This is a genomic window from Streptomyces griseus subsp. griseus (genome assembly GCF_000720255.1).
Classification (GTDB): Bacteria; Actinomycetota; Actinomycetes; order Streptomycetales; family Streptomycetaceae; genus Streptomyces; species Streptomyces griseus_I.
This window is the reverse complement of the sequence record NZ_JOJE01000006.1, coordinates 283,219-340,889: the sequence shown is the minus strand read 5'-3', so window position 1 is coordinate 340,889 and position 57,671 is coordinate 283,219. Positions and strand designations below refer to the sequence as shown.

The following is a 57,671-nucleotide window of genomic DNA, read 5'->3' as shown; positions in this document are numbered from 1 at the left end:
CCGCCATGCGGCCGACGTTGCGGTTCTCCTCGCCGGCGCCGTTGGCGTTGCCCCACACCACGTCGTCGATCAGTTCCTGGTCGAGGCCCGGCACCCTGGCGAGCGTCGATCTGATCGCGGCGGCGGCCAGGTCGTCGGGGCGGACGCCGGCCAGCGCACCGTTGAAGCGGCCGAACGGCGTCCGCGTCGCGGCGTAGATGAAAGCACTCATGGCAGCGACGCTAGTCCCGGGCCGCGATATTCTGAAGTACGCATATCCCAGCCGATTGATATGGACGACATATGGATCTGCGCCATCTCCGGTACTTCGTGGCGGTGGCCGAGGAGCGCCACTTCGGTCGAGCCGCCGAGCGGCTCCACATGGCCCAGCCACCGCTCTCCCAGCAGATCCGCCAGCTCGAGGCCGAGCTCGGCGTCGAACTGCTGCACCGCACCACTCGCCGCGTCGACCTCACCGAGGCGGGCCGGGCCTACCTCGAGCGGGCACGCGCGATCCTCGCCGACGTGGACGAGGCCGCCCACCACGCACGGCTCGTCGCGTCCGGCTCGGTGGGCCACCTCGCGATCGGGTGCGTGGGCTCGGCGACGTACAGCCTCCTGCCCGCGCTCTCGCGGCGGCTCACGGAGGAGCTCCCCGGCGTCGACTTCTCCTTCCGCGGCGAGATGCTCGCGCCCGACCAGGTCGAGGCACTGCGCACCGGCGCCATCGACGTCGCGCTGCTGCGCCCCGTGGCGGCCGACCCGTCCCTCACCGTGCGCACCCTGCGCCGCGACCGGCTCGTCGTCGCCGTACCGGTCGACCACCCCCTCGCCCGCCGGAAACGGCTGCGCGCCGCAGACCTCGCCGGCACCGATCTGATCGTGCACTCGGATCGCCGGTCGGTGATGTACGACGTCGTGCTGGGCCTCCTGCGCGACGCCGGCGTCGAGCCGCACATCCGCCACGAGGTCGGCGAGACCTCGACGCTGGTCACGCTCGTGGCCGGCGGACTCGGCGTCGCGGTCGTGCCCGAACCCGTGACCGCGCTGGCGCTCGACGGCGTCGCCTACCGACCGCTGGTCGGGGCCGACGCACGCGTGGAACTGGCCGTCGCCCACCGCGCCGACCGCTCCGAACCGCACCTGGAGCGCACCGTGGGGATCATCCGGGCGGCGTTCTGAGACGAGCTCAGTTCCAGGGCGGCGACGGGAAGCATGAAGGCGTCGACGATCCACGTCAGCTGGGCCGAGGACGGCGCGAGATCCTGCTGTATCAGCCCGGTGATGAGCGAGGGGACGGAAAGGGCCATCTGCGCGAGGCACACGGCGAGAACCACCGCGGCCAGCGTGCCTGGGCTCAGGGTGTATCTGCCGCCCTCTCCCTTTGCCGCACTCGGCGAATCGATCTGAACCATGGATGACTCCTTGTGCGCGAAGCGCTGCTGGGGTGCTTCTGTCTCGGCGACCCCGGCAACACCGCTGCCGAACACCACGGGGCTCTTCCTCGACGCGCAGGATCCATGGGTGACGGCCTGTGCCGGGGCCGGTCGCCGCATCGCGCTGTGAACCGCTCCGACTTCCGAGCGTGCGCCGGCGTGAGGGGAAGTGAGTGGCCCTCTCTGCCTCGGCCGCGGCCTTCTCCAGTGCGCTGAGGACCTCTTCGCCCAGATGCAGCCCGGCGGCATCGTGGTGGGCCCTCGCAGTCGAGGAGTCGGTACTGACCAGGGACAGGCCCACGCACCCCGCTTCGCTGCTTCCGCGATCAGGCCCTCCAGCAGGGCCTCGAAGACACCGTCGCCACGCCACTGCCGGAAGCGGTTGTGCACCGTCGAACGGCTGCCGCAGCCGCTCCGGATACGGGCCGTACTCGCCGATCGGCAGGTACGGCCCCATCAACTCGCACTCTGAGTCGGGCAGTTGCACTCCGTCGCAGAGGAAGACGTACCGGACCAGCCCCCACCGCGAGAGTGAATCCCAAGCTTGATCACGACTCGATACTCGCCCTGAGAGCGAGCTTCGGTTACTCCAAGATCGGCGCAGGACGTCGTGCTTCCGGTTCAACGCGCGCCGGCCACCGGACGACGCGCATGGCGGGAGCCGTGGAGTGCCGCAGGTGCCATGGACCTCATGGCCGGGATCTCACGGCGTGGGCACCGTGTCCTCGGGAGTGCTCGTGATGCCCTTGCAGGCGTTGGTGTTGTCGGACGTACCGGGTACCGCTGCAGCCTTCACCGCGGTGAAGTTGGTGACGTACGCGTCGTGGGCGGTGTCGCTGTCCACCTTCAGCAGCGCCTCGTCGTTCTTGGTGAGGGCGGGGCCGGTGTAGTTGTGGCTGCCGGTCCACAGGACCTTCTGGCTTGTCACGCCGTCGTACTTGCCCTCGATCAGGAGGTACTTGGAGTGGACGATGCGCGCGGCGGTGTCGGGGTCGCCGTCGTCGTCCCAGTTGTAACAGCGCAGGGTCGGGCCACCGGAGGTGTGCAGGGTCTCCCAGGTGCCGCTGGAGGAACCGCTGTCGGTCTGCGCGTAGACGATGTCGACGGAGCAGCCGGCCTTCTTCAGGTCGACCAGTTTCTGGGCCACTGCCAGCCGCGTGAGCTTGAACATCGCCACACGAACCTTGGTGCTCTTGCTGACACCGCTCTCGGTGTAGGTGCAGGTGATGTTGTCGAGGACACCGGTGATGGTGTCGCCCGGCGACGGATCGCTCGCGGGGCGCGGGAAGAAGTACGCCTTGTAGGGGCTGCTGGTGGTGTAGCTGTACTGCCAGCTGTCCCAGTCCTTGCCCACCAGCTTGCCGAAGTAGGTGCTGTACGCGGAGTAGATCGTCGCGTTGTTGGCGGCCACGTACGCGTCGTTCCAGAACCTGCTGTAGCTGGACGGCGTCATGTTCGACGAGGTCTGCACGACGACGTTGTACGCCCCGTCGAGCTGCGAGAACAGCCAGAACTTGTTGTGGTTGATGGACGCGCCGAGGGAGGGGTCGCCCAGGCAGGACTTGCCCACGGGGCACAGCCCGACGAAGGAGCTCTGGGTGGTGTCCGTGCCGAGCGCTGCCGTCAGCATGCCGTAGGTGGGATCGCCGGGGTTGTCGCTGACGTCGCTCTCGTCGAGCAGCAGCTGGACGTCGACGCCTCGGGCACGGGCGTCCACGAGGGCCTGGGCCACCTCGGTGTCCCAGACGTGGTAGACCGAGGCCTTGATGGAGGAACCGGCCGGTGACTGGCCTATGTAGTCCAGCAAGTGGGTGCGTATCGCCTGCTGCTCGGCCACTGTACCGGTCGGCTTGTTGAAGACCGGGCCGGCGGCGACGGCGGCGGACGCGCTGTCCGAAAGGCCGAGTTGCAGTCCTGCGGTGAGCGTGAGCGCTGCGGCGACGGTGGTGACGGCGGCGGGATGACTGGATCTGTACCGCAGCGTGAGACGCATGGGACCCCCCTGGCGAAAGTTTGAGCCACTGTCTGTTGATGCTTGGCGTCCGGATGTTGCCAGAGGAAGAGCAAGTCTGACCAGAAGGGATTATTTAAGTTTCCAATAGATCCCTTTTGTTGATCTAGTCGACGCGATGAGCCGGTGACTACACTCCGGCCACTCGTATGGAATCAGCCAGTCATGTGCCCGTTGCTTCCGGCGGTCCCATGATCATTTAGCGGGGGTGGGTCCGTGAAGCCTGGTCGCCGAAGACTCTCTCTGGTGCTCGTGAAGGCGCTGCTGGCCACCTCACTGGCCGCGTTGTCCCTGGCGCCGACGGCAGCGCTCGCCCTGCCGACGGGCAAGCGGCCGGACGTACCGGCCAGACCGCTCGGCGAGTCCGTGCCGCAGCGGGTCGAGAAAGGGATGACGAAGACGCCGAAGGTGGTCTGGCCGAGCGCAGGAAGGGCCACCGTGGACGTACCGGCCGCGGATTCCGCGCCCAGGGCCGCCAAGCCGTCGGGCGCCGAGTCCGCGGCCGTCGCCGTCCGGGCCGCCAAGAACTCGGCCCGCTCCCTGACCGTCGGCGGCCCCGGCCGGGTCTCGCTCGAGGTGCTGGACCGCGACAAGGTGAAGCCGTTCGGCGGCGTCGGCCTCGGCCTGCGGATACGCCGCGCCGACGGCTCGATCACCGCCGGGCCCGTCGACGTCCGCATCGACTACTCGGGCTTCGCCCACGCCTACGGCGGCGACTTCGCCGACCGCCTCCAGCTGATACGGCTGCCCGCCTGTGCCACCACCACGCCCGACGAGCCGTCATGCCGCCAGGGCACGGGGGTCGACTCGCGCAACGACACCGAGCAGCAGGCCCTGACCGCAACGGTCGACGCGGCGCCGGACAGCGCGGCCTCGATGCTCGCCGCCGAAGCCGTCACCTACGCCCTGACCAGCGGTTCCTCCTCCGACAAGGGCGATTACCGGGCCACGCCGACCAACCAGTCCGGCAAGTGGAACGTCTCACTCGGCTCTGGCGCCTTCACCTACAGCGTCCCGATCGAGGTACCCAAGCCGCCCGCGGGGTCGGCGCCGGAGCTGGCGCTGAACTACAACTCCCAGTCCATCGACGGCCGCACGTCCGCCTCCAACAACCAGGCCTCCTGGGTCGGCATGGGCTGGGACCTCAACGTCGGCTACATCGAGCGCAAGTACAAGAACTGCATCGACGACGGTCACGGCCCCGACCAGGGACAGCAGTGGGGCGACCTGTGCTGGGACTCGCCCAACTCCACCGACGACCCCAACGGCGCCGTCTACCAGATCACCCTCGGCGGTGAGAGCTCCGAGCTGATCCAGGACAACACCGGCACCGGCTCCTTCCACATGGAGGACGACAAGGGCTGGAAGATCCAGCACCTCAAGGGCAGCCCCAACAACCCGGACAACACTGACGAGTTCTGGGTCATCACCAAGCAGGACGGCACCCGCTACTACTTCGGCTGGGGCCGCTCCGAACGCGACACCAGCCTGGCCACGCACTCGGTGCTCAGCGTCCCCGTGATCGGCGACGACGCCGGCGAGCCCTGCTACGACGGGGGTCAGCCGACGTACTGCAACCAGGCCTGGAAGTGGAACCTCGACCGCGTCGTGGACCCCAACGAGGTGGAGACCTCGTACTTCTACGACAAGGAGACCAACTACTACCGCTCGGTCGCCGGAGCGGACAAGGCCCGCAAGTACGACGCCGGCTCGTACCTGACCCGCATCGAGTACGGATGGTCCTCGCAGATCACCGGCGCCCAGCTGCCCGCCCGGGTCGTCTTCCAGCACCTCAACCGCTGCAAGGAGCGCCTGGTCGAGCCGAACCCGCTGGACAACACCGCCGCGAGCTGCCCGACCATCGACTCCTCGCCGGATTCCTACCCGGACGTCCCGACGGACCTCATCTGCGACGGTTCCTCGGACGACTACGCCTGCGCCGGCAAGACGTACTACCCGACCTTCTTCCAGCGTGACCTGCTCTGGGACATCACGACGCAGGTCAGGGACAACGACTCGGCCTCCTGGGACACCGTCATGCAGTACCAGATGAGGTACGCGATGGTGAACCCGGAGGGCGAGGTCGGCGGCCAGCTCTGGCTGGACTACATCCAGCGCCGCGGCTACTCCGGCGGTGACATCACGCTGCCCGCCATCAACTTCGACGGCGACTGGCAGGACAACCTGGTCGGCACCGGCACCCTCAACTTCCGCCGGGTCGAGCAGGTGGTCACCGACACGGGCTCGACGATCGACGTGACGTACGGGCACGCCACCGACGTCAACGGCACGCTCAGCCGCCAGTGCGACGAGGACAACCCGCCGTCACAGTCGGAAAACGCCTTCGAGTGCTTCTGGCAGAAGTGGACGCCCGAGGGCGAGACCACGGCACGCACCGGCTGGTTCAAGAAGTTCGTCGTCACCCAGGTCAGGGTCGACCCAGGCACGTACGACGAAGGCGACCCCGCCATGACCACGACGTACGAGTACGACGGCCCACCGGGCTGGGCGTTCACCGCCAACCCCCTGGTCAAGGACGAGGACGAGACCTGGTCCGACTGGCGCGGCTACGGCAAGGTCCTGGTCACCACCGGCGCCGGCACCAACCTCCACTCGACCTACCACTGGCTCTACCGCGGCCTCGACGGAGACCGCACCTCCAAGACCGACCCGTCCCAGACCCGCACGGAGAAGGTCACGGACTCCGAGAACACCGACTGGACGGACTCCGCCTGGCTGGCCGGCCAGGTCCTGGAGACCTCCACGCGCGACGACAACGGCACGTCGCAGAAGCGCGAATGGCACGAGTACTGGGTGCACAACACCGCGCAGTACGTCGGCCTCCCCGACGCCCGCTTCGTGCGCGAGAAGAAGCTCCGCACGCTGGAGAAGGCCTACGACTCCAGCGACTCGGACCTGTCCACGTGGCGTGAGCACATCATCGAGACCGAGTACGACGACAACGAAGCGGCCTCCACCACCTTCGGCCTGCCGATGCGGGTGGACGACTGGGGCGAGAGCGGCGTCTCGGACAACCACTGCACCGAGTACGGCCGCGCCTACAACACCTCGGACATGCCGAACGACAGCACCGGCACCATCCGCTGGATGGTGTACCAGGACGACGAACGGCACTACAGCGTCGGCTGCACCACCGTCCAGAGCGACGAGACCGCCGGCACCCCCGACGCCCACCTGGACAGCCGCACGGCCACCTACTACGACGGCGCCACCACCTGGACCGACAACAACACCGCCCTGGTGGACGGCAACGCCACCGAGGTGCGGGTCTACACGGACGCGGATGTGGCGAACGCGCGGGTGACCAAGGCGAACTTCGACGACGCCGGTCGCGTCGTGAAGACGTACGACGGCAAGAACAACGTCACCACGACCGCCTACAACCCGGCCACGTCCTGGCCCCTGAACGGAGTGGTCACCACCACACCGGACCCGGACGGCACCGGCCCCGGCACCGCCATGACCTCCACCGAGTACTTCTCCCGCTTCTGGGGCCAGGCCTGGAAGACGATCGACGCCAACGGCAACACCACCCAGGTCGTCTACGACGGCGTCGGCCGCGTCTCGAAGGTCTTCAAGCCGACGGAGTCCGCCAACTACCCCGACGGCACCGCGTCGATGACCTTCGCCTACCTGCTGCCGATGCAGAGCGCCACGGCGTCCATCCCCTACCAGGCCACAGGCGCGCCGCTGAAGGCCACGACGAAGGTGCTGCAGAGCGGGACGACGTACGCGAGCTCGTACGGCTGGGCCGACGGACTGGGGCGGACCCTGGAAGTCCAGGTCCCCGCGCCCTCGGGCACCGGTATGACGGTCAGCGTCACCCGCTACGACTCCTCCGGGAACGTGGCGGGCACCTCGCAGCCCTTCTACAACTCCTCCGCCGCCGGATCCAAGGTGGTCAACCCGCTGGTCTCCGCCATCCCCTCCTACACGGACTACGTGGTGGACTGGGCCGGACGCACCACGCTGAGCCAGTACCAGGTCAACGGCACCCCGCAGGCGGCGGGCAAGGTCACCACCGACTACTTCGGCGTCGACCTGACCACCGTCACCCCGGCGGTCGGCCAGCCCAGCGACACCTACACCGACGTCTACGGGCAGACGGTCAAGGTCGTCGAGCACGTCGGAGCCCAGTCGAACGCCACGACGTACGAGTACACGCGCAGCGGAAAACTCAAGTACGTCCACGATGTGAACGGCAACACAACGCACTACACGTACAACTTCGCGGGTGACGGGCTGACCACGGAGGACCCGGACAGCGGCACCTCCAGCGCCACCTATGACGCGAACGGAAACCTGGCCACCGCCACCGACGCCAACAACAGCGCGCTGACCTACACCTACGACGCGCTCCAGAGGCCGACCACAGTCTCCCAGGGCAGCACCGTGCTCTCCAGGACGACCTACGACAACGACAACGGCACCGCGGTCACCGGCGCGAAGGGGCGGGCGGTCGCGACCACGTCGTACGACACGGCCGGCAACGCGTACACGACCAAGGCCACCGGGTACGACAAGCGGGGCAGGGTCACCGGACGGAGCGTGATCGTTCCGAACGCCGGTGCCGGCGCGGGCCTGAACGGCACGTACACCTTCACGTACGGCTACGACCTGGCCGACCATCTCACCTCGATGGCCTACCCGGCCATGGGCGGGCTGCCCGCCGAGACCGTCACCACCGCCTACTCCGGCCAGGGGCGCCTGACGAAGGTGTCCAGCGGCCTCGGCACCTACCTCGACAACGTCGGCTACGACGACTACGGCCGGGTCGTTTCCCGCTCGCTCGGCGTATCCGGCACCAACACGAGCATGACCCGGAGCCTCACCTACGACGACGCCAACGGCACGGGCTGGCTGAAGAACATCACCACCAGCACGCTGACGAGCGGCACCTCGACGAAGGTGCAGGACGACACCTACACCCGCAACAACAACGGCGACATCACCGCGCTGCGCGAGAACGTCCCCGGTCAGCAGCAGTGCTTCACCTACGACGACCTGAGGAGACTCACCGGCGCCTGGACCCAGGCGTCCACGACCTGCGGCACCAGCCCGGCCTCGGACTTCGCCGGACCGGAGCCTTACCAGCAGCAGTACACCTACGACAAGATGGGCAACCTGCAGTCACTGACGGAGAAGACCTCCTCTTCGTCCGCCGTGGTCGCCCACGACTACCGCTACCCGGGCTACAGCGCCGACGAGTCCACCTACACCCCGGACACCGCCCGCCCGCACGCGGTCACCAGCGTGGTCACCGGTTCGAACACCGACAGCTACGGCTATGACAACGCGGGCCAGCTGAAGACCCGGACCGTGGGCGGCGTCTCCACGACGCTCACCTGGTCCGCGCTGCACCGCGTCAGCTCGGTGAAGACGGGCACCGACACCACGACGTACCTCTACGACACCGCGGGCAACGTGCTGCTGCGCAACGCGCCCACCGAGAAGGTGCTCTACCTGGACGGGCACGAGATCCACAAGGCGGGCAGCGCCGCCGCCCAGGCCAGCCGCTACTACACGGCCGAGGGGAGCAGCCTCGCGGTGCGCACGGCCGACGGCAGCACCAACGGCAAGCTGATCTGGCTGCTCGGCGACGGGCAGGCCTCCACCCAGCTCATGGTCACCGCCGTGGGCGGGGTCCTCACCCGGCGCCGGTACACGCCGTTCGGCAAGCAGCGGGGCACGACGGCGAACCTGCCCTCGACCATGGACCGCGGGTTCCTCGGCAAGCCGGAGGACGACTCCACCGGTCTGTCGATGCTCGGGGCGCGGATGTACGACACGGGCCTGGGACGGTTCCTCAGTACGGACGAGCTGAGCAAGCCGTACGCACCGCAGCACCTCAACGCCTACAGCTACGCGGTCAACAACCCGGTGGCCTTCAGTGACCCGAGCGGATACGAGATCGGTTCCCCGCCGAACTCGTGCCTGTACGACCTCAAGTACTGCGACAAGAAGACGCAGGACGCGGTCGGCTACGACCCGGACACGGGGAAGGTCGACTACACCAAGGGGACCGCCGTCGGCGACGGTTCCATCGTCAACGGGCGTGTCAAGACGAAGGCACTCCCCCCGCCCGTCTACAACTGGCTCAGCAAGGACCTCGGATACCGGGGCACGAAGTGGCTGACCCAGGTCCAGTACAACGCCTGGTACGACTCGGCCAAGGGGGACGAGATCAAGGCGAAGATCGCCACCTTCCACGAGTGCCTGAAGCGTCAGGGCGCCGCGTCCTGCATGAAGACGTCGAAAAAGGTGCAACTCGGACAGAAGGAGGACAAGGGTGATCATGCGTTCTTGAACGAGGACGTGGCCAATGGTCTGGGTTTGGCCAGTGCCGTGCTGGGAGCCATTGCACCATTCACAGGACCGGCGGCACCTGTGCTCGGTCTGCTGGCGGTGGGACTGGCTGCCGTGGTCGCGGCCGACACCTGCTTCAGCGACCCGCTGAGTCTGGCGTGTGCCGGTGCCGCCGTGGGCACCATAGGAGGAATCGGCGCGCTGGCGAAATCCGGTGAACTGGTCCAGGGCATCTCGACGATCAGAACGGGAGCCACGACCGCCGGACGAGCCATCGCCGGCGGTGCCCGAAGTGCCTGGGGCGGTATCAGAGGCCTGTTCGGCGGCTGACGGACCTCCCCATCTGCCGCTCCGCCCGGTTACGGCCGGGCGGAGCGGCAGGCCGACTTAGGGAAGAGACAATGCATCGAGTGAGGCCCTGGCGGGACCGGCAGGCCTTGGGTGCCCTGGTGATCGCCGTGGGCGCGGGCGCCATGGCGCTGTCCTTCCGTGCCCTGCCGGAGCTCACGGTCGTGAACGTCTCGGGACTGATCAGCCTGTTGAGCGTCCTGGTGTTCGTGGGGCGGATCCAGATCCTCCCCCTCGTCCGCTACGACCGGACCCGGCTCGTGGTCCGCAACGTCAGCCGGACCTACGACGTCCCCTGGGCGGCGGTGCGGGGCCTGGACTGGGACGCCAAGAGCGGAAGCCTCAGCCTGACGCTGGACGGGGGCCGGACCGTCCCGGTCCAGGCCTTCAGCCGGTGGCCCTCCTTCGGCCGCCACAAGAGGGTGATCGAGGAACTGGAGCAGGCACGCGAGCAACGGGAGGACAGTGGTCGCACCGGCGAACCCACCGTCGTGCCGGCGCCGGGGATCGTGGAGCTGGTCCTCGTCCTGCCGATCGTGGTCATGCTGGTCGCGCTCTTGGTGAAGGGGGCGGCCGCCGTCCTGTCCTGACGGACGGCTCGCCCGTACGACGGCCGCGTCCCTTCGACGGGACGCGGCCGTCCTGTGTCATCCCCGCCCCGCTTGATCACCTTCCGAACAGGCCGCCCCACCACTCGCCGCGCCCGCCGGCTCGCTGTCCGGCATGGCCGCGGTCTCGTGGGCCGGAGGCCGCTACCGGCGCCCCTTCCTCCAGCTCGACCGGCAGACCGCCCGCAAGGGCCGCATGGTCCAGTCCCTGCCCGTCTGGGACGACCCCCACGACGCCGACCCGGCCTCCACCCGGTCCCGGCTGCGCCACGAGGGCCTGCCCGCCCTGCAGAAGGCGCTCGGCGCCGCCTTCCTCGGCCTTGCAGCTGGGGGCGCCGGGCCCCGCTCACCTGCGCCGATGAGGCGCCGCGGCTTTCCTCCGACCTGATCCGCCGGACAGCCCCAGTAGTGCAACGGTGCTTGCTGTGACTGATGGCCAGGTCAGGGGCTGTGGCCGCGCCGTTTGTAGTGGCTGATGCGACAGGGGCGGGTCGGCGGTCGGTGCGGCGGGTGATCAGCCGTCGAATCTCGGCGAGGTGGAGGTGGATGAGCGAGGTGGAGGTGGATGAGCTGGGAGGATCCGTTTCTGCTTTCACCGTGTCCAGCTCGCGGGCTCGCAGGACGGTCAGGCAGGCGTGGGCGGCCATGGCGAGAGTCATGTGGCGGTGCGCGCTGTGGAAGCATTCCTCGACCGCGCCCCCTTCTTCAGAAAGCCCGCGTCGTCCACGACCAGGACGGCGTCGGGGTCGCCGAGGTTGTCGACCACGTACTGACGCACATCGTCGAGTACCTCATCGGCGTCCCACTCGATCCGGTTCAGCATCCGCTGGATACGGCCCGGGCCCGCATGGTCCGCTTCCTCCGCCATCGTCCAGCCGGTCTTCCGTTACAGCGGAGCGATCAGGCCCCTCATATCAGCCAGCGCCGACTCCCGCGGCTCCGACCTGCTGAACCGGTGCACGAACCGCCCATGCACAGCGTCCGGTTCACGCGCCCACCACCTGACACCAGCAAGGTCCCCACCCACAAGCACACCAACGACCGACCTGGCCGTCAGTCACGCAAGCACCGTTGCAGTACTGGGCGTGTGCAGATGCCGGCCGACGTATCGGGCGTCGTTGCGTTCCTCGCCTGCGACGACGCCGCATTCATCACGGGGCGGACATCATCTCGGACGTCGGCAGGAGAAGGCCGTCTCCCCGGTGCACCCCGTTCAGGCCACTGATCCCGGCACGGCGGCTCAGCACGATGGGAGTGAGCCCGCCCAGCCGCCTGCCCCGAACCGTCTTGGACGCTCCCCCACTGCCTCAAGGGCGTGGGAGGCCCCCCAGGTCGCTCGGCGTACACCTCGTGGCAGGCGGCCATGACCACCGGAGGTGGACCCACCAGCGGCAATACACCATTCGGCCTCGTCTCCACCGCGCGTGCAAGCGAGGACGTCTTCGGCAGCGGATCTCCAGGGCCGGCACCGGCGTTCGACGGTGAGGCGGTTGCGCTCGCCCTTGGGCAGGCCACCCTGCGCCGACACGATCAAGTCGGTTCCCTCGATGGCGAGTTGCGGTTCGCCGATCAATACCGGCCAAAAGCCGCGCCGGGAAGCCGGGCGAGCCGCACGAGCGCGTGGCGGCATCCAGGCACCCGTAGGCGGTCACCGCTCGGTGGATCAAGCTTCGAACCTTGAACACAAATTACACACATCCTCTCTTCATACCGGCCCTCGATGGTCTAGATTGACCGTGCTTCAGCTGTTCGGACACGAGGCGACCGCTAATGATCTATTGGTCCGGCGCTTTGGAAAACGGGCAGTCGCGTCCGCATCCCCAGACGTGGGGGTGATCGGTTCTTGTAGCCCGAGGGGGGTCTTGGGTGGGGGAGCACCCGAGTTTCGACGGGTTCAGGCGCACCTCGACAGTCTGGCGGGACATGCGAGCCTGCCGACGCCGGGGCGGGTTGTTCAAGTAGCTCTGCAATAGCCGGATGTCATGCGCGGGAGGCGGGGGCCTCCCTCGGGGAGAACAGCGCGGCACGGGGGGCTGGGGGCCTCCCGGGGGGAGGAACAGTGTTGGGCGAACACGTCGAACTACTGGGGAACCTGGGGGGTTCTGTGCGGCAAGGGGGAGTAGTCAGCCCGTATCCGTCGGCGCGCGAACGTGTGTCGGACGAGGCAATCAGCCGGCCCGCGATCGACTGGGAGCAGCGGTACCGCCGTACCGTGATCATCGGCGACACCGTGGCCACCGCCTTCGTGGTGGCGGCGATCGGCAACGTCTTCGGGGCCCGGGACGCGGCCAACTGGCATGAGAAGTGGGGCATTCTCGCATTCGGCACCGAGCTGCTGGTGCTGGGAGCGCTTGCGGTGAGCAGATCGTGGGCTCCGGCCGTGCTCGGCCAGGGCGCCGAGGAATTCCGCCGGCTCGGACGCTCACTGTTCGCGGCGACCGTCGTACTGGCGCTCGGCGGAATCGCCCTCACCTCGCGCAACATCAAACTCTGGATCTTCGTCGCGATCCCCGCGATCGCGCTCGTCACCATTCCCGCGCGGTATCTGCTGCGGCTCTGGCTGCACAAACAGCGGAAGGAAGGCCGGTGCCTGAGACCGGTGCTCGCCGCCGGGAGTCTGGCCACCGTGCGCGACCTGATCACCCGGACCCGCAAGTTCCCGCACCTCGGCTGGCGGGTGGACGCGGTGTGCACGACGGACGGTCCCCTTCTCGACGGTGAACAACTGGACGGAGTGCCGGTCGTCGGCCGACTGGCGGACGTCGCGAGCCATGTCCGCCGCGACGGCTACCGTGTCGTCGCGGTCACCCCGGACCCGCACTGGTCACCGGACCGGTTGCAGCGGCTGGCCTGGAACCTCGAAGGCAGCGACGCGGAGATGGTCGTGGCCCCCGTGCTCATGGAGGTGGCCGGCCCGCGGCTGCACGTCGACGCGGTGCTCGGGATCCCGCTGCTGCGGGTCAGCATGCCGACCTTCACCGGTGGCCGTCGGGCGGTCAAAGGGGTCGTCGACCGCATAGGCGCAACGTTTCTGCTGGTGTTGTTCGCACCGCTGATGGCGTTCGTCGCACTGCTGGTGATGGTGGACAGCCGGGGCGGGGCGTTCTACCGCCAGCGCCGGGTCGGCAAGGACGGCCGCGAGTTCACCATTCTCAAATTCCGCACCATGGTCTCCGGGGCCGACCGGGCACGTGCCGACCTGGCCGACCGCAACGAGGGCGCCGGTCTGCTGTTCAAGCTCCGCCGGGACCCGCGGGTGACCCGGGTGGGAGCAGTGCTGCGCCGGTACTCGATCGACGAGCTCCCGCAGCTCCTCAACGTGCTCACCGGATCGATGTCGCTCGTCGGTCCACGGCCTCCGCTGCCGGAGGAGTCCGCCGCGTACGGCCCCGACATCCGGCGGCGGCTGCTGGTCAAGCCCGGGCTCACCGGCCTGTGGCAGATCAGCGGACGCAGCGACCTGTCGTGGGAGGAAGCGGTCCGGCTGGACCTGCGGTACGTGGAGGACTGGTCGCTCGCCCTGGACACAGTGATCTTGTGGAAGACACTGCGTGCGGTGGTCTACGGGCAGGGGGCCTACTGATGCGCGGGGGGCCGCAACTCGACGGTCCCGCCGGTGCGCGGACCGCAGGCCGTGGGGGCCTGCCTGGGGGGAGGAACGGGTCATGAAGGTCAGCGTTTTCGGGCTCGGCTACGTGGGCTGCGTGTCGGCCGCGTGCCTGGCCAGCATGGGGCACGAGGTCATCGGGGTGGACGTCAACCAGGTGAAGGTCGACCTGGTCAACGACGCCAAGGCCCCGGTGGTCGAGGAGCGGATCGGCGAGCTCATCGCCGACGTCGTGCGGACCGGGGCGTTGCGCGCCACCGCCGACGTCCGCGAGGCGATCATCGACAGCGAGATCTCGCTGGTCTGCGTGGGCACGCCGTCGGAGCCCAACGGCAGCCTGTGCACGACGTACTTGGAGCGGGTCACCGAGGAGATCGGCGCCGCGCTCGCCGAGCGCGGCGGGCGGCACACCGTCGTGTTCCGCAGCACCATGCTCCCGGGCACCTGCCTGAACCTGCTGGTGCCCATCCTGGAGAAGTACGTCGGCGGCACGGCCGGGGTGGACATCGGGGTCGCGGTCAACCCGGAGTTCCTGCGCGAGGGCACGAGCGTGCGGGACTTCTTCGACCCGCCCAAGACCGTCATCGGCGAGCTCGACGCGGCCAGCGGCGACGCGGTGCTGGCGCTGTACGACGGCCTGCCCGGCGAGGTGTTCCGGGTGCCGGTCCCGACGGCCGAGGCGATCAAGTACGCGGACAACGCGTTCCACGGCCTGAAGATCGGCTTCGCGAACGAGCTGGGCGCGGTGTGCCAGGCGCTCGGGGTGGACTCGCACCAGGTGATGGACGTGTTCCTGGCCGACCGCAAGCTCAACATCAGCTCCGCCTACCTGCGGCCCGGCTTCGCCTTCGGCGGCTCCTGCCTGCCCAAGGACCTGCGCAGCCTGGTCCACGCGGCGCAGCGGGCCGACGTCTCGGTGCCCATCCTGGCGCACGTGCTGCCCTCCAACTCCGACCATCTGCAGCGCGCGGTGGAGCTGGTCGAGCGCGCCGGCAAGCGCCGGGTGGGAATGTTCGGGCTGTCGTTCAAGCCCGGCACCGACGACCTCCGCGAGAGCCCGCTGGTCGAACTGGCGGAGAGGCTCTTCGGCAAGGGGTACGACCTGAAGATCTACGACGCCAACGTGAGCCTCTCCCGGCTGCTCGGCGCGAACCGCGAGTACATCGAGAACCGGTTGCCGCACCTGGCGCAGCTGCTCGCGGATTCCGTCGAGGAGGTACTCGAGCACGCCGAGGTGTGCCTCGTCGGGACCAGGGACCCGGCCGTGCTGTCGGCGCTGCCCCATGGCGACGCCCCGGTGATCGTCGACCTCATCCGCCTTCCCGACGCCGAGGCGCGCCGGGCCGAACCGGGGTACATGGGCCTTGCTTGGTGAGCGAAGCAGTGGCGACCGGCCGGGCCGGCGCGCGCTGATCCTGGTGGAGAACCTCTCGGTGCCGTTCGACCGGCGGGTGTGGCAGGAGTGCACGACGCTGCGCGACGCGGGCTGGGAAGTGCACGTCATCTGCCCCCGGGGAGAGAAGCGGGACACGGAACCGGAGGCGGTGATCGACGGGGTGCGGATCCACCGCTACCCGTTGCGCGCGGCCACCGGAGGGCCGGCCGGCTATCTGCGGGAGTACGGAACGGCGTTGTGGCACACGGTCCGGCTGGCCCGCAAGGTCGGACCCGTAGACGTGGTCCACGCCTGCAACCCGCCCGACCTGCTGTTCCTGCCGGCACTGTGGCTGAAGCGGCGCGGCGCGCGGTTCGTCTTCGACCAGCACGACCTGGTGCCCGAGCTGTACCTGTCGCGGTTCGACCGTGGCCAGGATCTGCTCTACCGCGCCGTGTGCGCGCTGGAACGGCGGACCTACCGGGCCGCGGACGTCGTGCTCGCCACGAACGAGAGCTACCGGGACGTGGCGGTACGCCGTGGCGGCCGGCGACCGGAGGACGTGTTCGTGGTGCGCAGCGCTCCCCAGGTCGACCGGTTCCAACCGGTGCCGCCCGAGCCGGAGTTGAAGCGCGGCAAGCCTCATCTGCTGTGCTATCTCGGCGTGATGGGACCTCAGGACGGCGTCGACTACGCCCTGCGGGCCCTCGCGAAGCTGCGCGACGCGTGCGGGCGGTCCGACTGGCACGCGGTGTTCGTCGGCGCCGGCGACGCCTTCGACGCGATGGTGGAGCTGTCCGGGCGGCTCGGTCTCTCCGAGCAGGTGCAGTTCACCGGGCGCATCCCGGACGCCGACCTGGTGCGCTACCTGTCCACCGCGGACGTGTGCCTCTCCCCCGATCCGCGCAATCCGCTCAATGACGTGTCGACCATGAACAAGGTCCTGGAGTACATGGCGATGGGCCGGCCGATCGTCTCGTTCGACCTGAAGGAGGCGCGGGTCTCCGCCGGTGACGCCGCCGTCTACGCGCCCGCCAACGACGAAGCCGAGTTCGCCGGGCTCATCGCGTTGCTGATGGACGATCCGGAGAAGCGGGCCCAGATGGGCAAGATCGGCCAGGAGCGGATCAACGGGCCGCTCTCCTGGCGGAACTCCCAGCGCTCGCTGCTCGCCGCCTATGCCGCTGCCTGCCGTGACAACCCTCCGGTGTCGGCAGGCGACCCGGACCGGGCAGGGAAGAGGCAGGGTCGTTGAACGATGACGCCATACGCCTGGTCACGATCGGGCGGATCTTCCGTCGGCGCTGGCGGCTGCTCGCCATCGTCGCCGTGGTGGGCGCGCTCGTCGGCCACGGCGCCTCCTTGGTGTTTCCGCCGCGCTACACGACCTCGGCATCGGTGCTGCTGCCGGGGACGTGGGAGGAGCGCGAGCTGCTGACGCAGACGGAGGTGGCGACCAGTTCGGTGGTGGTCGACCGCGCGGCCGCCACGCTCGGCTGGAGCGGGGTGAGCGGCAGCGACCTGCGGGATCAGGTCAGCGCCAAGGCCACCGACGGGAACATCATCAAGATCTCCGGCACGGCCGACACCCCGGAGCGCGCACAGCGGCTCTCCGACCAGGTGGCCAAGGAGTTCGTCTCCTACGCCACACGGATCGCGAACGACAGCGCCGACCCCGAAGCGGCGGGGGAACTCGCCGCGCTTCAGAAGTCGGTGAAGGACACCAGCCGCCGCATCAGCAAGCTGGCCGACGCGGCCGATCCGGGGCAGACCGTGGAGAGCGTGCAGACCCGCACCGAGCTGGAGAAGCTGCGCACCGCGCTGCGGGAGGCCATCAACACGCTGGAGCAGGCCGATCCGACCGAGGACGAGGCGAAGAACATGGTCGTCATGGGGTCGGCGGCCCGGCCGACCGGCGAGGCTCCGCCGACGAGGACGCAGCTCATCGCCGGCGGCGCGCTGCTGTTCTTCCTGTTCGCGGTCATCGGCCATCTCACCGCCGCCCGGATGAGCCGCCGGCTGCGCGGCGAAGGGGAGATCACCGCGGCGCTGGGCTCGGCGCTGCTGGGTGCCGTCGACGTACCCGTGGAACGGCCCATGCACCGGCCGCAAGGCCGTGGCCCGCGGGCCTGGATCCGACGACTGCTGGGCCTGGACGTGCGGTGGGACCTTCCGACCCCGCGGACGTCCGGCGACGAGGCCAGCAGGCAGATCCGCTACCGGCGGGTGTGCTCCCGCCTCCGGGACCAGCCGCCGGCCCCGCGCCGGCTGCTGGTCGTCTTCCCCGAGGGTGACGAGATCGCCCGCCTGGCCGCCGGGCAGCTCGTCGTCGAGGCCGGGAGCGTTCCTTCTCCCAGCTCTTCGAGCAGGGGATACCCGATGCTGCGCGCGGTGGCGGTTTCGGTGTCCCGGCCGATGGTGCCGGACCGCGGCTACGAGTCCGGCGCCCTGGTCGTGCTCAGCCCGGGCAGCTGGACCGCGGCGGAGCTGGCCGGTATCGCCGAGGCGTGTGCGGACGCCAAGCACGCGGTCGTCGGCATCGTCCTCGCCGGACCGGTCCGTGCGACGCGGTCGGACGACCACTCCCGGCATGCCGCCGTACCGGCGCCCGCGGGCCTCGACGGCGAACTGGACGACGCGAGGGGGGTCACAAGGTGACGACCAGTACGACTCCGGAGTCGTCGGCCGCCGCTCCACTGCTCGACCTGCAGGCCCTGGTGGCGGCGGTGCGCAGGCGGCGCCGCCTCTGGTGCTCACTCGCGCTGCTGGGGCTGCTCGCCGGCGCGGCGGTGGCGTTCCTGCTGCCGCAGCCGCCGACCGCGGTGACCAAGGTGCTGGTCGCGCACGAGGAGGACCAGCCGAACGACCCCGGAACGCTGATCCGCACCGACGTCGCGCTGCTGCAGACCACACGGATCGCCGACAAGGCCCTGAAAGCCCTCAAGTCCCAGGAGAACTCCGAGGACTTCATGAAGGACTACAGCGGTACCGGTTTGACCAACAACGTGCTGCAGATCACCGTGACCGGCGCCGGCGACGCGGAAGCGGTGGCCCGCGCCAAGGCGTTGGCCGATGCGTTCGTCGCCGACCATGTGAGGCGCGTGCAGGAGGCCGCGGACGCCGAGGCCAAGGCCCTGCGCAAGCAGCGTGACCAGCTGAAGGACCAACTGGCCCAGGTCAACAAGGCGATCGGAGACGGAACGCGGACGAGCGGGCCGGAGTCGTCGGCGGACCTGGAGTCGCTCTACGCCCGCCGGGCCGAACTCACGTCGCAGATCACCGATTTCAGCCAGCGCGCCGGGGAGGCGAGCATCGGCACGCCCCGGCTGGTCGCCGGTACGCAGATCGTGGACGCCCCGTACGTGGTGCGCCACTCCCTGCCCAGGGCCGCTGCCACCGACGCCGGGATCGGGCTCTTCCTCGGGCTCTTCCTGGGGATCGCGTTGGCCGCGGTCGGCGCGGTGGTGGCGGACCGTCCCGTGCTGCGCCGGGAGATCGCCGCGAACCTCGGCGCCTCGGTCATCTCCGAGCTGCCCCACCGGTCGGCCGGGCGATGGCAGGGCCGGCGGGTCCGGGCGGCACGCGAACGGCTCACCACGTCCCTGGCCCGCGCCGTGCGCGGCTCGGCGGAACCCGTGTCGCTGCTGGAACTGGGCTGCGCGCGCAACACGAGCGTGATCGCCCTGGACCTGGCCCGGGCACTGTCGGCGGAGGGGCCGGTGGTCGTCGTCGACGGTCTGCCCGGCCGGCAGCTCGCCGGCCTCCGCCCGAAGCCCGGGGACCCGGCTGTGGTCACCGGTGAGCAGGCCGAGGCCGGGTCGCCCCAGGAGCGCCGGCTGGGCGTCGGCTCAGTGGCGCCCGGCACGGCGTGGACGGACCTCCGGTACCTCGGCGCTCAGACCGTGCTCGTCGTGCGTGCCGGGCACGGCAGCGCCGCGTGGCTGCACACCGTGGCGCGGCAGCTCGCGGACCAGCGCATTCCGGTGATCGGTGTGGTGCTGATCGACCCCGATCCGCGTGACCGGACCGACGGCACGCTGTGGGACGGGCGTCACACCGCGCTGCGCGGCCGGAGCGAGCGGCCGGCCCGGCAGAAGGGTGGGGGTACCTCCCACGCCGTTCAGGCAGTGGGGGAGGGCCGGCGGCTGACGGAGCAGCTGCCGATGTGGGCCGCACGGGTCCCGGACAACGACCAGGAGGTGCGGTAGGACATGTGTGGCATCGCAGGCACTTACCGATGGCCGGACGGGAAGGTCGTGGCCGACCGGCTCACCGAGACCCTCGCCCACCGCGGTCCGGACGGGGCGGGCCGCTACAGCCACCCCCTCGGTGACGGCGAGGTACACCTCGGGCACCGTCGGCTGGCCATCGTCGACCTGTCCGAGACCGGCGCCCAGCCGATGGTCTCGGACGGCCTCGTCCTGACGTACAACGGCGAGCTGTACAACGCGCCCGAGCTGCGTGCCGAGCTGGCGGCCGCCGGGGTGCGCTTCCGCGGCACCTCCGACACCGAGGTGCTCCTCGAGGCCTGGCGGCGCTGGGGCACGGACTGCCTGCCCAGGCTGCGCGGCATGTTCGCGTTCGGGATCTTCGACGAGCGAACCGGTGAACTGGTGCTCGCCCGCGACCAGCTCGGCATCAAGCCGCTGTTCCTGCTCCGGCGCGGCGAGGGGCTGGTGTTCGCCTCCGAGCTCAAGGCACTCGCCGCCGTGACCGGCGGGTCGCTGCAGGTGGACCCCGCCGCGCTGGTGGCCTCCTTGCTGTACTACTGGGTGCCGGACTCACGGTGCGCGTTCCGCGAGGCGGAGAAGCTGCCGCCGGGGAGCTGGCTCAGGTGCCGGCCCGACGGCCGGGTGGAGCGCGGGCGGTTCTGGAACCTGCGGGACGTCGCCACCGAGGCCCAGGAACGGGCCCGGGGCGGCGAGCAGCCGGATCTCGCCGCCGTCGTCGAGGAGTCGACCCGGCGCCACCTGCTCTCCGACGTACCCGTGGCGACCTTCCTGTCCGGCGGTCTCGACTCCAGCTACCTGACCGCGCTGGCGGCCCGCGAGCATCCCGGGATCTCCGCTTACACGATCGGGTTCCGCGCCGAGGACGCCAGGTTCGAGGCGATGCCGGACGACCTGCGCTACGCCCGGCAGGTGGCCGAGCGGTTCGGCGTCGACCTGCACGAGATCGAGATCGCTCCGAACGTGCTCGACCTGCTGCCGCAGATGACGTACCACCTGGACGAGCCGATCGGTGACCCCGCCGCGATCAACACCTTCCTGATCTGCTCGGCCGCCCGGGAGGCCGGGGTCAAGGTGATGCTCTCGGGCATGGGCGCCGACGAGCTGTTCGCCGGCTACCGCAAGCACCTGGCCAACCTGATCGCGCTGCGCTACCAGCGCGTCCCGCGGCCCCTGCGGCGCGGCCTGTCCGCGGCCGTGGACCGGCTGCCGGTCGCCTCGGCCCGCCGGGGGTACCGGTCGGTGCGCTTCGCGAAGCGGTTCCTCTCCTTCGCCGATCTGCCGGAGGAGACCGCGTTCCGGCGCAGCTACACCATGTACGACCAGGACGAGCTGCTCGCCCTGATCGATCCGGACCTGGCCGGGACGGTCGACGACGTGCTGACCGAGCACGCGGACGTCTACGAGGACAACGACCTCGACGACTTCGTCAACCGCATGTGCCTGGGCGACTCCCGGATGTTCCTGCCGGGCCTGAACCTCGCCTACACGGACCGGTCGAGCATGGCCGCGTCGACCGAGGTGCGGGTGCCGTACGTGGACGTCGAGGTGGTCAAGGCGGCGTTCACCGTGCCCGGCGATCGCAAGATCGTCGGACGGCAGGGCAAGGCCGTCCTCAAGGAGGCGGCCACCTCGATCCTGCCCCGGGAGATCGTGTACCGGCCCAAGGGCCTGTTCAGCGCCCCGCTGCGCGCCTGGATGAGCCGGGATCTGGCACCGCTGGTGCGCGAGGTGGTGAACGACGGTGTGCTCGTCCGTTCCGGGTTCCTGCGCCGCGACGCGCTGCAGCGGCTCGTCGCCGAGGACGCCGCCGGGCACCGGGACTTCTCCAAGCATCTGTGGCACGTGCTGACCCTTGAGTACTGGTATCGCGGCGCGACCTCCGGGGCCGGCCAGAACTCTCCCGTGACGTTGTAGAGACAAGAGGACTTCGGGTGAAACAGGTCGTACAGAACTACAAGAGTGGCGAGCTGGCGCTGCTCGACGTGCCGGTGCCGGGGTGCAAGCCGGGCGGTGTGCTGGTCCGCAGCGCCTACTCGCTGATCTCCACCGGGACCGAGCTCATGAAGGTGTCCGAGGCCGGCATGTCGATGCTGGGCAAGGCCCGTTCCCGGCCGGACCAGGTGGCCAAGGTCGTGCAGAGCGTGGCCACCAACGGGGTGCCCGCCACCTATCGCAAGGTGATGGGCAAGCTGGACTCCTACACGCCGCTCGGCTACTCGCTGTGCGGGGTGGTCGAGGAGGTCGGCCCCGGGATCGACGATGTGAAGGTCGGCGACCTCGTGGCCTGCGCCGGCAATGAGCACGCCTTGCACGCCGAGCTGAACTGGGTGCCGAAGAACCTCTACGCCCGGGTGCCGGACGGCCTCGCGCCGCGGCACGCGGCCTTCGGCACCGTCGGGTCGATCGCGCTCCAGGGCGTCCGCCAGGGCGAGTCACAGCTCGGCGAAGTGGCGCTGGTCATCGGCCTCGGGCTGATCGGGCAGCTGGTGGTGCAGTTGCTGGCCGCCTCGGGAGTCCACGTCGTGGGGGCCGACCCCGACCCGGCGCGCTGCGAGCTCGCCGAGCGACTGGGCGCGGCGGCCTGCGGCGATCCCGCCTCGGCGGCCGTGGAGACCGCCGTCGCCGAACTCACCGGCGGTCACGGCGTGGACCAGGTGTACCTGGCCGCCGGCGGCGGCAGCAACCAGCCCGTCGAGCTGGCCGCCCGGTTGTGCCGGGACCGCGGCCGGGTCGTCGACATCGGCAAGTGCCGCCTGGACCTGCCGTGGAACGCGTACTACGAGAAGGAGCTCGACGTCCGCTTCTCCCGCAGTTACGGCCCCGGGCGCTACGACCCGGAGTACGAGCTGGAGGGGCGGGACTACCCGATCGGCTATGTGCGCTGGACCGAGCGCCGCAACCTGGCGTGCTTCCTCGATCTCGTCGCCCGCGGCCGTGTCGACGTGGAGCCCCTGATCTCCCACGTCGCCGACTTCGACGACGCCGTCGAGACGTACCGGAGCCTGAAGGACGGCGACCTGAAGGCCGTGGCCGTGCTGTTCCAGTACGCGGGACACGCGGCGGAAACGGGGGAAGCGCGGGCCCCGGCGGTGGCGGTGCCCACGGTGGCCGTGAAGCCGGGTCCGGCCCGGGCGGCCAAGACGCCGGTGCGCCTCGGGTTCATAGGCGCGGGAAACTACGCGACCTCGATGCTGCTGCCGCACCTGACACAGCGCGACGGTGTCGAGTTGTCCACGGTCGTCACCACGACGGCGCTGTCCGCGGCCAACGCGCAGCGCAAGTTCGGCTTCGCCGAGGCGACCACCGATCTCGACGCCGTGCTCGGCGACACTTCCATCGACGCGGTGTTCGTGGTCACCCGGCACAGCTCGCACGCCGAACTGACCCGACAGGCGCTGCTGGCCGGCAAGACGGTGTTCGTGGAGAAGCCCCTGGCGCTCACCGAGGACGAGCTGGCCGGCGTGCTCGCGGCGGTGGAGGAGTCCGGCAACGACCGGCTGCAGGTCGGCTTCAACCGCCGGTTCGCGCCGCTGCTGCAGGAGGCCAAGGAGCGGTTCGGCGCCCGGACCGGTCCGGCCAACCTGCGCTACCTGGTCAACGCGGGCCACCTCGATCACGGCAGCTGGTACCTCCGGCAAGGCACCGAGGGCTCGCGGTTCGCCGGCGAGGGCGGACACTTCATCGACACGGCGAGCTGGCTGCTCGATGCCGACCCGGTCTCGGTGTACGCGACCGCCACGCCGGGCAACGAGGACCTGCAGGTCATGCTGCGCTACCCGGACGGCTCCAGCGCCACCATCAGCTACGTCACCACCGGCTCGTCCGGCTTCCCCAAGGAGACGCTGGACCTGATCGCGGACGGCAGGGTGCTCCGGCTCGACGACTTCGTCCGCGCCTCGGTGTATTTCGAAAGCACAGCCGGCCGGAAGCGGTGGGTCAGTTCGCGGCTGCCCAAGGCCCGGGACAAGGGCCAGAACGCCGAGCTGGCCGCGTTCGTCAAGGCCGTGCGGACCGGCGGGCCGATGCCGGTGCCGCTGGAGTCGCTGGTCGCCACCACGGCGGCCACCCTCGCCGTGCAGACCGGCCTGGCCGGCGGCGCGCCGGTGACGTTGGCGAGGGCCTTGTGACGGGGAGCTCGGGGAGTCCGGGCTGGTACCTCCGGCGACTGTCCCGGATGGGACCGCGGGAGGTTGCGGGCCGGGTGGGCGACACAGTGCGCAGGCGGCGGTGGCGGTCGGCGCGGCCGGACTGCCCGAGCGTGACCGGCGCCCGGTTCACCGCGGTGCTGCCCGCCGGGACGATCGCCGCGGTGCCACCGGACGCCGCGAAACGTCTCGTCGCTGAGGCGGACCGGCTGATGGCCGGGCACGCCGAGTACTTCGGGGTGGTCCGCGACGACCTGGCCGACCCGGACTGGTGGTACGACCCGAAGACCGGGCGCCGGGCTCCGAAGGGCTACGCCTTCGACGTGCCGTACCGGGACGAGGAGACGGTCGGGGACATCAAGCAGATCTGGGAGCTGTCCCGGCATCAGTACCTCACCGTGCTCGCCGCGGCCTACGCGGTCACCGGGGACGAGCGGTACGCCGAGCGCGTGGCCGGGCACCTGCGGTCGTGGTGGGTCGCCAACGCGCCGCTGAAGGGAGTGCACTGGGTCAGCGGCATCGAGCTGGGGATCCGGCTGCTGTCCTGGGTGTGGATCCGCCGGCTGCTCGACGGCTGGCCGGGCGCGGCCGCCCTGTTCGAGGACAACCCGGTGGCGCTCCGCCAGATCTGGTACCACCAGCGTTGGCTGGCCGCCTTCCCCAGCCGGGGGTCCTCGGCGAACAACCACGTCATCGCCGAGGCCGCCGGGCAGTTCGCCGCGGCCTGCGCGTTCGGGTGGTTCCCCTCCTCGGCGCGTTGGCGGGCCGACGCGCTGCGGTCGCTGGAGCGGCAGCTGCGCGCCAACACCTTTCTCTCCGGCCTCAACCGCGAGCTGGCCGGCGAGTACCACGGACTGGTGCTGGAGCTCGGCCTGGCCGCGGTGGCCGAGGCCGATGCGGCAGGCGTGCCGGTCCCCGCGTCGGTCCGGCTGGTGCTGCTGCGGATGACCGACGCGCTCGCGGCCGTCGTGGACAACCGGCTGCGGCCGCCGCGCCAGGGGGACTCGGACGACGGCCACGGTCTGGTCGTGGACGGCGCGGGCACCGACCGCTGGGGCTCACTGCTGGCCACCGGTGACGCCGTGTTCGGCCGACGCGACTGGTGGCCGGCGGTGCCCGGCACCGATGTGCGCACCCCGCTGCTGGCCGCGCTCATCGAACCCAGTGGACTGTCCGTGACCCGCCCGGCGAGCCGACCGTCTCATTTCGCCGACGCGGGCATGACCATCCTGCGCGGTCCGGGGGAGATCTGGTGCCGCTGCGACGGTGGTCCGCACGGGTTCCTGTCCATCGCCGCACACGCCCACGCGGACGCGCTGTCCGTCGAGGTCCGGCACGACGGGGTCGATGTGCTCGCCGACCCGGGGACGTTCTGCTACCACGGGCAGCCCGAGTGGCGGCAGTACTTCCGGTCCACCCTCGGCCACAACACCCTGCAACTGGACGGCGGTGACCAGTCCGTCTCCGGCGGTCCGTTCCTGTGGACGCGGCATGCCCGCAGCCGGGTACTGGTCGCGGACACGTCCACCGAGGGGGCGGCCCGCTGGTGCGCCGAGCACGACGGCTACCAGCCGTCCGTGCACCGCCGCAGGGTGGAGCTGACGGCCGCGAGCCAGGAGCTGAGGGTGGTCGACGAGGTCCGCGGCCCGCACAGCGATCGCCGGGCCGTGCGGCTGGCGTTCCACCTCGGCCCGGCGATCGCCGCGGACCTGGTGGGGAACCGGGCAGTGCTCACCTGGACCCGGGACGGCGAGGACCGCTCCGCGGAACTCGACCTGCCCGGGCGGTTGAGCTGGCAGGCCCATCGCGGCGAGAGCGACCCGCCGCTGGGCTGGTACTCCCCCGGCTTCGGACGCAAGGAACCCGCCATCACGCTGGTCGGCACCGGCTTCACCGACGGCACGGAGGGCTTCACCACCGTGCTCAGGTTCCACGGTCAGTGAGGGGAGGGCGCGTGGGGATCAAGTGGCGGCAGTGGGCGTGGCCGGCGGCACCGCTGGCGCTGGCCCTGCTGGCGGCGACCGGCTGTGAGAGCAGCACGACGGCCGCCGCGCCGAAGCCGACCCCTGGTTCCTCCACCTCCGTGGCCCGAGTGTGTGCCAGGCCCGCGGCCGGGCCGGCGAAGGCGCCGGCGGGCGCGGTGACGGTCGACCCGACGGTGCCCGGCGACCTGGCCGCGAAGACCGGGAGCAGCCCCCCGCACACCACCTTCTGGCTTCGGCCGGGCAAGCACACGCTCATGTCGCACCGCTACGACCAGGTGACCCCCAAAGAGGGGGACGTCTACCTCGGCGCGCCGGGCGCGGTGCTCGACGGCCGGAAGAGCAATCAGTACGCGTTCGGCGGCACCGCCCGCGACGTCACGATCCGCTATCTGACCGTGCAGGGGTTCGTCGCGCCCCATGACGAGGGCGTGGTCAATCACGACTCGGCCGACGGGTGGGTGATCGAGCACTCGACGATCCAGAACAACTCCGGCGCCGGGCTGATGGCCGGCGCCCGCCAGCAGGTCCGCGCCAACTGCCTGCGCGACAACGGCCAGTACGGCATGAACGCGTACCAGGCCACCGGCGGTATCCGCGGCCTGGTGGTCGAGGGCAACGAGATCGTGGGCAACAACACGGGCGACTGGGAGCGGCGGCGGCCGGCCTGCGGCTGCACCGGAGGCGTCAAGTTCTGGGCCGTGGACGGCGCCGACGTGCGCGGCAACTGGGTGCACGACAACCGCGGAACCGGGTTGTGGGCGGACACCAACAACAACGACTTCCTCATCGAGAACAACCTCATCGAGGACAACGACGGTGCCGCGCTGATCTACGAGACCAGCTACAACGCGGTCATCCGGAAGAACCGGATCCGGCGGAACAACTTGGTGGAGGCCCGCGCTCAGGCCGCCGACGGCGACAGCTTCCCGTTCGCGACCGTCTACCTCTCCGAGTCCGGCGGCGAACCACGGGTCCGGGCCCGCACGGACAAGATCGACATCTACCGGAACGTGCTGGAGAACAACTGGTCCGGGATCACCCTGTGGGAGAACGCCGACCGGTTCTGCAACAGCCCGGCCAACACGTCGTCGGGTGACTGCACGTTGCTGGTGAAGAACACCGACCGCTGCGCGCGGCCGGCGATCGCCAAGGCACCGCTCTACTCCGACTGCCGGTGGAAGACCCAGCGGGTGGACATCCACGACAACCGCTTCGTGCTGGACAAGTCCGTCGTCGACTGCACGGCGAAGTGCGACCGGATGGGGGTGCTGTCCAACTACGGTACGTATCCGGACTGGTCGCCGTACCAGGGCGAGCGGGTGGCCGAGGCGATCACCCGCGAGCAGCACAACCGCTGGCACGACAACGTCTACGTCGGGCCCTGGACCTTCGTCGTGCACGACGCGAGCCGGACGGTCGACTTCAAGCAGTGGCAGGACAAGCCGTACCGGCAGGACGCGGGCAGCACCTTCCGCGCAGGGGACGGTGGTTGAGATGAGGTCCGCGGACACCGACACAGACCACAGGCCGAAGATCGTAGGGACGGTCTGGGGGCTGCTCGTCCTCAACACCCTCGGCTCCGCCGGGGCGCAGACCATCGTCCCGCTGCCCCGCTCCCTCATCCAGATGGTCACCATGGGCTCGCTGGTCGCCGCGTTCGCGCTGGCGCTCCTGGTCAACCCCCGGGTGCGCATCCGGCCCAGCGCCTACGTCTTCCTGCTCACCCTGCTGCTGGTGCCGAGCCTGATCTCCACCGTGGACCAGGGGGCCGGGTTCGGCGCGCTGTTCCGCTGCACCCGGCTGGCCCTCTTCGTCGGCACCCTGTGGCTGCTCAGCCGCTGGTGGGACGGCAGCACGACGTTCGTCCGGCACCACATCCGGATGTACTTCGCGGTGCTCGGGTCGGTGGCGGCCGGCCTGGTCATCTCACCGGGCGCCGCCCTGCCCGACCTCTACGGCGGGCGGCTGGTCGGTGCGCTGTGGCCGCTCACCCCGCCGCAGATCGGACAGTACGCGGCGGTGATCATCGGGCTCACCGTGCTGCTCCTCCTGGGCCGCCGGACCGACCGGAGAAGCGCGGCGGTGATCATCGCGCTCTCCCTCGTCCTCCTCGCGCTGACCCATACCCGGACGGCCACGCTCGGCCTGATCATCGCGCTGGTGCTGGCGATCACCTCCCTCGTCCTGACCAGTGCCGCCGCCCGCCGGGTCTTCTCCTGGGCGGTGCTGTGCGCCGCGGTGGCCGCGGTGGGGTTCAGCTCCGCGCTCCAGGCGTGGTTCCTGCGCGGGCAGAGCCAGGAGAACTTCGCCAGCCTCACCGGCCGGGCCAAGGTCTGGAACGCCCTGCTGGCGGCACCCCGGACGACCACGGAGTACCTGTTCGGCACGGGCTTGGGCGACAAGTCGTTCGGCGGGCTCCCGATCGACAACAGCTGGCTGGCCGTCTACAACGAGCAGGGCATGACCGGCATCGCCCTGGTGGCGGCCATCATCATCGTGCTGGGCGGCGTCGCGTTGCTGCGGCCACCGTCGCTGTCGAGGGCCTGTGCGATCTTCCTGATCAGCTACTGCGCGATCGCTTCGTACACCGAGGCGGGGCTCGGCGACGCCTCGCCGTATCTGCTGCATCTGGCCTTGGCCGCCTCGCTGCTGGCGGCACCTGCCGCGGCCACTCCCGTCCCGACACCCGAAACCCCTCGGCGGCGCGTCCCGCGATGGGCCCAGAGATCGGAGGTGATCTGAGCATGCACGTCCTCGTGGTGCACAACCGCTACGCCTCGGCGCAGCCGAGCGGGGAGAACAAGGTCGTCGACCAGGAGGTGGCGCTGCTGCGCGGGGCCGGCCACCGGGTCGAGGTGTTCGAGCGGCGCAGCGACGACATCGCCGCCCGGTCCCTGCTGGGCAAGGTCGCGGTACCGCTCCTTGTGCCGTGGAACCCGGCGGTCCGCAAGGAGCTCGCCGCCCGGCTTCGCGCCGAGCGGCCGGACGTGGTGCACGTCCACAACGTCTTCCCGCTCCTGTCGCCGGCGGTGCTGGCCGCCTGCGCCGACGCCGGCGTGCCCGCCGTCGCCACGCTGCACAACTACACCCAGGTCTGCCCGCCCGGCACGCTGCAAAGGGACGGCCGGCCGTGCACCGAGTGCGTCGGGTCCGCGCCGCTGCCCGCCGTCCGGCACGGCTGCTACCGGAACTCCCGGCTGGCGACGGTGCCGCTCGCGGTCAGCCTGTCGGTCAACCGGCGGCGGTGGTGGTCCGGGGTGGAGCGCTTCTTCTGCATCTCCGCGGCGCAGCGCGACGTCCTGGTGCGGGCCGGCATGCCGGCCGAACTGCTGGCGGTGAAGCACAACTTCGTGCCCGACCCGGGCGTCCGCCGAGAGGGTGACGGCGAGCATCTGCTCTATCTCGGCCGGCTCGCGGAGGCCAAGGGCGTACGGCTGCTCATGGCCGCGTGGGACGAGCTCGCGGCGAGCGGCGGTGTGGGCGTGCCGCTCATGATCGCCGGCGCTGGGCCGCTGGAGCCGGAGGTGACCGCCTGGGCGGCGGGCCGGGACGACGTGCGCTGTGTCGGCCTGTTGGACACGGCGGAGTGCCGGAAGGCCATCGCGCGATCGGTCGCCGTGGTGGCTCCCTCCACGTGGCTGGAGGCGTTCGGCCTGGTGGCCGTGGAGGCGATGGCGGCGGGGGTCCCGGCCGTCGCCGCCGGTCACGGGGCGTTCGTCGAACTCGTCGAGGACGGCGTGACCGGGCTGCTGCACCGGCCGGGCGAGGCCGCCTCGCTCGCGTCCTGCCTGCGCCGGATCACGGCCGAGCCGGTCCGCAACCGGGAGATGGGGCAGGCGGCCCGGCGCCGTTACGAGCAGGACTTCAGCCCGGCCGTCGGGCTGGAGCACCTGGTGGAGGGGTACCGCACCGCGATCGCGGGTCGGACGGAATCAATGGGGGGCAGCAAATGACACGATGCCGACTCTGCGGCTCGGCGACGCTGGCGAGCGTCGTCGATCTCGGGGCGACGCCACCGTGCGAGAGCTTTCTCGCCGCGGACCAACTGGACCTGCCGGAACCGGCGTACCCGCTGCACCTGCGGGTCTGCACCGACTGCTGGCTGGCGCAGATCCCGCCGCTGATCACGCCGGAGGAGACGTTCAAGGAGTACGCGTACTTCTCCTCGTTCTCGACCTCCTGGGTGGAGCACGCGCGCACGTTCGTCGCCGACGCCGTGCGGCGGGTGGGACTCGACACCAAAGGCTCCGACGCCTTCGTGGTGGAGGTCGCGAGCAACGACGGGTACCTGCTGAGGCACGTGGTGGACCGCGGGATCCGCTGCCTCGGCATCGAGCCGTCGGTGAACGTCGGCGCCGCGGCGCGGGACGCGGGCGTGCCCACGCTCACGGAGTTCCTGAGCCCGGAGACCGGCGCGGCCGTCCGCGCCGAGCACGGCCCGGCGGACCTGGTCGTGGCCAACAACGTGTACGCGCACATCCCCGACGTGGTCGGGTTCACGCGGGGGCTGCGCGCCCTGGTCGCCGACGACGGCTGGGTCTCCATCGAGGTGCAGCACCTGCTGACCCTGATCGAGGAGAACCAGTACGACACGATCTACCACGAGCACTTCCAGTACTACACCGTCGCGTCCGCGATCCGGGCCCTTGCCGGCGGCGGACTCACGCTCGTGGACGTCGAGTTGCTGCCCACTCACGGCGGCTCCATCCGGCTGTGGGCCCGCCCGGCCGAGGTGGCCGGCGAGCCGACACAGCAGGTGGCCGACGTGCTGGCGCGGGAGAAGGCCGCCGGGCTTCAGGAGCTGTCCGGGTACACCGAGTTCTCCGCCCGGGTGGCCAAGGTGCGCCGGGACCTGCTCAAGTTCCTCATCGAGGCCGCCGAGCGCGGCGAGACGGTCGTCGGCTACGGCGCCCCGGGCAAGGGCAACACCCTGCTCAACCACTGCGGCATCCGGCCCGACCTGCTCGCGTACACGGTCGACCGCAACCCCTACAAGCACGGCAGGTTCACTCCGGGCACCCGCATCCCGATCCTGCCGCCCGAGCAGATCGCGGCGGACAAACCGGACTACGTCCTCGTCCTGCCGTGGAACCTGCGGGCCGAGCTGGTCGAGCAGCTGTCCTTCGTGCACGACTGGGGCGGCCGGCTGGTCTTCCCCATCCCGGAACTGAGCATTGTCGAGGTCGCGTCCCGAAAGGTCACAGCATGAAGGTCGTTCTGTTCTGCGGCGGTTACGGGATGCGGATGCGCAACGGATCCTCCGACGACGTGCCCAAGCCGATGGCGATGGTCGGCCCCAGACCGCTGATCTGGCACGTCATGCGCTACTACGCCCACTTCGGGCACACGGAGTTCATCCTGTGCCTGGGGTACGGGGCCCACCACATCAAAAACTTCTTCCTCAACTACGAGGAGACGACGTCCAACGACTTCGTGCTGCGGGGCGGGCGGACCGAGCTGCTGTCCACCGACATCGCCGACTGGACCATCACGTTCGCGCAGACCGGCATCGAGTCACCGATCGGGGAGCGGCTGCGCCGGGTGCGACACCACCTGGACGGCGACGAGATGTTCCTCGCCAACTACGCCGATGTGCTCACCGACGCCCCGCTGCCGCAGATGATCGAGAACTTCGCCCGGCGCGACGCCGGCGCGTCGATGATGGTGGTGCCGCCGCAGTCCTCGTTCCACTGCGTGGACCTGGGCGAGGACGGCCTGGTGGGAGGCATCACGGCGGTGAGCGAACTGCCGCTGTGGGAGAACGGCGGCTACTTCGTGCTCCGCCAGGAGGTCTTCGACCACATCCCGGAGGGCGGGGACCTGGTCGCCGACGGATGCGCCCAACTGGCCAAGCGAGGCCGGCTGGTGGCGCACCAGCACCGCGGCTTCTGGAAGCCGACCGACACCGTGAAGGAGCGGGCCGCACTGGACGACGCCTACGCCCGGGGCGACCGTCCGTGGGCCGTGTGGGAGCGGGACGGCGCGGGGGTGACGGCGTGATCGGGCTCGGAGCCGGGCCCTTGGGCCGGATCGTCGCGGTGGGCGCGCACTGCGACGACATCGCCATCGGCGCCGGCGGCACGCTGTTGACGCTGTGCCTCGCGCGGCCGGGGATCCGCGTCGACGCGCTGGTGCTCTCCGGCGGCGGCAGCGAACGCGAGCAGGAGGAGCAGGCCGCGCTCGCCGCCTTCTGCCCGGGCGCCGACCTGCGGCTGACCGTGCACAAGCTGCCGGACGGCCGACTGCCGGCGCACTGGGAGGAGGCCAAGGCCGCGGTCGAGGAACTGCGCGGGCAGACCGACCCGGATCTGATCCTTGCCCCGCGCACCGATGACGCGCACCAGGACCACCGCGGCCTGGCGCGACTGATACCCACCGCGTTCCGTGACCACCTGGTCCTCGGCTACGAGATCGCCAAGTGGGACGGCGATCTCGGCCGTCCGTCGGCGTACCAGCCGCTGACGCCCGAGATCGCCGAACAGAAGGTGCGGTTGCTGCAAGAGCACTACCCCTCGCAGCGGCACCGCCCCTGGTACGACCGGGAGGCCTTCCTCGGTCTTGCCCGGATCCGCGGCATCGAATGCCACGCGCGCTACGCCGAGGCGTTCGCCGTCACCAAACTCACGCTCAACCTGGGGGGTTGAACCATGCGCGTACTTCTGACCGGACACCAGGGTTATCTGGGAACCGTCATGGCCCCGGTCCTCGCGGCCGCCGGGCACGAGGTCGTCGGCCTCGACGCCGGCCTGTTCGCCGACTGTGTCCTCGGCCCGACGCCCGCGGACCCGCGGGGGCACCGGGTGGACCTGCGCGACGTCACCGCCGAACACGTGGCCGGGGTGGACGCAGTCATCCACCTGGCGGCGCTCTCCAACGACCCGCTGGGATCGCTGGCGCCGGAGCTCACCTACGACATCAACCACCACGCTTCCGTCCACCTGGCCCGGCTGGCCCGCGACGCCGGAGTGCGGCGCTTCCTGTACGCGTCGACGTGCTCGGTCTACGGCGCCGCCGGTGGCGACGACCTCGTGACAGAGGACGCCCCGCTGCGCCCGGTGACGCCGTACGCGGAGTCCAAGGTGCGGGTGGAGGACGACCTGCACGCGCTGGCCGACGGTGACTTCACCCCGGTGTACATGCGCAACGCCACCGCCTTCGGCTACTCGCCCCGGCTGCGCGCCGACATCGTGCTGAACAACCTGACGGGCCACGCCCTCATGTCCGGCGAGGTCCTTGTGCTCTCCGACGGCACCCCCTGGCGCCCGCTGGTGCACGCCGCCGACATCGCCCGGGCGTTCACGGCCGCGCTGACCGCGCCTCGGGAGGCGGTGCACGACCGGGCGTTCAACATCGGCAGCGAGATCAACAACGTCACGGTCGCCGAGATCGCCGAGCAGGTCGCCGAGGCGGTGCCCGGCTCCAAGGTGGTGATCACCGGGGAGAACGGCGCCGATCCGCGGTCCTACCGGGTGGACTTCGCCCGGTTCCGCGCGGCGATACCCGGCTTCGACTGCGAGTGGACGGTGAAGCAGGGCGCGCTCGAACTCGCCGACGCCTACCGCAAGTTCGGGCTGACCAAGGAGGACTTCGACCGGCGTTTCACCCGGCTCGCCGTGCTGCGCGCCGCGTCCGACGCCGGCGCCGTCGACGACACCCTGCGCAGGCGCGGATGACCGCGGCGGGCGAACAGCCGATGGCCTCGGCCGGCGACGAGATGCACGCGCTGGTCGAGCGGCTGTACCCGCTGTGCCGGAGCATCACGGGCGACGGTGTGCGCGCCACCCTGGAGATCGTCGGCGAGTACATCCCGCTGCGCGTGCACGAGGTGCCGACCGGGACTCAGGTGCTCGACTGGACGGTGCCGCAGGAGTGGAACATCCGCGACGCGTACATCGCCGACGCCGCCGGCCACCGGGTCGTCGACTTCGCCGCGTCCAGCCTGCACGTGCTCGGCTACAGCGTGCCGGTGTCGGCGACCATGTCGCTGGCCGAGCTGCGCGGACACCTGCACACCCTGCCGGACCAGCCTTCCTGGGTGCCGTACCGCACCAGCTACTACAAGCCGGAATGGGGGTTCTGCCTGGCCCAGGAGACCTTGGACGCGCTGCCGGACGGTGACTACGAGGTCCGCATCGACTCCACCCTCGCGGACGGCCACCTCACCTACGCCGAGCACGTGGTCCCCGGGCAGGTCGCCGACGAGGTGATCGTCTCCTGCCACGTCTGCCACCCGTCGCTGGCCAACGACAACCTGGCCGGCATCGCGGTGGCGACGTACCTGGCCCGGGCGCTGGCGGAGCAGACGCCTTACCACACCTACCGGTTCATCTTCGCGCCCGGCACCATCGGGGCGATCACCTGGCTGGCCCGCAACGCGGAGCGGGTGGAACAGGTCAAGCACGGGCTGGTGCTGGCCTGCGCCGGCGACCGGGGCCGACTGACGTACAAGCAGAGCAGGCGCGGTGACGCGGAGATCGACCGGGTGATGCGGCACGTGCTCAACGCGTCCGAACGCCCGCACCGCGTCACCGAGTTCACTCCGTACGGCTATGACGAGCGGCAGTACTGCTCCCCCGGGTTCGATCTCGGCGTGGGCTCGCTCACCCGGACTCCGTACGCCGGTTACCCCGAGTACCACACCTCGGCGGACAACCCGGACTTCGTCTCCCCGGAGGCGATGGCGGACACGCTCGCCGTCTGCCGCGAGGCGTTCGCCGTGCTCGACCGCAACCGGCGGTACGTCAACCTCAGCCCCCACGGCGAACCACAGCTGGGGCGGCGCGGGTTGTACGACGCGCTCGGCGGTCGCAGCGACACCAAGCAGGCGCAGATGGCCATGCTCTGGGTGCTCAACCTCTCCGACGGCGAGCACAGTCTGCTGGACGTCGCCGAGCGGTCCGGACTGCCGTTCGACACCGTCGCCGCCGCGGCCGCCGCCCTCCAGGGCGCCGAACTGATCAAGGCATGACGCCGATGACCACCGAGGAGGAGAAGGCGACGGCGTCGGCGGCACCGGCCGGACACGCCCGGCGCACCGCGAAGCGGGCCATGGCGGGCCGGCTGTCCTGGGGCCTGGCCGACCAGGCGGCCTCCAGCATGTCCAACTTCGCGGTGGGCATCTACGTGGCCCGCTCGCTGGGGGTGACCGCGTTCGGCGTGTTCAGCCTGGCCTGGGTGACCTACGGCGTGGTGCTCAACGTCTCCCGCGGGCTGGCCACCGACCCGCTCGTGGTGCGCTTCAGCGGCGTGTCGGACACGTCCTGGCGGGGGGCGGTGTCCCGGGCGTCGGGTACCGCGCTCGGCGTCGGTACCGCCCTCGGCGCGGCGTGTCTGCTGGTCGGACTGGGCCTCGGCGGCAGCGTGGGGCCCGCGTTCGCCTGCCTCGGCGTCATGCTGCCGGGGCTGCTGCTGCAGGACGCCTGGCGGTTCTCGTTCTTCGCCGCCGGCAGCGGGCGCAAGGCGTTCGTCAACGACCTCGTGTGGGGCATCGCGCTCGTCCCGGCCATGGTCGTGGCGGCCCAGGTGGGCAGCGTGCCCGCTTTCGTGCTCGCCTGGGGCGCGTCCGCCGCGGTGGCCGCCGCGTACGGCTGCCTCCAGTCCGGCGTCCGGCCCCGGATGACCGAGGCGCGCGGGTGGCTTCGCGAGCAGCGCGATCTCGGCTACCGGTACCTGGTCGAGAACGTCAGCCTCAGCGGCGCGAGCCAGCTGCGGGCGTACGGGCTCGGCGCGATCGTCGGGGTCGGCGCGGTGGGTGCGGTGCGGGGCGCGGAACTCCTGATGGGCCCGTTCCTCGCCGTACTGATGGGCCTGTCGCTGGTCACCGTCCCGGAGGCGGCACGGGTGCTGCGGCAGGCCCCGCAGCGGCTGGGGAAGTTCTGTCTCCTCCTCGGCGGCGGGCAGGCCACCGCCGCGCTGCTGTGGGGCGGGTCGCTGCTGCTGTTGCCGGACCGGCTCGGTGAGCTCGTGCTCGGCGACGTCTGGCCATCCGCCTCGCAGCTCATCGTGGCGATCACCCTCGGCGTCGCGGGCGCGGGCCTCGGCACCGGCGCGGCGGCCGGGCTGCGCGCGCTCGGCGCGGCCCGACGCAGTCTGCGCTGCCAGCTGTTCGCCTCCGCCTGCTATGTCGGCGGCGGGCTCGGCGGGGCGGTCGTGGCCGGCACGGTCGGCTCGGCATGGGGCGTCGCCGCCGCGACCCTCAGCGGCTCGGCCGTGTGGTGGCTGCAGCTGCGGTCCGCCCTGCGCGAGCGCCACCACAACCTTGTCCCCGAAGTGAGGACCGCATGACCGACCGACCCAGGCTGAGCATCGGCCTGCCCGTGTACAACGGCGAGGAGTACCTGGCCGAGTCGCTCGACGCCCTGCTCGGGCAGACCTACGAGGACTTCGAGCTGGTCATCTCCGACAACGCCTCGACCGACACGACCCAGGACATCTGCCGCAAGTACGCCGCGCAGGACTCACGCATCCGGTACCTCCGGCTGTCCCGGAACATCGGCGCGACGCCGAACCACAACCGTGTGCTCGACGAGGCCCGCGGCGAGTTGTTCAAGTGGGCCTCGCACGACGACCTTTACGGCCGCGACCTGCTGCGGCTCTGCGTGGAGGCGCTGGACGAGCGGCCGGACGTGATCCTCGCGCACACCGACCAGGCGGTCATCGACGGCGACGGCCAGGTGAAGGTCCCCTACGACTACACGCTCGCCACCGACTCGCCGCACGCGCCGGACCGCTTCCGCAGTCTGCTGTTCGAGCCCGGTGGCGACGACTTCTACGGGGTGATGCGGGCCGACGTGCTGCGCCGGGTGAAACCGATGGACAGCTACCACCACGCGGACCGCACGTACGTCGCCGAGATCACCCTGCACGGGCGTTTCCACCAGGTGCCGGAGCTGCTGTACTTCCGCCGCGACCACCCCACCCGCGCCGAGCGTGCGAACCCTTCCAAGCGCTCCCGGTGCGTCAACCTGGATCCGCGCCGGGCAGGCCCGCTGCACCCGACGCCCCGGCTGCTCGCCGAGTACGTCTGGGGCTTCGCCTCGGCGATCCGGCGGGCGCCCCTGTCCGCGGCCGACCGGCGCGCGTGCTACCGCCATCTGGCCGCGTGGATGACCAGCCGGGTCCGGCCGGGCGCCGGCGAGCGGGTCGAGGACCGCGCCCCGGTCGACCCGGCCAAGCTCACGGTCTCCGTGGATGCCCTCGTCGCGGGCCGTGAGGGGCGGCGGGCATGAAGGCGGCGACACGTGTGGGGGTGTTCGGCCTGCTCGGCTCCGGCAACCTCGGCAACGACGGGTCGCTGGAGGCCGTGCTCGGGTACCTCCGTGCCGAGCATCCGGCGGCGGCCGTGGACGCGCTGTGCGGCGGGCCCGAGGCCGTGACGACCCGGTTCGGGATCCCCGCCACGCGGCTGCACTGGTATCGCGGGGAGTACCGGACCGCGTCGCGTGCGGGCGCGATCGCGTCGAAGGGTCTCGGCAAACTCGTCGATGTCTTCCGCACCGCCGCCTGGGTGCGCCGGCACGACGTGGTGATCGTGCCGGGCATGGGCGTCCTGGAGGCCACGCTGCCCCTGCGGCCGTGGGGCTTCCCGTACTCGCTGTTCCTGCTCTGCGCGAGCGGCCGGCTGCTCGGCACCCGGGTCGCGCTGGTCGGCGTCGGAGCCGCGACGATCGGCAACCGGCCGACCCGGGCCCTGGTGCGCTGGTCGGCGCGCCTTGCCGCGTACCGGTCGTACCGGGACGCCCAGTCCCGTGACGCGATGCGGGCGATGGGCGTGGACACTTCGCGCGACGAGGTCTACCCGGACCTCGCCTTCTCCCTGCCGACGCCGCCGACGAGCGCGCCCTCGGACTCGCCCGGCCCGGTCTGCGTCGGCGTCATGGACTTCCACGGCGGCGATGACGACCGCGCCCGCGCCGAGGAGATCCACCGGCGATACCTCGACGGGACGATCCGGTTCGTCCGCGCGCTGGTCGAGGAGGACAGGCCGGTACGGCTGCTCACCGGCGACGAGTGCGATGCGTCAGTGGTCGCCGCGATCCTCGCCGCTGTGGACTCGCCGCTGGTCACCGCTGCCGAGCCGTCCTCGCTGGCCGACCTGATGAAGGAGATGGCGGCCGCCGATTCCGTGGTGGCGATCCGGTACCACAACCTGATCTGCGCGCTGAAGACCGGCACGCCGGTGCTCGCACTCAGCTACGCGGCGAAGAGCGACGCGCTCATGGCGGACATGGGGCTCGGCGCGTACTGCCACCCGGCGCGCGAGCTCGACGCCGACCGGCTGCTCGAGCAGTTCCGGGCGCTGGAGCGGCGATCGGCCGAGCTGCGGCAGACCCTCAGCGAGCGGAACCTGGCCGCCGCCGAACGCCTCCAGCAGCAGTTCACCGACCTGACCGCGGCCCTGTTCCCGGCGGCCGACCACACTCACGCCCACGCCACTCGGGAGGCTCCATGAAGGCGACCGAAGTTCCGGCGATCGCCGGCGCGTACCTGTTCGAGCCGACGCCGTACGCCGACGAGCGCGGCTTCTTCTGCCGCACCTTCGACGCCGACGTGATCCGCTCGGTGGGGCTCGACCCGGACGCCTTCGTCCAGGACAGCCTGTCCCGCTCGGTCCGGGGCGTGCTGCGCGGCCTGCACCTGCGCTCCGGCGCCGGTGAGGCCAAGCTGGTGCGGTGCTCGTACGGGAGGATCTTCGACGTCGTCGTGGACCTGCGATCGGACTCGCCTACCTACCGCAACCGGGCCTTCTTCGAGCTGTCCGGCGAGACGCAGGTGACCCTGTACATCCCGGCGGGGTGCGCGCACGGCTTCCAGGCGCTGACCGAGACCGCCGACACCTCGTACCGGATCGACCGCGAGCATGATCCGGCCGAGGACGTGACGATCGCCTTCGACGACCCGGAGCTCGCCATTCCCTGGCCGCTGCCGGTCACATCGATGTCCCAGCGGGACCGGGAGGCGCCGAGCCTCGCCCAGGTCCTGAAGAACAAGGAGAGTTGAGGTCGGCGTGGACACCGAAGACACCGGAGAGTTCCTCCTGCCCCGGTCGCGGAGGGCGAACGAGCGGCTGCACGCCATGATCCCGGGGGGCGCGCACACCTACGCCAAGGGCGACGACCAGTACCCCGAGGGCCTGGCCCCGGTCATCAGCCACGGCCGCGGCGCCCACGTGTGGGACGTCGACGGCAACCGCTACGTCGAGTACGGCTCCGGCCTGCGGTCGGTCAGCCTCGGACACGCCCACCCGCGTGTGATCGAGGCGGTGCGGCGGGAACTCGACCGCGGCAGCAACTTCGTCCGGCCGTCCGTCGTCGAGGTCGAAGCCGCCGAACGCTTCCTGGCCACGGTACCGACCGCCGAGATGGTGAAGTTCGCGAAGAACGGCTCCGACGCCACCACCGCCGCGGTGCGCCTCGCCCGCGCCGTCACCGGACGCCCGCGGGTGGCCATCTGCGCCGACCATCCGTTCTTCTCCACCGACGACTGGTTCATCGGCACCACGCCGATGTCCGCCGGTATTCCGGCTGCGACCGAAGAGCTCACCGTGGCCTTCCCCTACGGCGACCTGGCCGCCACGGAGGAATTGCTCACCCGCTACCCGGACGAGGTCGCCTGCCTGATCCTCGAACCCGCCACCGTCGCCGAACCGCCGCCCGGGTACCTGGAGGGCCTCCGCGAACTGGCCGACCGACACGGCTGCGTGCTGGTCTTCGACGAGATGATCACCGGCTTCCGCTGGTCCGAGGCGGGCGCGCAGGGCCTGTACGGCGTCGTCCCCGACCTCTCCACGTTCGGCAAGGCGCTGGGGAACGGATTCGCCGTCTCCGCGCTGGCCGGGCGCCGCGATCTGATGGAGCTGGGCGGGCTGCGTCACTCCGGCGACCGGGTGTTCCTGCTGTCCACCACGCACGGTGCGGAGACCCACTCCCTGGCGGCCGCGATGGCCGTGCAGACCACCTACGTCGAAGAGGGCGTCACCGCGCGGCTGCACGCCCTCGGCGAGCGGTTGGCCGCCGGTGTCCGCGACGCCGCGGCCGGCATGGGCGTCGGCGACCACATCGTCGTCCGGGGCCGGGCCAGCAACCTGGTCTTCGCCACCCTCGACGAGAACCTGCAGCCGTCGCAGGAGTACCGCACCCTGTTCCTGCGTCGGCTCCTCGCGGGCGGGGTGCTGGCCCCGTCGTTCGTGGTGAGCGGCGCGCTCAGCGACGCCGACATCGATCACACCGTCGACGTGGTGGCCCAGGCGTGTGCGGTGTACCGGAAGGCCCTGGACGCCGCCGACCCCACCCCCTGGCTGGGCGGACGACCGGTGAAGCCGGTGTTCCGCCGCTCGGTGTGAGGTGACGTGACGTCAGCGCTGCGGCAGAGCGGCGTCGGGCGTACGGTCGTCCCGCCGGTCGGCCGTCCGGTCGATCAGCCACGCGGTCGCCGGCGTCACCGCCAGTGCGGTGCACCAGCCGCCGAGGACGTCGGTGGGGTAGTGGGCGCCCAGGGCGACCTGCGCCCAGCCCATGGCCGCGCCGGCGACCAGCGCCGCGGCGAGCACGAGTGACGTGCCGGCCGTCCTGCCGAGGCCGAGCCGACCGGTCGCCAGCAGCGCCACCGCGACGGTGAGCGCGGTGAGGAAGGCGGTGTGCCCGCTCGGGTAGGACAGGTTGTCGTCACCGTGAATGGTGCGTCCCACCAGCGACTTGAGCAGCGTCGCCGTCCCCACGGTCATGCCGGCACAGGCAACGACGAGCACCGCCGCGCGAGGCCACCGAAGCAGCAGGCAGCCCGCCAGGACGGCCAGGACCAGCACCGCCGCTCCCCCGGGCTCCCCCAGGAAGTCCATGGCCAGAGCGACGCGCCGCCACGGCGGCCGCACACCGTACACCGCCGTCTCGATCCGCGCGTCCATCACGCCCGGCTCGCTGTCGCCGGCATACAGAACCCCGAGCCCGACGACCACCAGCGCGGCGAGGGCCGCGATCACCCCGAGCCACCCGCGCAGCGACGGGGGCAGCACCTGGTCCATGCGCGCGGGAGCCCGCACATCGTCGCAACCCATCCGGCTGATGCGATGCACCTCCCCCTCCCGTCGGGGGCAAATCCCCCGATGAGCCCCGTCATTCCACCGCCACCCTAACCACCCGTGCGGTCATGGAGAACCGCGGTTGGAAAGGCCGCGTGTCAACACTTCGCCATTGAGCCAAGTGCGGGCAGCGTCGAGGAAATCGCCCGGCCGCTCCCAGCGCTCGTAGTCCCGTGGGCTCAGTGGAGGCAGAGGCAGAACGGATGGCCCGCCGGGTCCGCGTAGATCCGCCAGTTGGCTTCCGGGCGGAGCTGGTCCGTCCGCTCCAGCACGGTCGCACCGAGGGCGAGCGCCCGCTTCTCCTCTCCGTCGAGGTCGTCCACGTCGAAGTCCAGGTGGAGCTGCTGCGGGCGTTCCTGGCCGGGCCATTGGGGCGGTTGGTAGCCGTCCACCCGCTGGCAGGCCAGCGGTGTCCCTTCGAACCCGTGCACCTCGACCCAGTCGGCATCCTCGGGGTCCACGACCACCCGGCCGCCGAGCAGCTCCGCGTAGAACTCCGCGAGCTGTACTGCGTCGGCGCAGTCCAGTGCGATCGCCTGCAGCTTTCGAATCACTTCCGGCACCCCTCGCTCTCCAGCCGCATGCGCGACTCCTCGTACGGGAGTGGTCGTACCCCTCGCTGCGGCGCGCATGCGCAGCGTGCTCGGCTTCACCGGCCGCCAGAAACGCCCGATTACGCCGATCGCCCTACAGAGGACCGGGTCACCGTGTGGAAGCCGACCAGTCCTGCGCTGAGAGACCAGTGGCGACCCCTGACCCGCTGATCACACACGAGACGAAGAGGGGCCGGCTCCTCGGGCCGGCCCCTCTGTGGACTATGCCCGGCTCCACCTCTGGGTGGCGTTGCCGACGGCTGTCCAGAGTTGCACCTTCGACCCGTTGGCGGTGGCCCAGTTGGCGACGTCGATCGCCAGGCCGTTGGAACGGTTGATGACGGATCCGTCGAGGCGGAACCACCACTTCTGACTGGTCTTGCCGTTGCAGGTCCACAGGATCAACTGGGTGCCCGCGGTGGTGCCGTCACCGGCGGCCGCCAGGCACTTTCCGGCGACGCGGAGTTCGCCCGCGGTGGTCTGCGTGACGGTCTGGTTCGCGTTCCCGGAACAGTCCCAGATCTGTACCTGCACGCCGGTCTGGCCGTTGGGGACATCGAGGCAGCGGCCGGAGTTGGCGCCCTTGAGGGTGAAGGTGCCGTCCGTCGGCAGTGGGTCCTGGACCAGTTGCCAGTCCTGCGAACCGTCACTGGCCGACGAGGCCAGGGTGACGGCGCCGTTCGCGGTCGCGCCCGTCATGAACAGACTGGTGTTACGGACCGACCGGAGCTTGTAGTAGCCGTCGGTCGAGGGGACGAGGGTCCACTGCTTGTCGGTGGCTCCGTCGTCGACCCACTGGGCGAGCTTCTGCCCGGCTGTCGCGCTGCCGGTCCAGATGGCGACCGAGCGGCCACCGGCCTTGTCGAGCAGGGTGACGTCGGAGCCCTTGGCCACGGTGTGCCAGCGCTGCGCGTCGTCGGCCGCGTCCCGGTCCTTCAGGACGATGTCGGGGACGTTGCCGGTGAGGTTCGCGTCCTGCGTCTTGCCCGCGTCGGGGCTGAGGGCCTGACCGGTGGCGCGGTTGACGAGGGTGTAGTAGGCGCTCTGGGAGGATCGCCCGAGGTCGACCTCGCCGTAGCGCACGGGACCGAGGCCCTGGCCGCTGAAACCGGCCTGGAGGATGACGACACGTCCCGTGCCGTCGACGTACTGGAGATCGCGGCTGTATCCGGCGGTGACCGGCGTCTGGTACTCCTTCCAGGTGCCGTCGCTCTTACCGGACTCGTTCACCCAGACGCTGCCGCTGCCGGCGGCGTTGTAGGCGATCCGTCCGTCCGGCAGCTGGACGAGGACCGGGCTGCCGCCCACGGCCAGGGTGTGTCCCCCGGAGGGCACCGGCAGGCTGGTGACGCCCTGGTCCGGCACGGTGTTCGGATAGAACTTCAGCGGGTCGTCCGCGATCCGGTACCGGGTGTTGGTCGCACCGCTGGCCCAGTACTCGTAGGTGAGCAGCCATTTGCCGTCGGTCGTCTGGGCGATCGTGGTCATGCCCGGTCGTCCGCTGCCGATCAGTGTCTTGCCGCCCAGGTTCTCGGTCGTGCCCGGTACATCGACGACCGGTTGGCTCCAGGACGTACTGCTGCCGTCCCAGGTCTTGTGCACGAGGATCTGGTTGCGTGAATCCGTGGCCGTGTCGTCGTCCGGGTCGCGGTTCGGGGCGCCGGTGGTGGAGTCGAAGCCCAGGTAGTCGTGCTCGTCGGAGTAGTACGCGACGAGCTGCCCGTTCCGGGCCATCAGGTACGGCTCCCAGACGGGGTCGGACTGCGCGTAGGTGTTGGCGCTCGACACGCGACTGCCCTGCCACCCGCCGGCGGCGAGGATGTTCTGGAAGTTCCAGGTCGCACCGTCATCGGTGCTGGAGTACAGGGCGATCGCCACGTCCTTGCGGTCGCCGTCGCCGTCCGGCGTCCAGTTCGGGTCGGCGGCCTTGTGCTCCCGGTAGTAGTAGTCGTCCCCCGAGACGACGCTCGCGAGAAGCAGCGTGCCGGCCTTCAGGGCTCCGACGTCCTGCGGGAGCACGTAGGAGTACGGGTTCGTCCAGTTGCTGGTGTACTTGGCGTACTGCGAGTCGCTCGACAGGTACGCCGGAGCCTTGACGTCGGACAGCTTCTGCCATGTGGTGCCGTCGTCGTCACTCTTGTAGACCGGCAGCGTCTGGCCCACCGGGTCGCCCAGGCTGTTCTCGAAGGCGGCCACGATGCGTCCGCTGGGGAGCTGGGCCGACTTCGGGTAGAGGACACACGGAGTCTTGTTGCACGAAGCGGCGTTCTGCGCACCGTACAAGGTGGTCTGGCTCGGCTGATACGCCGCCGCACCCGTCGCTGAGGCGATGGCGAACGCCAGGCCGACTCCGAAGGCCGTCGCTGTCGCGAAAGCCTTCCTTGCCCATGTTTTCTTCACTGCGGCTCCTTTGCCGTGTGGACTCCATCGTGAGGTGGAGAAATGAGGGCCCGTCAGTCCCGCCGTACCGTCACGGCGGTGGTCATGGTCCGGGTGTGGTCGACCGTGCGGGTGGCTCCTTCGAGCCGCACTCGCGCGGAGGAGCCCGCCTCGCCGGCCGACTGGGCGACGGTGAGGGTGACGTCGCCGGGTTCGACGCGTCGGCGCAGATCGGTTCCGGTGAAGCTGGTCATGTCCGTGTGGACGTCGAACTCGACGACGCCGGCCTGGCCGGCGGCGAGGTCGACCCGGGTGAACGCGATGAGCTGGCGGACGGGCCGGGTGACCGAGGCGACCGGGTCGGTGAGGTAGAGCTGGGCCACGCAGGTGCCCGCCCGTGCACCGGTGTTGGAGATCCTGGCCCGTACCGTGATCGTCGCGTCGACGGGCACGACGGCTTCGTCGACCTGTACGTCCTCGATCGCGAAGGTGGTGTACGACAGGCCGTGCCCGAACGGGAACGCGGGTGTGGGGTCGATGTTGCTCACGCCGTCGCTCTTGAGGGCGAGCGGGGGCGCCAGATACGTGCCCGGCTGGCCTGCCGCGTCGCCCGGGATCTGGACGGGCAGGTGCCCGGAGGGGTTGATCCGCCCGGACAGCACCCCGGCGACGGCAGCCGCACCTTCCTCTCCCGGGAAGAAGGCCTGAAGGGTCGCGTCGGCTCGCCGCGCGTGCCGGCCGATCGCGTAGGGGCGGCCCGAGACGACGACGAGGGCGGTGCGGTGGGCCGCGCCGAGGACGGCCTCCACCAGGTCCTCCTGCACTCCGGGGAGCGTCAGCGTGCCGACGTCGCAGCCTTCGCCGGAGGTCCCTTCGCCGAACATGCCGGAGCGGTCGCCGACGACGAGGATCGTCAGGTCGGCCGCCGCTGCCGCCGCCACTGCCGCCTCGATGCCGCCGCGCTCCTCACCGGTGACATGGCAGCCGGTCTCGTGGTGCACCGAGGCCTCGGGGAACTCCCGCCGGACGGCGTCGAGGATCGTGGGGGCCTCGACGCCCAGGGGGAGCCCGGGGTGGTGGAGCAGGACGTGGTTGGGGAAGGAGTAGCAGCCGAACAGGCACCGCGCGTCGTCGGCCGCCGGGCCGATCACGGCGATCGAGCGCGGGGAGGCGAGCGGCAGCAGGGCCGAGGCGTTGTCGAGCAGGACGACCGATTCCTCGGCGAGACCGCGGGCGATGGCGCGGTTGCGCGGTGAGTCGAAGTCGGCGGGGGCCGTGTACTGCCCGGGGTGCCAGTCCGGGTCCAGCAGACCGAGTTCGGCCTTCTGCGCCAGGACGCGCAGCACCGCGCGGTCGAGCAGCTCGGTGGTCACGCGGCCGTCCCGCAGCAGCTTCTCCAGGTGGTCGCCGTAGCCGGAGGTGTGGGGCAGTTCCACGTCGATCCCCGCGTGCAGTGCCGCCCGGGCCGCGTCGGCGACGTCGGCGGCCACGTGGTGCATGGAGGCGAGGAACACGATCGCCCAGTAGTCGGACACCACCGTGCCCTCGAATCCCCAGCGGTCGCGCAGCAGCCCGGTGAGCAGGGACTCGTTGGCGCCGCAGGGGACGCCGTCGATGTCGTTGTAGGCATTCATCACCGAGCCGACGCGCCCGTCCACCACGGCCTTCTCGAACGGTACGAGGATCATGTCGGCGTATTCGCGCGGGCCGACGGCGGCGGGCGCGTGGTTGCGTGCCGCCCGGGAGGCGGAATAGCCGGCGAAGTGCTTCACCGTCGCGACGACACCGGAGGACTGCAGGCCCCGCACATAGGCCAGCCCGAGTTCGGAGACCAGGTAGGGGTCCTCGCCGAGGGTCTCCTCCACACGGCCCCAGCGGTAGTCGCGTACGACGTCCAGCACGGGGGACAGGCCCTGGTGGACGCCGACCGCCGCCATGTCCGCGCCGATGGCCGCCGCCATGCTCCGGACGAGACCGGGGTCCCAGGTGGCCGCCCAGGCGAGCGGTGTCGGGTAGACCGTGGCCTGCCAGGTGGTGAATCCGGTGAGGCACTCCTCGTGGGCGATGGCCGGTATGCCGAACCGGTTCGCCGCCGTGACCCGCTCCTGGAACTCCGCCAGGCGCTCGCGGCCCGTCTCGGGGTCGACCGGTGCCGTGCCGAACGCCCGGGTCAGGTGCCCGAGCCCGTCGACGATCGCTTCCTCGAAGCTCTGGGGGGCGCTGAAGGTGTCCTGCATCGGAGCCACGTCCCCGGAGGAGGGGCTGAAGCCGGGCCAGCTGCTGCCGAGTTGAGCGATCTTCTCGGCGTCGGTCATCGCGTCAAGGAGGGCCCGCGCGCGGACGGACGCCGGCAGGGCGGGATCGTTCCACAGCCCGGTCGTCGGGCGCTCGTCGCTGATCGTCAAGGTCTCGTCCGTTTCTGTTGCGGGCGCGCGCGAGCCGCGCGGGTGAGAGGAAGCACTGCCTGCGGGGACGGTGAATCGGGCCCGGGCACCGGTCCGGCGGTCGCGGGGAGGCGGACATGCCGGACAGCGTCATGGGGAGGTGGTGATCGGCGCCGGTCGGCGCCCGGGCCCCGCTTCGGGCGGCGTCCTGTCTCATCGGGCCTGGCGGGACGCCGGTGGTGTCACTTGCCGCCGGCTCCCATCAGGCCGGCGACCAGGGCCCGGCGGGCGAAGAGGTAGACGACGAGGATGGGGACCGCGGACATCAGCACCGCGGCCAGCAGAGCCGGCACGTTCGCTCCGTACTCGGAGACGAAGTTGTACAGGCCCAGCGTCACCAGCTTGTTCTCGTTCGACTGGGTCATGATCAGCGGGAACAGGAAGCCGTTCCACGCCTGCAGGGCCGTGAAGACCGAGGTGGTCGCGATGGCGGACTTCGACATCGGCACGACCAGCGTCAGCAGGGTCCGGGCAGGGCTCGCGCCGTCCAGGGCCATCGCCTCGTACAGCTCGGTGGAGATGTCCCGCATCCCGCCGCTGAGAACCAGCACGCTCACGGGGAGGGCGAACGCGGCGGTGGGCAGGATGATCCCCCACAGCGTGTCGTAGAAGCCCAGGTTGTTGACGATGAGGAAGAGGGGGATGATCACGGCCTGCGAGGGGATCGCCAGGCCCAGGAGGAACAGGCGGAACACTCCCCTGCTCAGCAGGCCCCGGCCGCGCACGACCGTGTAGCTGATCGGTATGGCGAGAGCCAGGACGATGGCGACCGTGGCCGCCGCCACGACGAGGGTGTTCCAGATGTACTGGAGGAAGCCGCTGTCCAGGACCGTGCGGAAGTTCTCCGGCGTCACGGTGTCGGGGAGCGAGACGGGGCCCTTGTCGGTGTACGTGGTCTGCGGCTGCACCGCGGTGTTCACCAGTGCGTACAGCGGGACCCCGATGATCATGAGCCAGACGAGGGCCGCGGCACCGGCCACGTAGTTGGGGCGCGTCCTCACAGCCCCTCCAGGGTGCTCGTCATCTTGTCGTAGCCGCTCAGCTTCGTGAGCAGGACCGAGGCCGCCGTGGCGAGCAGGAGCAGGAAGCTCGCGATGGCGCTGGCGTAGCCGTAGTCGTAGGTGCGGAACGCGGTCTGGTACATGGAGAACGGCAGGATCGAGGTGTCGGTGCCGGGGCCGCCGTTGGTCAGCAGCAGCACGATGTCGAAGGCGGTGAGACCGCCCACCACCATGAAGATCGTCGAGGTGATCATGGTGTTGCGCAGTTGCGGCAGCGTGATGTGGAAGAACTGCCGCACCCTCCCCGCCCCGTCGATCGAGGCCGCCTGGTACAGCGTGTGCGGGACGGCGCGGGCGGCCCCCTGGTAGAGCAGGCTGTGGAAGGGGACGAACTGCCAGCTGGTCACCAGGACCAGGCAGGCGACGGCGCCCTTCTGGGTGCCGAGGGGGTTCGTGCCGAAGAGCCATTCGACCTTCGACGGCAGGCCGAAGTTCGGGTCGAGCAGCTGGCGCCACATGATGGCCGTGGCCGCCGTGGACAGCAGCAGCGGGAGGAAGAAGACGGCCGAGAGCACGGCCCGGTTGCGCTGCCGGCCGGCCGCCCACACCCCGAGCAGGATGCTGATCGGCGCCTGGACGGCGATGTTCCCGACCAGCAGGACGCCGGTGACCAGGGTGGACTGCCACACCTGGGGGTCGCCGAAGAAGCGCGACCAGTTCTCCGCGCCCGTGAACCGCGGGGCGCTGAGGCCGTCCCAGTGGGTGAAGGAGAGGTAGAGCACGCCGATCATCGGTGCGACGGCGAAGACGAGGAAGAACAGCAGCCCGGGCAGCGCCCAGACCACGCCCGGCCGCTCCAGCATGGGAGGAGCGGCCCGATCGCGGGCCCGGCGCTTGCCGACGGGCCGCGAAGTCGTTGCGGAGACCACGTGGACGTGCCTTCCTACTTCTTGATCGCCAGTACCGCGCTGACGAACTGTTCCGGCGAGCTCTGCCCGTTGAACAGCTTCTGGATCTCGGTCAGCAGCGGGGTGCCCAGCGTGAGGCCCAGCGCCTGGTCCCAGGACTGGGTGAAGGTGGTGGCGCCGTCCACGAGGTCGTACTGGAACTTGGCGTACGCGGGGTCCGGTGCCTTGTCCAGGAACTGCGAGGCGTTCGACGTGACCGGGACCTCGCCCTTCTCGACCAGGCCCTGGACGTAGCTGTCGCTGAAGGTGGTCCGGAGGAAGGCGGCCGCGGTGTCCTTCGGCGCGGTGGTGGTCACGGAGATGTAGTTGGTGGGGTTGCCGACCACGTTGGAGGGGTCGCCCTTGCCGCCCGCGACGCTCGGGAAGGGAACGTAGCCGAGGCCGTTCTTGGCGAAGTCCGGGGCCTCGCTCTGCTGGGTGGCGTACTCCCACGAGCCCATCAGGACCATCGCCGCCTTGCCCTTGTTGAGAAGGGTCGACGTGCCGCCGGGGCCGTAGTTGACCGAGCCGAAGTTCTTGCCGAAGGCGCCGCTGTCCACCAACCCCTTGATCATCTGCGCGGTCTTGAGGACGGCGGGGTCCTTCCACTGGGACCAGTCGCCGCCGGCGATCTTCTGGAAGAGCTCGGGGCCCGCGAGACGGTCGACGAGGTACTCGATCCACATCAGCTCGGTCCACGAGGAGCTGGCGCTGCCCGCGAGGGCGAAGGGGGTGACCCCCTGCTTCTTGAACACCTTCACCAGGTCGGTGAGCTCGGCGTAGGTCTTGGGCGGCTTGACGCCGGCGTCGGCGAAGACCTTCTTGTTGTAGAAGAGGAAGACCGGCTGGGTGCCGCGACAGGGGATGCCCACCAGCTTGCCGTCGACCTTGCCCGCGGCGAGGGCCGAGGCGAGGAAGTGCATCTCCAGCGGCTGGTCGAGCGTCACCAGCTTCCCGGCCTTGACGTAGTCGTTGAGGCTCCCGCCGCCCCAGTTGAAGAACAGCCCCGGCATCTTGGACGAGCCCATGGCCGTCCGCAGCTTGTCCTTGTAGCCGTCCGTGGCGATGACCGTCATGGAGACCTTGCCGTGACCGGTGGAGTTGAACGTGTCCACCGCCGCCTGCTGGACCGGGTTGGTCGGGTCCTGCAGGGTCCAGAAGTCCGCGTCGCCCGTGGGCGAGGCCGTGGAACTGCCGGACGTGCCGCAGCCGGCCACGGTGACGCTCAGCGTGGTCGCCGCCGTCGCGGTGAGGAACCACCGCCGGGACACTCTGTTCATCGTTGAACCTTTCGAGTCGGCACATCCGCTTCATGGGTGTGCTCACCCAGCGGACAGGCCGTCCCGGGCCTGTCCGCGCTGAGGAATGTGAGTCGATGGCCATGCCCGTCAGGTGCTTTCGCGCAAGGTTTGCGGACCGTCGCTCCTGCGGTTGAGCTGGCGTCGGTCACGCTAAGCGGCGGAAATCAGCCACGGCAATATCGGAGGGGAATCAGTTCCGAAAGACTTTCGCGAACGTCGGGCCCGCGGAGGCCGAGGTCAGACCCGTCCGCTGTCCTCGTGCGGCGGAGCGGTGGACTCGCGCACGACCAGTTCGGTCGCGAGTTCCCTGCGCGTCGTAGCGGGAGGCCTGCCGTCGGCCAGGTGCAGCAGGACACGTGTGGCCTCCTGGCCCAGCTCGTGGAACGGCTGCCGTACGGCGCTCAGCGGCGGCGAGGCCATGCCGGCCACCAGGGTGTCGTCGAACGACATGACCGACAGCTCGCGCGGAACGGGGATGCCGAGCTGCCGGGCCGCCTCCAGGGCGCCCAGGGCCTGGGCGTCGCTCGCGGCGAACAGGGCAGTCGGCCGCTCGCTCAGGGCCAGGACGCTGCGAGCGGCACGCAGGCCCTCGCCGAAGTCGAAGTCCGTCGAACGGACGAGCGCGGGGTCGTACGGGATTGCGGCCTCGGCAAGAGCGGCCCGGTAGCCGTGCAGCCGTGCCGACCCGGCCAGGGAGTGCGACCGGCCGGCCAGCATGCCGATCCGCCGGTGCCCGAGCTGGAGCAGGTGCTGGACGGCGGTCGTCGCGCCGTGCCAGTTCGTCACCCCCACGCTCGGGATGTCCGCGGACGGCGCGTTCAGGGGGTCGACGAGCACGACCGGCAGCCGCTGGTCCACGATGCGGCGCTGGTCCTGCTCGGCCAGAGCGGAGATCACGATCACGACACCCGCGGCACCCAGCGCGGCGGACTCCTCCAGCCACCGGGCGATCGAGCGCCGGCTCGTCGTGCCGACGGTCGTGTGGACGCCCATCTCGGCCGCCGACTCCACGATGCCGCGGACCACTTCCAGGGTGTAGGGGCCGGCCAGGTCCCGGAACACGGCCAGGATCTGCCGCGGCCGGCGCGCGTCACCGTCCCAGGCGCGGACGTAACCGCGTTCGGTCAGCAGCGCCTCGACCCGGGACCGGGTCGCCTCGGACACGTCCCTTCGCCGGTGGACGACTTTCGAAACGGTCGCGAGCGAGACACCGGCCTCGTCCGCTATCGCGGTGAGCAGCCCGTACTGGCCGTCCCGGCGCGACCCTGCTGATCCCGTCACTTCGGCCTGGACCTCCCCGTCACGCGCCGTGAGTGTGCGCGCAGTGAAGGTACACGCCAGTTGGATCACCGATCCGGAGGAAAAACGACCGAAAGTCCTTCTACCTGCGTAGATGCGCCGACTTTTGATCTTCGAAAGTCTTTCGCGAAAGGGGCGGCCACCTCTTGTAGGCTCCGCGGCAGCCTGTTCGAGCCGCTCAGGCGCGTCACTTTCGGGAGGCCGGGACATGCCGGTGCACAGCGTCCACGACACAGAACCCGCCGACCGTTGGGAGGACGCCTTCCTCTCCGGCAACGGCGAGTACGGACTCATGGTGTTCGGACACCCGCACCACGAGCGGATCGTTCACAACCACCACCGGTACGTGCTGCCCAACGGATCCGTCGGGATGCGGCCGCCGGCCGTCGCCGACCGTCTCGAGCACGTGCGCGACCTGATCCTGGCCGGCGACCGGGAGCGGGCGCAGCGCGAGTTCTCCGACGGCAGGGCGCTGGCCTGGACCCAGCCGTTCCACCCGGGGCACGTGCTCCACCTGGACGCTCACGGCGAGCCGGGCAGCCCCGTGGAGCCGGGCGGCCCCGTGGAGCCGGGCGGCCCCGTGGAGCCGGGCGGCCCCGTGGAGCCGGGCGGCCCCGTGGAGCCGGGCGGCCCCGTGGAGGGTTACCGCCGGGTGACGGACTTCGCCACCGGTGAGGTGCGGGTCACCTGGTCCGACGGGGGGCGCGAACGGCGGCGGCGCGCGTTCGTCTCGCGCGTCGACGCCGTCGCGGTCGTCGAGATCACCGGTCCACGGCTCGACCTGTCGATCCGGCTCTCCGGCGATCTCCCCGGCCGCCCGTCCGAAGTCACCTTCTCGACGTCCGCCGAGGCCACCGGGGAGGGCGAAGCGCACCTCGCCGTGGTCGGGGCGTACCCGCCCGGGCCCGGTGCGGCGGAATTCGCCGGCGTGACCCGGGCCGTCGTCACGGGCGGCCGGGTCCGGGTGGAGGGGGACACGGCCCGCGTCGAGGGAGCGGCCCGCGTGGTGCTGCTGACCCGGATGGACCGGGCGTCGTCGGCGGACACCCAGGGGATGCGCACGACCCTGCTCGAACTCCCCGTGGACTACGACGAGTTGCTCGCCCGCCACGCTCCCGTCCACGGCGAGCTCTACGGCCGGGCCGAACTCGACCTGGGCGCGTCCGACAGCGACCGGCAGCTGCCGGTGGGCGAGCTGCTCACCCGCGCCGACCCCAAAATGCTGGACGCCGCCCTGGTCGAGACGCTGTTCCACTCCGGCCGCTACCTCCTGCTCAGCTCCAGTGGAGTGCTCCCGCCGCGGCTGACCGGGCTCTGGCTGGGGGCCTGGGGCGCTGCCTGGTCCGGCGACTACACCACGGACGCCAACGTCAATCTGCAGATGGCCGGGGCCGTGCTCACCGGCATGCCCGAACTCGTGCACCCGTACGCCGCGCTCATCGGCGGGCAGATCGACGACTGGCGCACCAACGCCCGCACGATCCACGGCACCCGCGGCATCCTCGCGCCCAGCCGGACCGACGGGGAACACGGCCTGCTGTTCCACCTCGACGACGAGTGGCCCTGGACGATGTGGCTGGCGGGCGCGGACTGGCTGCTGTTCCCGCTCTACGAGTACTGGCAGGCGACCGGCGACGACGACTTCCTCGCCGGCACCCTCGCCCCCTGGCTCGTCGAGGCCGCCCTGTTCTTCGAGGACTTCCTCACCCGCGAGGACAGCGAGGGCCACGTCGTACTGGTCCCCTCCTACTCCCCCGAGGTCGGCCCGCGTGGCGGGCCGGGCGTCGCCGGAGTGAACGCGACCATGGACGTGGCGGCGGCCCGGCACGCGCTCACCACCGCCGCGGACGTCTGCGCGCACCTCGGCGTCGAACAGGAGGCGGCCGGCCGTTGGCGTGCCCTCGCCGACCGGTTGCCGCCCTACCGTGTCGACCGTCGCGGGGCGCTCGCCGAGTGGGCGTGGCCGGGCCTGGAGACCGCCGACGACCACCGGCACATCAGCCATCTCCACCCGGTGTGGCCCCTGCACGACATCACCCCGGACGACACCCCGGGCCTGGCCGCCGCAGCCCGTGCGGCACTGCTGCTGCGCGGCGACGAGAACATGTCCGCGCACGGCAGCCTGCACCGCGCCCTGGTCGCCGCACGTCTGAAGGACGGCGGGACGGCGAAGGCGAACATCCTCAAGATCCTCGGCCGTGACATGGTCTTCCGCTCGCTGATGACCTCGCACAATCCCGGTCTGGAGATTTACAACGCGGACGCCGCGCACTGCCTGCCCGCCGTCTTCACGGAGATGCTCATGGACTCCCGGCCGGGGATCGTGGAGCTTCTGCCCGCCCTGCCCGCGGAGTGGGCGAGCGGCAGTGTGCGCGGCATCGGCACGCGCGCGGGAGTGAGCGTCGAGGAGCTGAGCTGGGACGTGGAGAAGGGCTTCGCCCGGGTCGTTCTCACCGCCCCGCGCGAGCGGGAGGTCGCCCTCGTGTGCCGTGGAGCGAAGGAGCGGCGGCAGACCCTGCGTCTGTCGCCCCACTCCCCGACCACGGTGATCGTCCCGCTGGCCTGACACCACGCGGGCGCAACATCGCGGGCGCTACGGGGCAGGGACCCGTCGGCGTGCGGACGTCGACGTGCGCAGCACCAGTTCCGTGGCGAGCTCGATCCGCGTGGACGCCGGCGGCTTGCCCTCGGCGAGCCGCATCAGTACCCGGGTCGCCTCGTTGCCCAGCTCCTCGAAGGGCTGGCGTACCGCGCTCAGCGGCGGGCAGGCCATGGCCGCCACATGGGTGTCGTCGAAGGACATCACCGCGAGATCGTCCGGGACGGCGAGCCCCTCCTGACGGGCGGCCTCCAGGACACCGAGCGCCTGGGCGTCGCTGGCCGCGAAGACCGCCGTGGGCGGGTCGGCCGAGCGCAGGATGTGCAGGGTGGCGGCGAGGGACTCGGCGTAGTCGAAGTCGGTCGAGCGCACGAGCGCGGGGTCGTAGGGGATCCCGGCCTCTTCCAGCGCGGCCCGGTAACCGTGCAGCCGGGCCGAGCCGGACAGCGAGTGCGAACGGCCCGCCAGCATGGCGATCCGGGTGTGCCCGAGCCCCAGCAGGTGCTGCACGGCGTCCCTCGCCCCGCTCCAGTTCGTGACCCCGATGCTCGGGATGTCGTGGCTCGGCGGGCTGAGCGGGTCGATCAGCACCACCGGGAGGCGCTGCTCGACGATGCGGCGCTGGTCCTCCTCGGCCAGCATCGAGATCACGATGATCACTCCGGCCGCGCCGATCGCCACGCACTCCTCCAGCCACTGGGAGATGGGGCGATGGGCGGTCGTGCCGGTCACCACGTCGATGCCGAGGTCGTCCGCCGCGTCCACGATCCCGCGGACGACCTCCAGGGTGTACGGCCCGGTCAGGTCGCGGAACACCGCGATGATCTGGCGCGGCGCCGCGGGGTCCGGTTCTCCCGGGCGGACGTACCCGTGTCGCGTCAGCAGTTCCTCGACCCGGGCGCGGGTCGCGGCACCGACGTCGGGGCGCCGGTGCACCACCTTGGACACGGTGCTCAGTGACACCCCGGCCTCACCGGCGATGCTGGTCAGCAGACCGTACTGCGCATCCCGCTGCGCACCGCCACGAGCTGTCACTGGTACGCCGCCTCGCTTCGAGCTGTCATCCGATGTCCGCCGAAAGCTAACGGGACGATTCGCTCGGGGACAAGGCCGGTGAGCGGCTCGGCTGAGCCAACGGGCGTCATGAGCCGTCGGCGGCACCCGCGCGCGGCTGTCGGTACGGCCGCACCGCGCGGCGCGCTATGGCGAACCGGTGCGTCTCCGACGGGCCGTCGTAGATCCGGAACGGCCGTACCTCCCGGAACAGACGGGCCAGCGGGGCGTCGGCCGCCGAGACGCCGAGGGCTCCGCAGATCTGCACCGCCCGGTCGACCACCCGGTTCACCGCCTCCGCCACGAAGGTCTTGGAGACGGAGGTGAGCTGCGCGGCGGCGGCGGAGCCGGTGTCCAGCTCCCAGGCCGTGCGCAGGATCAGCGCGCGGCTCGCCTCGATGTCGATCTCGGAGTCGGCCAGCAGCTGCTGGACCATGCCGAGGTCTCCCAGCGCCGAGCCGAACGCCATCCGGCTCCCCGCCCGCTCCAGTGCGAGGTCCTGGGCGCGGCGGGCCGCCCCCGGCGACCGCCAGTTCGTCATCGAGGCCGTCGCCGAGAACCGCGACATCAAGGCCGATGTCCTGCGCACCCTGGACAAGGCGGTCGAAGACCCTGCGGCGGTCCTCGCCACCAACACCTCATCGATCCCCGTGGTCGATCTCGCCGTAGCCACCGAGCGGCCGGCGAGGGTGATCGGCATGCACTTCTTCAACCCCGTACCCGTGCAGCGGCTGGTCGAGCTCATTCCCGCTCTCGTCACCAGCGCCGACAGCGTGCGGCGCGCCCGCGGCCTGGCCGCGCAGTTGGGCAAACAGGTTATCCAGGCGCCGGACCGCTCCGGCTTCGTCGTCAACGCCCTCCTGGTGCCCTACCTTCTCGGCGCGGTACGGATGGTGGAGTCGGGCTCCGCGCAGCCGGACGACATCGATCGGGGCATGGAACTCGGATGCGCCCACCCCATGGGGCCCTTGCGCCTGCTCGACCTCATCGGCCTGGACACCGCGCAGGCCGTGGCCGAGTCGATGTACGAGGAGTTCAAGGAGCCGCTGTACGCGCCCCCGGCCCTCCTGCGCCGCATGGTCGCCGCGGGCCGGCTCGGCCGCAAGAGCGGCCGCGGTTTCCACACGTACGACGCCTGAACACCGAGGGACACGGAGCGGGCGTGCCTGGGGCTGCGGGCCGCCGACCGCCGACGTCTACTGGAGGTGGAGGAAAGCCGCCGGGAAGTCGTGGGCGAGGAGGTGCGGGCCATGACGGACGACACCGCAGCACAAGCGGCCCGGACGAGCGTGGACCCGGCCCGCGGCAATCTGCTCTTCGGCTCGCAGCCCGACGTGGCGGGCGCCGCCGGATACACCGACGCCCGGCCCCGCATGGGTTTCTTCACCGACACCTCCGTGTGCATCGGCTGCAAGGCGTGCGAGGTCGCCTGCAAGGAGTGGAACGCGATCCCCGAGGACGGCCTGGAACTGACCGGCATGTCCTACGACAACACCCAGGGACTCGGCGCCGACACCTGGCGGCACGTGGCCTTCATCGAGCAGCGCAAGCCGCTGGGCGGACAGGAGCCCGGCATCGGCCACGAGGACGTCGACGTCTTCGCGGCGGCCGCTGACCTGGGCACCTCACCCTCCTCGCCCGGCCCGGGCGCCACCGTCCCCGAGCCCGGCTCCGTGCCCGCGGGCGCGCCGACCGGGGCGATCTCCCCCGTGGCGCCCGACGGTCGCACCGAACTGCGCTGGCTGATGTCCTCCGACGTGTGCAAGCACTGCACGCACGCGGCCTGTCTCGACGTGTGCCCGACGGGGTCCCTGTTCCGCACCGAGTTCGGCACGGTCGTGGTCCAGGAGGACATCTGCAACGGCTGCGGCTACTGCGTGCCCGCCTGCCCGTACGGCGTCATCGACCAGCGCCCCGACGACGGACGCGCCTGGAAATGCACCCTGTGCTACGACCGGCTCGGCACCGGCATGGAACCGGCCTGTGCCAAGGCGTGCCCCACCGACTCCATCCAGTTCGGCCCCGTGGACGAGCTGAGGGAGCGGGCGGCGACCCGAGTGGAGCGGCTGCGGGCGGCCGGTGTCACGGACGCGCGCCTGTACGGCGAGGATCCTCAGGACGGCGTGGGTGGCGACGGCGCGTTCTTCCTGTTGCTGGACCAGCCCGAGGTGTACGGCCTGCCGCCCGACCCGGTCGTCACCACCCGTGATTTGCCCGCCATGTGGCGGCATGCGGCGGCGGCCGCCGCGTCGCTCGCCGCCATGGCCGTCGTCAGTTTCGTCAGGAGGGCGCGATGACCGGGTCGGACGTCACCCGTGACGGGCTGGAGGGCGCGCGCCCCGGACGCGACGCCGTCACCGGGGAGCCGACCGGACGCCGTCGGCGGCGACGTGGACACGGCGAGCGGGCCATGGTTCCCGAGGCCGAGTTCTCGTCGTACTACGGCAAGCCGGTCCTGAACAGGCCGACGTGGAAGCCCCTCGACATCGCGGGCTACCTCTACCTCGGGGGGCTCGCCGGGGCCTCGTCCCTGCTGGCCGCCGGCGGCCAGGTCACGGGTCGGCCCGGGCTGGCGCGGGTGGCGAAGCTCGGAGCGGCGGGCGCCATGTCCCTCTCGCTGGCCGCCCTCGTCCATGATCTGGGCCGCCCCGCCCGGTTCGTCAACATGCTGCGCGTCTTCAAGCCCACGTCCCCGATGAGCCTGGGTTCGTGGCTGCTGGCGGGCTACGCACCGCTCGCGGTGGCCGCCGCTGCCGCCGACGTCACGGGTCGTCACCGGGCTGTCGGTGCTGCCGCGACGGTGGGCGCCGCCGCGCTCGGCCCGGCGGTCGCCACCTACACCGCCGTTCTGATCTCCGACACCGCGGTGCCGTCGTGGCACGAGGGCTATCGCGAGTTGCCGTTCGTCTTCGCGGGTTCGGGCGCC

Annotated in this window: 39 protein-coding genes and 3 pseudogenes (2 of these 42 only partly in view); 29 read left to right on the top strand and 13 right to left on the bottom strand. The window is 70.8% G+C overall.

The annotated features are described in order from the left end of the window. Nucleotides 1-211, bottom strand: the beginning of a protein-coding gene (locus IG99_RS12410) for a thiolase family protein (RefSeq protein ID WP_037672836.1). It extends 995 nt beyond the left edge of the window; the window shows 211 of its 1,206 coding nt (coding positions 1-211); its start codon is at nucleotides 209-211; its stop codon lies off the left edge, out of view. Nucleotides 212-282: 71 nt separating this feature from the next. Here IG99_RS12410 and IG99_RS12405 point away from each other — a divergent pair, with 71 nt between their 5' ends. Then, complete coding sequence (locus IG99_RS12405) at nucleotides 283-1,161, top strand: LysR substrate-binding domain-containing protein (protein ID WP_037672833.1); 879 nt, start codon at nucleotides 283-285, stop codon at nucleotides 1,159-1,161. A gap of 957 nt (nucleotides 1,162-2,118) precedes the next feature. On the opposite strand, the gene IG99_RS12400 is transcribed toward IG99_RS12405, so the two are convergent. Then, complete coding sequence (locus IG99_RS12400; RefSeq protein ID WP_037672830.1) at nucleotides 2,119-3,408, bottom strand: phospholipase D-like domain-containing protein; 1,290 nt, start codon at nucleotides 3,406-3,408, stop codon at nucleotides 2,119-2,121. A 264-nt stretch (nucleotides 3,409-3,672) separates the two neighbouring features. On the opposite strand from IG99_RS12400, the gene IG99_RS12395 reads away from it, so the two are divergent. The 3 genes and pseudogenes from IG99_RS12395 to IG99_RS12385 form a co-directional block, all read left to right on the top strand. Next, nucleotides 3,673-10,083, top strand: a complete 6,411-nt coding sequence (locus IG99_RS12395; protein WP_051865237.1) for an RHS repeat-associated core domain-containing protein — start codon at nucleotides 3,673-3,675, stop codon at nucleotides 10,081-10,083. 71 nt (nucleotides 10,084-10,154) lie between these two features. Then, nucleotides 10,155-10,691: a PH domain-containing protein gene (locus tag IG99_RS12390; RefSeq protein WP_107055889.1), complete on the top strand. Its 537-nt coding sequence runs from the start codon at nucleotides 10,155-10,157 to the stop codon at nucleotides 10,689-10,691. Nucleotides 10,692-10,812: 121 nt separating this feature from the next. Then, a pseudogene (locus IG99_RS12385) lies at nucleotides 10,813-11,013 on the top strand (tRNA lysidine(34) synthetase TilS); the annotation flags it as partial. A gap of 354 nt (nucleotides 11,014-11,367) precedes the next feature. On the opposite strand, the pseudogene IG99_RS45285 reads toward IG99_RS12385, so the two are convergent. Beyond that, nucleotides 11,368-11,736 (bottom strand): annotated as a pseudogene (locus IG99_RS45285) (transposase); the annotation flags it as partial. A 1,077-nt stretch (nucleotides 11,737-12,813) separates the two neighbouring features. Between IG99_RS45285 and IG99_RS12375 the strand changes: the two are divergent. The 21 genes from IG99_RS12375 (at nucleotide 12,814) to IG99_RS12275 (ending at nucleotide 40,394) form a co-directional block, all read left to right on the top strand. Beyond that, entirely contained in the window at nucleotides 12,814-14,292 is a 1,479-nt protein-coding gene (locus IG99_RS12375; RefSeq protein ID WP_037672823.1) for a sugar transferase, read from the top strand. Nucleotides 14,293-14,374: 82 nt separating this feature from the next. Beyond that, nucleotides 14,375-15,691, top strand: coding sequence for a nucleotide sugar dehydrogenase (locus tag IG99_RS12370; protein ID WP_037672822.1), 1,317 nt, complete (start codon nucleotides 14,375-14,377; stop codon nucleotides 15,689-15,691). Next, nucleotides 15,681-16,946, top strand: a complete 1,266-nt coding sequence (locus IG99_RS12365; protein ID WP_037672819.1) for a glycosyltransferase family 4 protein — start codon at nucleotides 15,681-15,683, stop codon at nucleotides 16,944-16,946. The genes IG99_RS12370 and IG99_RS12365 overlap by 11 nt, the downstream gene beginning before the upstream one ends. After that, nucleotides 16,943-18,349 (top strand): Wzz/FepE/Etk N-terminal domain-containing protein, encoded by a 1,407-nt coding sequence (locus IG99_RS12360; RefSeq protein ID WP_037672816.1) that lies wholly within the window; start codon nucleotides 16,943-16,945, stop codon nucleotides 18,347-18,349. The genes IG99_RS12365 and IG99_RS12360 overlap by 4 nt, the downstream gene beginning before the upstream one ends. Beyond that, nucleotides 18,346-19,899: a Wzz/FepE/Etk N-terminal domain-containing protein gene (locus IG99_RS12355; protein WP_037672813.1), complete on the top strand. Its 1,554-nt coding sequence runs from the start codon at nucleotides 18,346-18,348 to the stop codon at nucleotides 19,897-19,899. The genes IG99_RS12360 and IG99_RS12355 overlap by 4 nt, the downstream gene beginning before the upstream one ends. A gap of 3 nt (nucleotides 19,900-19,902) precedes the next feature. Continuing rightward, entirely contained in the window at nucleotides 19,903-21,837 is a 1,935-nt protein-coding gene (gene asnB, locus IG99_RS12350) for an asparagine synthase (glutamine-hydrolyzing) (protein WP_037672810.1), read from the top strand. A gap of 17 nt (nucleotides 21,838-21,854) precedes the next feature. Further along, nucleotides 21,855-24,050, top strand: a complete 2,196-nt coding sequence (locus IG99_RS12345) for a bi-domain-containing oxidoreductase (RefSeq protein ID WP_037672808.1) — start codon at nucleotides 21,855-21,857, stop codon at nucleotides 24,048-24,050. A 47-nt stretch (nucleotides 24,051-24,097) separates the two neighbouring features. Next, nucleotides 24,098-26,011 carry a heparinase II/III family protein gene (locus tag IG99_RS12340; RefSeq protein WP_051865232.1) on the top strand — a complete coding sequence of 638 codons (1,914 nt, stop codon included), beginning with the start codon at nucleotides 24,098-24,100 and terminating at the stop codon, nucleotides 26,009-26,011. A gap of 11 nt (nucleotides 26,012-26,022) precedes the next feature. Beyond that, nucleotides 26,023-27,546 carry a right-handed parallel beta-helix repeat-containing protein gene (locus IG99_RS12335; RefSeq protein WP_037672803.1) on the top strand — a complete coding sequence of 508 codons (1,524 nt, stop codon included), beginning with the start codon at nucleotides 26,023-26,025 and terminating at the stop codon, nucleotides 27,544-27,546. Between the two features lies 1 nt (nucleotide 27,547). After that, entirely contained in the window at nucleotides 27,548-28,795 is a 1,248-nt protein-coding gene (locus tag IG99_RS12330; RefSeq protein WP_037672800.1) for a membrane protein, read from the top strand. 2 nt (nucleotides 28,796-28,797) lie between these two features. Next, a complete protein-coding gene (locus IG99_RS12325; RefSeq protein ID WP_037672798.1) occupies nucleotides 28,798-30,006 on the top strand; it encodes a glycosyltransferase in 1,209 nt (402 codons plus the stop codon). Beyond that, nucleotides 30,003-31,262, top strand: a complete 1,260-nt coding sequence (locus tag IG99_RS12320; protein ID WP_037672797.1) for a class I SAM-dependent methyltransferase — start codon at nucleotides 30,003-30,005, stop codon at nucleotides 31,260-31,262. Before IG99_RS12325 ends, IG99_RS12320 begins: the two co-directional genes overlap by 4 nt. Beyond that, nucleotides 31,259-32,053 (top strand): glycosyltransferase family protein, encoded by a 795-nt coding sequence (locus IG99_RS12315; RefSeq protein ID WP_037672795.1) that lies wholly within the window; start codon nucleotides 31,259-31,261, stop codon nucleotides 32,051-32,053. The genes IG99_RS12320 and IG99_RS12315 overlap by 4 nt, the downstream gene beginning before the upstream one ends. Beyond that, complete coding sequence (locus IG99_RS12310) at nucleotides 32,050-32,697, top strand: PIG-L deacetylase family protein (RefSeq protein ID WP_037673026.1); 648 nt, start codon at nucleotides 32,050-32,052, stop codon at nucleotides 32,695-32,697. Before IG99_RS12315 ends, IG99_RS12310 begins: the two co-directional genes overlap by 4 nt. Nucleotides 32,698-32,700: 3 nt before the next feature. Next, a complete protein-coding gene (locus IG99_RS12305) occupies nucleotides 32,701-33,726 on the top strand; it encodes an NAD-dependent epimerase/dehydratase family protein (RefSeq protein ID WP_037672793.1) in 1,026 nt (341 codons plus the stop codon). A 20-nt stretch (nucleotides 33,727-33,746) separates the two neighbouring features. Next, the gene (locus IG99_RS12300) at nucleotides 33,747-35,021 is read left to right on the top strand and encodes a DUF4910 domain-containing protein (RefSeq protein WP_037673024.1); all 1,275 of its coding nucleotides are present in this window, start codon (nucleotides 33,747-33,749) and stop codon (nucleotides 35,019-35,021) included. Then, on the top strand, nucleotides 35,018-36,337 hold the full coding sequence (locus IG99_RS12295; RefSeq protein WP_199815499.1) for an MATE family efflux transporter: 1,320 nt from the start codon (nucleotides 35,018-35,020) through the stop codon (nucleotides 36,335-36,337). The genes IG99_RS12300 and IG99_RS12295 overlap by 4 nt, the downstream gene beginning before the upstream one ends. After that, nucleotides 36,334-37,281, top strand: coding sequence for a glycosyltransferase family 2 protein (locus IG99_RS12290; RefSeq protein ID WP_037672790.1), 948 nt, complete (start codon nucleotides 36,334-36,336; stop codon nucleotides 37,279-37,281). The genes IG99_RS12295 and IG99_RS12290 overlap by 4 nt, the downstream gene beginning before the upstream one ends. Continuing rightward, nucleotides 37,278-38,504 carry a polysaccharide pyruvyl transferase family protein gene (locus IG99_RS12285; RefSeq protein WP_051865230.1) on the top strand — a complete coding sequence of 409 codons (1,227 nt, stop codon included), beginning with the start codon at nucleotides 37,278-37,280 and terminating at the stop codon, nucleotides 38,502-38,504. The genes IG99_RS12290 and IG99_RS12285 overlap by 4 nt, the downstream gene beginning before the upstream one ends. Then, on the top strand, nucleotides 38,501-39,052 hold the full coding sequence (gene rfbC, locus IG99_RS12280; RefSeq protein ID WP_037672787.1) for a dTDP-4-dehydrorhamnose 3,5-epimerase: 552 nt from the start codon (nucleotides 38,501-38,503) through the stop codon (nucleotides 39,050-39,052). Before IG99_RS12285 ends, rfbC begins: the two co-directional genes overlap by 4 nt. 7 nt (nucleotides 39,053-39,059) lie before the next feature. Further along, entirely contained in the window at nucleotides 39,060-40,394 is a 1,335-nt protein-coding gene (locus IG99_RS12275; RefSeq protein ID WP_037672785.1) for a glutamate-1-semialdehyde 2,1-aminomutase, read from the top strand. Between the two features lie 12 nt (nucleotides 40,395-40,406). Here IG99_RS12275 and IG99_RS12270 read toward each other — a convergent pair whose 3' ends face one another. The 8 genes from IG99_RS12270 to IG99_RS12235 all read right to left on the bottom strand — a co-directional run bounded on the left by IG99_RS12270 (nucleotide 40,407) and on the right by IG99_RS12235 (nucleotide 51,075). Next, complete coding sequence (locus IG99_RS12270) at nucleotides 40,407-41,105, bottom strand: phosphatase PAP2 family protein (RefSeq protein WP_037672784.1); 699 nt, start codon at nucleotides 41,103-41,105, stop codon at nucleotides 40,407-40,409. 203 nt (nucleotides 41,106-41,308) lie between these two features. Next, nucleotides 41,309-41,683, bottom strand: coding sequence for a VOC family protein (locus IG99_RS12265; protein WP_037673016.1), 375 nt, complete (start codon nucleotides 41,681-41,683; stop codon nucleotides 41,309-41,311). Nucleotides 41,684-41,944: 261 nt separating this feature from the next. Beyond that, on the bottom strand, nucleotides 41,945-44,122 hold the full coding sequence (locus IG99_RS12260; RefSeq protein WP_037672782.1) for an RICIN domain-containing protein: 2,178 nt from the start codon (nucleotides 44,120-44,122) through the stop codon (nucleotides 41,945-41,947). A gap of 53 nt (nucleotides 44,123-44,175) precedes the next feature. Next, complete coding sequence (locus IG99_RS12255; RefSeq protein ID WP_234311823.1) at nucleotides 44,176-46,506, bottom strand: glycoside hydrolase family 3 N-terminal domain-containing protein; 2,331 nt, start codon at nucleotides 46,504-46,506, stop codon at nucleotides 44,176-44,178. A 221-nt stretch (nucleotides 46,507-46,727) separates the two neighbouring features. Next, nucleotides 46,728-47,546 (bottom strand): carbohydrate ABC transporter permease, encoded by an 819-nt coding sequence (locus IG99_RS12250; protein WP_037672780.1) that lies wholly within the window; start codon nucleotides 47,544-47,546, stop codon nucleotides 46,728-46,730. Then, nucleotides 47,543-48,409, bottom strand: coding sequence for a carbohydrate ABC transporter permease (locus IG99_RS12245; RefSeq protein ID WP_037672778.1), 867 nt, complete (start codon nucleotides 48,407-48,409; stop codon nucleotides 47,543-47,545). Before IG99_RS12245 ends, IG99_RS12250 begins: the two co-directional genes overlap by 4 nt. Nucleotides 48,410-48,489: 80 nt before the next feature. Then, entirely contained in the window at nucleotides 48,490-49,773 is a 1,284-nt protein-coding gene (locus IG99_RS12240; protein ID WP_051865228.1) for an ABC transporter substrate-binding protein, read from the bottom strand. A gap of 258 nt (nucleotides 49,774-50,031) precedes the next feature. Continuing rightward, nucleotides 50,032-51,075 (bottom strand): LacI family DNA-binding transcriptional regulator, encoded by a 1,044-nt coding sequence (locus IG99_RS12235; RefSeq protein ID WP_051865271.1) that lies wholly within the window; start codon nucleotides 51,073-51,075, stop codon nucleotides 50,032-50,034. A gap of 226 nt (nucleotides 51,076-51,301) precedes the next feature. Between IG99_RS12235 and IG99_RS47560 the strand changes: the two genes are divergently transcribed. Next, nucleotides 51,302-53,659 carry a glycosyl hydrolase family 95 catalytic domain-containing protein gene (locus IG99_RS47560; protein ID WP_051865227.1) on the top strand — a complete coding sequence of 786 codons (2,358 nt, stop codon included), beginning with the start codon at nucleotides 51,302-51,304 and terminating at the stop codon, nucleotides 53,657-53,659. 27 nt (nucleotides 53,660-53,686) lie between these two features. Here the strand turns inward: IG99_RS47560 and IG99_RS12225 are convergent, their stop codons facing one another. Next, nucleotides 53,687-54,727, bottom strand: coding sequence for a LacI family DNA-binding transcriptional regulator (locus IG99_RS12225; RefSeq protein WP_037672777.1), 1,041 nt, complete (start codon nucleotides 54,725-54,727; stop codon nucleotides 53,687-53,689). Nucleotides 54,728-54,833: 106 nt separating this feature from the next. Then, nucleotides 54,834-55,265, bottom strand: a pseudogene (locus IG99_RS12220) (acyl-CoA dehydrogenase family protein); the annotation flags it as partial. Between IG99_RS12220 and IG99_RS12215 the strand changes: the two are divergent. The 3 genes from IG99_RS12215 to nrfD form a co-directional block, all read left to right on the top strand. Next, nucleotides 55,180-55,884, top strand: coding sequence for a 3-hydroxybutyryl-CoA dehydrogenase (locus IG99_RS12215; RefSeq protein WP_324606131.1), 705 nt, complete (start codon nucleotides 55,180-55,182; stop codon nucleotides 55,882-55,884). The pseudogene IG99_RS12220 and the gene IG99_RS12215 overlap by 86 nt on opposite strands. A gap of 111 nt (nucleotides 55,885-55,995) precedes the next feature. After that, a complete protein-coding gene (locus tag IG99_RS12210) occupies nucleotides 55,996-57,042 on the top strand; it encodes a 4Fe-4S dicluster domain-containing protein (RefSeq protein WP_051865270.1) in 1,047 nt (348 codons plus the stop codon). Beyond that, nucleotides 57,039-57,671, top strand: partial view of an NrfD/PsrC family molybdoenzyme membrane anchor subunit gene (gene nrfD / locus IG99_RS12205; protein WP_199815498.1) — the 5' portion only. The gene runs 420 nt beyond the window's last position; the window shows 633 of its 1,053 coding nt (coding positions 1-633); it begins with the start codon at nucleotides 57,039-57,041; its stop codon lies beyond the right edge, outside the window. The genes IG99_RS12210 and nrfD overlap by 4 nt, the downstream gene beginning before the upstream one ends.

Bases quoted from the DNA above. Each gene is read 5' to 3' on its own strand.
- IG99_RS12290 (WP_037672790.1), top strand. From the start codon at position 36,334: ATGACCGACCGACCCAGGCTGAGCATCGGCCTGCCCGTGTACAACGGC.
- IG99_RS12240 (WP_051865228.1), bottom strand. From the start codon at position 49,773: ATGAACAGAGTGTCCCGGCGGTGGTTCCTCACCGCGACGGCGGCGACC.
- IG99_RS12305 (WP_037672793.1), top strand. From the start codon at position 32,701: ATGCGCGTACTTCTGACCGGACACCAGGGTTATCTGGGAACCGTCATG.
- IG99_RS12270 (WP_037672784.1), bottom strand. From the start codon at position 41,105: ATGGGTTGCGACGATGTGCGGGCTCCCGCGCGCATGGACCAGGTGCTG.
- rfbC (WP_037672787.1), top strand. From the start codon at position 38,501: ATGAAGGCGACCGAAGTTCCGGCGATCGCCGGCGCGTACCTGTTCGAG.
- asnB (WP_037672810.1), top strand. From the start codon at position 19,903: ATGTGTGGCATCGCAGGCACTTACCGATGGCCGGACGGGAAGGTCGTG.
- IG99_RS12330 (WP_037672800.1), top strand. From the start codon at position 27,548: ATGAGGTCCGCGGACACCGACACAGACCACAGGCCGAAGATCGTAGGG.
- IG99_RS12315 (WP_037672795.1), top strand. From the start codon at position 31,259: ATGAAGGTCGTTCTGTTCTGCGGCGGTTACGGGATGCGGATGCGCAAC.
- IG99_RS12390 (WP_107055889.1), top strand. From the start codon at position 10,155: ATGCATCGAGTGAGGCCCTGGCGGGACCGGCAGGCCTTGGGTGCCCTG.
- IG99_RS12300 (WP_037673024.1), top strand. From the start codon at position 33,747: ATGGCCTCGGCCGGCGACGAGATGCACGCGCTGGTCGAGCGGCTGTAC.
- IG99_RS12405 (WP_037672833.1), top strand. From the start codon at position 283: ATGGATCTGCGCCATCTCCGGTACTTCGTGGCGGTGGCCGAGGAGCGC.
- IG99_RS47560 (WP_051865227.1), top strand. From the start codon at position 51,302: ATGCCGGTGCACAGCGTCCACGACACAGAACCCGCCGACCGTTGGGAG.
- IG99_RS12325 (WP_037672798.1), top strand. From the start codon at position 28,798: ATGCACGTCCTCGTGGTGCACAACCGCTACGCCTCGGCGCAGCCGAGC.
- IG99_RS12295 (WP_199815499.1), top strand. From the start codon at position 35,018: ATGACGCCGATGACCACCGAGGAGGAGAAGGCGACGGCGTCGGCGGCA.
- IG99_RS12320 (WP_037672797.1), top strand. From the start codon at position 30,003: ATGACACGATGCCGACTCTGCGGCTCGGCGACGCTGGCGAGCGTCGTC.
- IG99_RS12285 (WP_051865230.1), top strand. From the start codon at position 37,278: ATGAAGGCGGCGACACGTGTGGGGGTGTTCGGCCTGCTCGGCTCCGGC.
- IG99_RS12210 (WP_051865270.1), top strand. From the start codon at position 55,996: ATGACGGACGACACCGCAGCACAAGCGGCCCGGACGAGCGTGGACCCG.
- IG99_RS12400 (WP_037672830.1), bottom strand. From the start codon at position 3,408: ATGCGTCTCACGCTGCGGTACAGATCCAGTCATCCCGCCGCCGTCACC.
- IG99_RS12245 (WP_037672778.1), bottom strand. From the start codon at position 48,409: ATGCTGGAGCGGCCGGGCGTGGTCTGGGCGCTGCCCGGGCTGCTGTTC.
- IG99_RS12370 (WP_037672822.1), top strand. From the start codon at position 14,375: ATGAAGGTCAGCGTTTTCGGGCTCGGCTACGTGGGCTGCGTGTCGGCC.
- IG99_RS12340 (WP_051865232.1), top strand. From the start codon at position 24,098: ATGGGACCGCGGGAGGTTGCGGGCCGGGTGGGCGACACAGTGCGCAGG.
- IG99_RS12215 (WP_324606131.1), top strand. From the start codon at position 55,180: ATGCCGAGGTCTCCCAGCGCCGAGCCGAACGCCATCCGGCTCCCCGCC.